A 57,671-nucleotide genomic window follows, 5' to 3' on the forward strand; every position below is an offset into this window, starting at 1 on the left:
CGAGCCGTCGCACCAGTGAATGCGCTGCGGCGTGGTCAATTCCGCGATTTCATCCACCCAGGCCAGCAGCCGGGCATTTCGGGTCCTGCTTGCACCATCGTGAGTCATGGTCATGCGAATAAGGCTCCTATTTCTAGTGAATTTTGTTGGGTCGAGAAAACGTCCTAACTTTGGTGGTCAATGTTTTGCGATATCGAGCATGCAAAAACATCTCGGCATGCTGGTTTCCCAATACCGAAACGGCATGAGACTTCAGCTTGTTTTGGGCCGGGTGATAGTCACGGGGGACGCCGTGAATACTTCCCTGTAGGCTTCCCAGCGGCGTCCTGCCGCTGGAGACCCCCGTGCCGATCACCCGACCCAAAACCGAAAGCGCATTTGTGATCGCTATAACTCCAGGCGTCTGGCTGTAAATCCAAGTCACGCAATTGTCGAGCCAGAACGACCGGCCTTCATGGCATCGCTGCGTTGTCGGATGAAAGACAGACATGCCAACCTGGCAACTGCTTTAGCGCGACCGGGCTGGACCTCGCGGGCCTCGCGTCTGGTGCCTGTTGTTACCGGCTCCGCCCGGGGCTTTCACGCGACCTCCAGTGCGCGAACCGGGTCGCGCACCTGCCGGCGCACTTTCTCGCCCACCCCCGGGGCCCCGCGCCCGTGGCGGTCGGGGTGCTGGCAAGCCAGCGAGTTGCAGCAGGCCGGTTTCCTCCTCCTCGGTCAGCTCCCGCCATTCGCGCGGGCGCGGTCGGGCGCCGAGGATCACATTGCCGAAACGCACGCGCTTTAAGCGACTCACGGTGCAGCCGGCCGCTTCCCACAGGCGTCGCACCTCACGATTGCGCCCCTCGCACAGCACCACATGGAACCATTGATTCTGACCACTGCCGCCGGAAGGCACAATATCCTCAAACCGGGCCTCACCATCCTCGAGCTGCACCCCATGGGTCAAGCGGTGTAGCACGGAATCATCCACCGGCCCCTGCACCCGCACGGCATATTCGCGCTCCACGGCGCGCGAAGGGTGCATCAGCGCATTGGCCAGATCGCCGTCGTTGGTCAGCAGGAGCAGCCCGGCGGTGTTAATATCCAGCCGCCCGATGGCAATCCAGCGCCCGTCGCGAATCCCGGGCAGATGCTGAAAAATGGTGGTACGCCCTTCCGGATCGCGTCGCGTCACCACCTCGCCCTCCGGCTTGTGGTAGGCGATGATGCGCCGGCGTTTTAATTCCTCGCGGGCCAGGCGAACGGGCTTCCCATCGACCGTCACCTTATCGCTGCGCACCACCCGATCGCCAAGCTGCGCCTGATGCCCGTTGACGCGCACCCGCCCAGCCACGATCCATTCCTCCAGCCGCCGGCGCGAGCCCAGACCCAATTCCGCCAGCGCCTTCTGCAAACGCACGCCTTGCGGATGACCGCTTTCCTCGCTGCTCATGGTATTTCCTCATCGCCTTCAGGCGGACTGACTTCCGGCGCGTCCTCTTCAGGCCCGGGCGGCGCGAGTTCGGCCAGCGTTGGATGATCGCGCAGCAACTCGGCCGGGTCGCGCAGATCAGCGAGCGGCGGCAGTTCGTTCAGTGACTTCAGGCCAAAGTAATCCAGAAAGGACTTGGTGGTGGTGTAGAGCGCCGGGCGCCCGGGAACATCGCGATGCCCGACCACTCTCACCCATTCGCGCTCAAGCAAGGTCTTGATAATCTGGGTGCTGACAGAAACCCCGCGAATGTCCTCGATCTCCCCGCGGGTGATCGGCTGGCGGTAGGCGACCAGCGCCAGGGTCTCAAGCAGCGCACGGGAGTATCGCGCTGGCTTTTCGTCCCACAGCCGCGCCACGCGCGGGGCGACCTCGGCACGCACCTGGATGCGATAGCCGCCGGCAACCTGCATGACTTCAATGCCGCGCCCGGCATAGTCTTGCTCGAGCCCATCGAGCGCTGCGGCCACGGCCTCGCGCGGGGGCTGCTCGTCCTCCTCATAGAGCGACAGCAGACGCTCAATACTAAGCGGCCCGCCGGCCGCCAGCAGCGCGCCCTCCACCACTTGTTTGAGCTCGGGCGGCGGCATCGTCAGGCGACCGTCGGTTCGTTCGCCGCGTCGCGCACGCGCACATGAATGGAGGCGAAGGGATCGGCCTGCACCAACTCCAGCACCGAGGTTTTGATCAGCTCGAGGATCGCGAGAAAGGTCACCACCACCCCGGGGCGCCCTTCGGTGGCGTCGAACAGCTCGACAAAGGGCGTGAATCCGCGATCTTGCAGCCGCTCCAGCACAATGGTCATGCGCTCGCGCAGGGACAGGGACTCCTGCGATACCCGATGCGCGGCCGACAGGTCCGCGCGCTCAAGCACGGCTCGCAGCGCGAGCAGAATATCTGCTAAGTCCACCTGCGGGGGAATACGGCGCAGATAGCCCGTCGGCACTTCGATCTGGGTCTGCACCCAATCGCGCTCCATCCGCGGCAGTTCGTCGAGCTTGCGCGCGGCCTGTTGAAAACGCTCGTACTCCAACAGACGCCGCACCAACTCGGCGCGCGGGTCGTCGGCGTCTTGATCTTCTGATTCCGGGCGCGGCAGCAACATGCGCGACTTAATCTCGCACAGGAGCGCGGCCATCACCAGATACTCGGCCGCCAGGTCCAGGCGCATCTCTTTCATCAGCTCGACATAATCCATGTATTGCCGAGTGATGTCGGCAATCGGAATGTCGAGAATGTCCAGGTTTTGGCGCCGAATCAGATAGAGCAGCAGGTCGAGCGGTCCCTCGAAGGTCTCGAGAAACACCTCAAGGGCATCCGGTGGGATGAACAAATCCTGCGGCCAATCGACGAAAGGCTGGCCCCGCACCAGGGCGTGCAATGCATCCCTTTCGGCCTCGCCCACCGGCAAGGCATCCACCACCAGATCTGGTGGCGGTCCGGCGGCGGGAACGGGCGCGGTTTGCGTGCTCAGTGTCATGGAATGGGAGTTGGCTTTGCCGAACGCGAGAAGTCAGCGGGCTGAGATCACAGTATCCCCGTCAGCCGCGTTGCGAGAGATTCCAAGGAGTTGAAAACTCTTGGCTACCCCTGCGCAAGGGACATGGCATGGCGCACCTCGGCCATAGTCTCGCGCGCCACATCGCGGGCGTGATCACAGCCGTCGTTCAGAATTGAGCGCACCAGCTCGGGCTGCTGTTCGAGTTCACGCGCTTGGGCTTGAATGGGCTCGAGCTCGGCGAGCACGGCATCGATGATCGGGCGCTTGCACTCGATGCAGCCGATGCTGGCCGCGCGACACCCCTCCTGCACCCAGGCGCGGCGCTCGTCGTCGGAATAGACCTGATGGAACTGCCACACCGGGCAGACATCCGGATCGCCCGGATCGGTGCGGCGCACGCGCTTCGGGTCAGTCGGCATGGTGCGCAATTTCTTTTCGATCTCCGCCGGGTCATCGCGCAGGCCAATGGTATTGCCATAGGACTTGGACATCTTCTGCCCGTCGAGCCCGGGCATTTTCGCGGCCTTGGTCAGCAGCGGCTTGGGCTCAGGCAGAATCACCCGGCCGCCTCCTTCGAGATAGCCGAACAGTCGCTCGCGATCGCCCAAGGTCAGGTTGGCCTGGGTCTCGAGCAAGGCACGGGCGACCTCAAGCGCCTGTTGATCGCCCTGCTCCTGATAATTGCGTCGCAGGTCGCGAAACAGGCGCGCGTTTTTCTTGCCCATTTTGCGCACGGCCAGTTCGGCCTGCTCCTCGAAATCCGGCTCGCGCCCATAGATGTGATTGAAGCGGCGGGCAATCTCGCGTGTCATCTCGACATGGGCGACCTGATCCTCGCCGACCGGCACCATGCCGGCGCGGTACATCAGAATGTCCGCGCTCTGCAGCAGCGGATAGCCGAGAAAGCCGTAGGTCGCCAGGTCTTTCTCTTTGAGCTTTTCCTGCTGGTCCTTATAGGTTGGCACCCGTTCCAACCACCCGAGCGGCGTGATCATCGACAGCAACAGATGCAACTCGGCATGCTCAGGCACCCGCGACTGCACAAACAGGGTCGCGGAACCGGCGTTGATGCCGGCCGCCAGCCAGTCGATCACCATTTCCCAGCTGGCCTTGGGGATGTTCCCAGGCTGCTCGTAGTCGGTGGTCAAGGCATGCCAGTCAGCGACGAAGAAAAAGCACTCATACTCATGCTGCAGTTCGATCCAATTCTTGAGCACGCCGTGATAGTGCCCCAGATGCAGTCGACCGGTCGGGCGCATGCCCGAGAGCACGCGCGCATGCGCAGCGGATACCGAAGACAATGTCGCTATACCTCGCAGAAGTTCTTAGGGCAGATCAAAAGCAGTGATCAGATCAGAAATAATCAGATCGGAATAATCAGATCGGAAAAAGCTCGCGCACGATATCGGCACCGGGCATCAGCGACAGCACCGCCGACACCATCGGGAACAGGATCAGACCGAGCGCGCCAGTGAAGAGCATCACGATCAGAATGATCAGACCGAAGGGCTCGAGTCGGCTGAAATAGTAGGACAAGCGCGGCGGCAGCGCGGCGTTCAGCACCCGCCCGCCATCGAGGGGCAAAAGCGGAAACAGATTTAGCACCATCAGCACCAGATTGATCAGCACACCAGCCGCGCCCATGTAGATCAGCGGCAGCGCCACCCAGTCCGAGACCGGCAACAACAGGGAGCCAAGCTTGATCGTCAGCCCCCAGGCCAGCGCCATCAGCAAATTGGCCGTTGGACCTGCCGCGGCCACCAGCGCCATGTCCAGGCGCGGCTGGCGCAGGTTACGCCAGTTGACCGGCACCGGCTTGGCCCAGCCAAACAGGAATGGCGCCCCGCCAAGCGATGAGAGCAGGAAAATCCCCAAGGGCACCGCAATGGTGCCGACCGGATCGATATGCTTGATCGGATTGAAGGTGACCCGCCCCAACATCAAGGCGGTTTTGTCACCGCGCCGGCTGGCCACCCAACCGTGCGCCGCCTCATGCACCGTGATGGCAAACAGCATCGGCAGCGCGAGGATGGCGATCAGGGGAATCAGTTGCTTGAGTATATCCATTGGAAAATTCTAAGGAGTCGGCCGATAAGCCGGGTTCTGTCGTGGACAATCATTCATCTGGGACAGACGTCACCGTCTGCCTCGTGCGACCTACCCGGGAGCCCATGCGGGCCGCATGGCGCGGCCCCGTCGGATGGGGCCGCCCGCTCCTCTATTTGGTCTTGCTCCGGGTGGGGTTTACCCTGCCACCCCTGTTACCAGGGGCGCGGTGCGCTCTTACCGCACCATTTCACCCTTACCGCCCGCCGGCCAGCGAGCTGGCAGCGGGGTTGGCGGTGTCTTTTCTGTGGCACTTTCCGTAGGCTCGCGCCCCCCAGGCGTTACCTGGCACCCTGCCCTACGGAGCCCGGACTTTCCTCCCTCCAGCGCCTTGCGAACAAGGCCCGAACAGCGATTGTCTGGCCGACTCCTGCTGCAGTCTAACCACCCTCGCCCTGGGCGCCAAGCGGCGTGTCGGGGCTGCGGCCGATTCTATGATGCTCAAGCTGACAGGACTGCTGTTTGTACCAGGCCCAGCGCCGGCGTCCGGCGGCCAGCACCTCGGGCGTTTGATCGATGAGTTCGCAGACCCGCTGAAAGCGCGCAAAGAACTCCGGTACATCCAGCGCCAGGTTGAGCAGCACCTGATGCTCCTGCGCCGGCTGGCCATCCGGGCTGATCAGCACCGGCGTCAATTCGACATCCACTTCACCGACCAATCCGTGCGGCAGAAAACTGCCCTCGCGAAAGGTCCAGAGCAAGCGGTCAAGTGCCCGCGCCTGGGCGGCATCCGGACAATGCACCAAGGCGCGCAGCCCCTGGGCGCGTATTTTCTCAATCAGCTGACAAGCGAACTGAAAGCGGTCACCGCGACCAGCCTCCAAGGTGTAGAAATCGATACGCGTCATCGCATTGCCGTTGGTGTCATGCCCGCATGACGGCTCGCTTGCGCTACTGCGCCAAGCCAGCCCGGCGCATCAGATACTCGAGCAGCAGCGGCACCGGCCGGCCAGTCGCGCCTTTTTCCTTGCCGGTCACCCAGGCGGTGCCGGCGATGTCCAGATGCGCCCAGGTATATTTTTTGGTGAACTTGGCCAAAAATGCCGCTGCGGTAATGGCGCCGCCATCGCGTCCGCCCACATTTGCCATGTCGGCGAAATTGCTGTCGAGCTGACTGTCGTAGTCCTTCCATAACGGCAGGCGCCACAGCCGATCGCCGGCGGCATTCCCTGCGGCCAGCAGCGCTTCGGCCAGCGGCTCGTCATCGGTGAAAAGTCCCGAGGGGTGGCGGCCCAGCGCGACGATCACGGCGCCTGTCAGGGTCGCCATGTCGATTACCACCTCGGGCTCGAAACGCTCGCAGTAGGTCAGCGCATCGCACAGGATGAGCCGCCCCTCGGCGTCGGTGTTCAAAATCTCGATGGTTTGGCCAGACATGCTGGTGACGATATCGCCCGGCTTGTTAGCGGCGCCATCGGGTAAATTCTCTGACGTTGGTACCACGCCAATGACGTTGAGTGGCAACTTGAGATCGCGTACCGCCTGCATGGCGCCGATCACCGCCGCACCGCCGCACATGTCGTATTTCATCTCGTCCATGTCAGCGGCCGATTTGATGGAAATACCACCAGCGTCGAAGGTGAGCCCTTTGCCCACCAGCACCACCGGGCGCTCACCCTTGGCTGCGCCATGATGCTGCATCACGATCAACTTCGCCGGCTCGCGGCTGCCGCGCGACACCGACAGCAGCGCGCCCATGCCAATCTCAGCCATTGCTGATTCGTCAAGCACCTCGACGCTAAAATCCTCACCGCCCTCAGCCAGGCTGCTAGCCTGCTCGGCCAGATAGCTCGGCGTGCAGATGTTGCCAGGCAGGTTGCCGAGCTCGCGCGCCAAACTGGCACCGGCGGCAATGGCTCCGGCATGCGCCGCAGCCTGCTCCGCCGCGGCCAGATCACTGCTTGTCTCGGCAGCGGGCGCTGAACCCGACGCGGAAAGCTGTTCGGACCCAGCCCAGAGCCCCAGGGATGCAAGCGGAGCTTTGGCGTTGGGCTTCTTGGCTTTGGTGCGCTCATAGCGATAAGCGCTCTGCGCCGCGGAGTGCGCGAGCGCGCGCTGGCGCTGGTAGGGAGTCATATCCGCCACCGGCACCTCGGCCAGCGCGCAGGTGACTTCAGTCAAGCCAAGCTCGGCACAGCGCGCGAACACGGCCTTGAGCACCTTATCAAGCACGCGGCGGTCGAGTTCCTCTGCCTTGCCGCAACCGGCGAGCATGACGCGCTCCGCCGCCACACCCGGCACCTGGTAGAGCATCAGCGTCTGCCCGGCATCGCCGTCGAGATCGCCGCATGCGAGCAGTTTACCCAAGTGCCCGCCGCTGGCATCATCAATACTCTGCGCTGCGGCGGAAAGCTTGCGCTGCTCAAAAACCCCGAGGATCAGGCAAGCCGTCTCGAGTGCTGCTAACTCGCCCGTTTTGACTGAGAAATCCATGCATCCTCCAAAACATGCTGTTTGTCGCCCGGCCCGGTTAAACACTGGCAGCGCCAGTGACAGACCAATCAACATTTAGTCTAACGGATTCGCGCCCGCGCCATGAAGATTCTCGACCGTTACCTCGCCATGGCCGTCATCACCGGCACCCTGATCACGCTGGCCGCATTGCTGCCATTGCTCGGTATTTTCATCCTTGCCGACGAGATGGACGACATGGGCACCAATGCGTATGGATTCTCTTCGGCCTTGATGTACGTGACCCTGAGCCTCCCGCGCTATGCCTATCAGCTGTTCCCAATCGCCACTCTGATCGGCGCCCTGGTCGGTCTCGGGCTGCTGGCCAGCCGCTCGGAGTTGGTTGCCATGCGCGCGGCAGGCGTCTCTATCGCCCGCATTGTGCAGGGCGCCATGGCGGGCGGCGTGGCCCTGGCCATCGCCGCCCTGGTGGTTGGCGAAGGCGTGGCACCGCTGACTGACCAGCATGCTCTGGCATTGCGTTCGAACGCCCAGAGCGAGCAGGACCTGCAAATCACCGAGCATGGCTTCTGGGCGCGCGATGACAACTCCTTCGTTAACGTGCAGCAGGTGCTGCCGGATGCGCGCTTGCAGGATATTTTTATCTTCGAGCTTGAAGACAACCGGCTGATCGCCACCACCCACGCACAAGAAGCCCATTACGAAAACGACAAATGGATTCTGAACGGCATCGCTCGCAGTCATATCGACAATGACAGCGTCCGCACGGAGTACCTTGAGCAGGACAGCTGGCGCTCACTGATAGACCCGGCGCTACTGAAAGTGATCGTCGTCGAACCCCGTTCCCTTCCCATTTGGGGCTTGTGGCGCTACCTGCGTTTTCTCGATAGAAGCGAGCAGGACAGTGGCCCTTACCAGGTCGCCTTCTGGGGCAAGCTGGTTCATCCCCTTCTGGTGCTCGCCATGATCTTCGTCTCCATCCCCGTGCTACTGGGATCGGCGCGCAGCACCGGACTGGGCATGAAAATCTTCGCCGGCATCCTGATCGGCATCGCCTTCTATCTGGTCAACCGGACTTTCACCTACCTGGCACTGCTCTATGGCCTCAACCCGGCCCTGGCCGCGTTTTTCCCGCCAGCACTGTTCGTGCTGACTGCGCTCTGGATACTGCGTCGGGTTGGGTAGCCATTCATGCCAAATGTAGACCACGCCTCATTGTGTCCACTCTCGGTTTGAAAGTGTGTGAATTTTGTCCGCGCCTCACCGGGCCATCATTGTCTACCCGATGTCGCGCGAGCAGCCGACCTTGCCGGCTCAGTGGGACCGCAGCCAATCGCGCATGGCGTCATTCACACGTGTCTGCCAGCCGTCGCCCGTCGCGCGCAAGCCTTCCAGCACATCGGCGTCGAAACGGACGGTTGCAAACACCTTAGTCGGTGCTTTCTGTGCATCGCGCGTGCGCCGACGCTCGGCCAGGGCAGATTTCACAGCATGGTAGCCGCCGCCAGGAACGAAAACAGCGTCTTGCCAATCTTCCGGCTGTGTCGGCGGGCTATCTGGATCAAATGCAACCTCCTCGGGCGCCGCATCGATCATTGCCTGAATTTCTTCAGGGCTGAAGGTTTTGGAAGAAGTTTCGGGTTTCACGCTTGTCACCATAACGCAATGAAATGATGTGTGGTCCGGTCTCCCGGTCCGTCCAGACCATCACAACCACGCGCGTGCCGAGCAAACCAAGGGTTTTCCAACGCGGTTCGCCATAGCGCTCGCGGGTGTCCTCTACGGTAAAGACCGGGCCATCGAAGACCGCCACTCCATCGGACAAGTCCAATCCATGCTTGGACAAATTGCCGCAGCGCTTCTTCTCGTCCCAGGTTGTCATAATTAAACTGTATTAGCGGAAACCTATTCGGTCAAATCAGCGCTGAAACAGGTCGAGTCGCCGTGTGCACGCATGGTCGCACAAGCCTGTCGCGCCTTCCCGAGGGGGCCAGGATTAACAAAATTTCATGCGCTCGCCAGTGTCCGTTAAGCCGCCAAGGTTGAGAATGTTTTGCATGCTGGAGCCCAGGGGGCTTCGGCGGGTGTGAACTCAAACCAGTTGCTCGCTGATGATGCGGGCGGGAGTAATGGCGATGCAGACGTCGAAAAGAATCTTGCTGACCGGTGTTCTGGCCCTTTCCGTCGCTGGTGGTGCGGTCGGTCAGTTGCTGGCTGCAACTAACCCTGACAGCAAAAGCACGCAATCCTCGCAAGGAGCTCAGGACGCCGCCAGAGTGTCAGAGCATGGGATGACCGCCATGAGCGACATCCAGCTCGCGCGCTTGGCGATTAACGATGGCTACACGGACCAAGCCGGTGAGTTGCTCACTAAGGCGCGCACGCTCTTGGATCAGGTCGAGGAAGAAAATCCGCCTGTAACAGTCAGCACGGAGGTCAAGGTTGGCGATGAGCCGGCGCAGAAGCAGTCAGTAACGGGCAAGCCCAACATGATCCCGATTCTGAGCGAAATCGGCGTCATTGAGGCCGTCGTTGCGGAAAAGACCGGGGCTGATCCTGCGTCAACGAAGGGAAACGCAAAGCAAACGGACGCTGCAAAAACCGACAAAAGCGCAGCGGATCAGTCGGCGTCAGACAGCTCCAGCGTGAGCAAGGCGCAGCAGTCTGCAGCAATAGCCGAGGCGAAAACACAATTGCAACAAGGCGATGCGAAGGCCGCGGTCGAAACCCTGAAGCCGGTTGAGCTAGCACTGGTGGCGCGGGTCGTAACCATGCCTTTGAAGGAAACCAGCAAGCATTTGGACGAGGCCAGGGATCAGCTCGAGCAGTCGAAATTCCACGAGGCCAATCTCTCATTGAAAGCCATTGAGGATGGGCTGGTCGTGGCGACCAAGTCCGTGATCGAGCCGGTCGCTGCCATGACTCCCGATGGAAAAGCCGGAAATGACGGCAAAAGCGGGACCTGAGGCACACCACCGGGTCAAGAGACCCTTGAGATTGGGTCACTGCTGATCTTGACCACACTCCACGGGCGTCGGAAAAACCCAGGCGGTTTTTCGACGCCGGTCATCAAGAACAAGCCGCATCTTTGGATGCGGCTTTTTTCAATCCGTGCCCCAGGGTGCGAACGAAGAATCCGCGCCATTGGCCTAACGGTCATGCAGGGGTAGCGGCACCCCGGAAAATGAAAGATGCTAAGGGGGAGCCCGGGCAGCGAGGTCGGTCAACTATTTGGCGACTTGATCCTGATTCCTAACGTGACCCGCCGCCGCTGCTCCGAACCCCGGAATGCATCGCCACAGAGCGCACGGTAAAGAGGTCCAGGCGCACACCGCCTGAGAGGGATGTCGGTGGCGGCCTGCGCGGGCTCCCTGTCGTCAGTGTAATCGTTGGGGAGCGCGCATGGAACTGACACCGATCTTTAACAGCGTTGTGGCGTTGGATATTCATCATGCGAAGATCACCGCCTGTGCGTTGATTGCGGACGCCGATGGTGAGGTACGGGTTGAGTTGAAGGAGTTTGGCGGGTTCAAACGTGAGCGCCGCGCCCTGGCCGAGTGGGTGGCCTCCTTCGCGCCCGAGGTGGTGGTCATGGAAAGCACCGGCATCTACTGGAAGAGCCCCTATGCGGCCCTGGAACGGGTGGGCATAGCCGCCTTGGTGGTCAATGCCCGTCATGTCAAACAGGTGCCTGGGCGCAAGACCGACATCGCCGATGCGCAATGGTTGGCGATCCTCGCGCGCAGCGGGCTGCTCACGGGCAGCTTCGTGCCGCCGCAGAATCTGCGCGAACTGCGCTTGGTCTCGCGCCAGATGCAGAAATTCACCGGCATTCTGGCCGGGGAGAAGAACCGCTTGCACAAGGTGCTCACTGACGGGGGCATTCGCCTCTCGGCGGTGGTCAGTGACATCCACGGCACCTCGGCGCGGGCGATGATCAAGGGGCTGTTGGCCGGGGAGACGCCACAACAGGTCTTGAGCTACGCAAGCAAGCGGCTGAAGGCCACGCAAGAGGAATTGCTCGATGCGCTCGATGGGGAACTCAGCGACACCCATCGGTTTGTTCTACGGGAGATTCTCACCCACATCGAAGAGCTCGAAGCGCGCATCGAGGTGTTTCGACACCACTTGCTCAGCGCTCTGCAGCCCCATGAGTCGCTGCTGCATGCCTTGCAGACCATTCCCGGGCTCGACGCGCCCGGCGCGGCCATGCTGTTGGTGGAAATCGGCACCGACATGGACGCGTTCGGCTCTCCCGAGAAGCTCGCCGCCTGGGCGGGTGTTTGTCCAGGCAACAACGAATCGGCCGGCAAGCGCAAGAGCGCACGCGCGCGCAAGGGCAATCCCTATGTCCGACGGATTCTCTGCGAGGCCGCCCATGCGGCCAGCCGCACCCGCTGTGCGTTGGCTGAGAAGTTCAAAGTCTTGCTCGTTCGTCGTGGGCGAAAACGGGCGATCTTCGCGCTGGCCCACAAAATTTTGAAAATCGTCTTCGTGTTGATCCACCGTGGCGATTATTACCGGGATGCCACGGTCAACTACGAAGCCATCAGCGTTGAACGCAACGCACCGCGTTGGATTCGGATGCTCAGGAAGTACCACTACATTCCAGCCTGAGCCGCCGCGACAATCCGTTTTTTTCAGGCCGCCAAGCGGTCAGGGGGTGGTTTGCCTCAAGCTACCTGCATCTTTCACGGTAAAGCGCAGGTCCTGGATGTATTGGCACCGCCGTCAGACAAATAACCGACTAAACTCAAACCTGAGGTGCCGACGCCGATTGTGATGATCATCCTTGGGGGTCAGTCAACAGCGCCACTCCTCGCGGGCTAGACTGAACACAAAATTGCGCTGCCACTCATGACAGTCAATCAAGATTGTCCCTCAAACATGGGCAGCGATCACACAACGGAGCACCGCATGTATAAGCAACACCCTATTCTGACGCATCATCTTGCCTCGGTTTGCCTGACCACCCTCTTTGCCCTGTCCGCCTCGCCGGTGTATAGCGAGGAAGGCGCCCATTGGGGCTACGAGGGCGAAGTGGGGCCAACGCATTGGGGGGAGCTGAGCCCTGAATGGCTCATGTGTGGCCAAGGCCGTAACCAATCTCCCATCGACATCCAGGGGGCACTTGATGCGGATTTAGCGCCCGTTGGCTGGCATTATTCTGAGAAAACCAATGACGAGATTGTCAATAACGGACACACAATCCAAATCAGCTACAAACCCGATAACTGGATCCTTGCCAACGGACACGACTATCAACTGAGGCAATTTCATTTTCACTCGCCGAGCGAAAACCACATTGCCGGCCGGGAGTTTCCGCTTGAAGCGCACTTGGTCCATACAGACGCTGCTGGCAATATCGCCGTAGTTGCCGTCATGTTCGAAGAGGGGGCAGCCAACCCCCTGCTCGAAGATGCATGGCAGCTCATGCCGGAGGAACCGGGCACCCATACCCCACTGCCAGCACGGCCATCCGCCGCTGGTCTGCTGCCCAAAGAGCGGGACTATTTCCGTTTCAACGGCTCCCTCACCACACCACCTTGCAGCGAGGGAGTGTTATGGATTGTGATGAAGCAGCCCGTCACCGCGAGTGGTGATCAGATTGCTCGTTTCGCAAGCGTGATGGGACATCCGAACAACAGGCCGCTGCAGCCGATCTACTCACGCGCTGTTCTTCAGTGAGGTGACAACGGGGCGGTGAACGCCCCGGTGCTTAGGCCTGCTTAGCCCTGTTCAGCGAGATAGAGCCAGGTATCCACAACGGTATCAGGGTTCAGTGACACACTGCTGATACCCTGCTTGACCAACCAGTCGGCCAGGTCGGCATGATCGGACGGCCCCTGGCCGCAGATACCCACATACTTGCCTCGGGCCTTGCAGGCAGTGATAGCCAGTTCGAGCATCTTTTTCACCGCAGGGTCGCGCTCGTCGAAATATTCCGCCACCAGGCTGGAGTCGCGGTCGAGGCCCAGGGTGAGCTGGGTCATATCGTTGGAGCCGATGGAGAAGCCGTCGAAATACTCGAGGAACTCATCGGCCAGCACGGCGTTGGAAGGAATCTCGCACATCATGATGAGCTTGAGATCCTTCTCACCACGCTTCAGCCCTTGGGCGGCCAGGGCCTCGGTGACGCCCTTGGCCTGACCCAGCGTGCGCACGAAGGGGATCATGACTTGCACATTGGTCAGCCCCATGGTCTCGCGCACGGTGCGCAGAGCCTCGCATTCCATTGCGAAGCAATCCTGGAAATCCGGCGAGAGATAACGCCCGGCGCCGCGGAAGCCGATCATGGGGTTCTCTTCATGCGGCTCATAGCGCGGACCGGCTATCAGATTGGCGTATTCGTTGGACTTGAAATCTGACATGCGCACAATGACCGGATTGGGCGCAAAGGCCGCGGCCAGGGTCGAAATCCCTTCGACCAGGCGCATCACAAAGAACTCACGCGGTCCCGGATAGGCGGCGATGCGCGGGGCGATCTCGGCCTTGAGATCAGCCGGCAGGCTGTCGTATTCCAGCAGCGCCTTGGGATGGATGCCAATCATGTTATTGATGATGAATTCCAGCCGCGCCAGGCCGACGCCGGCATTGGGCGTGCTGGCAAAGGCGAAGGCGCGCTCCGGGTTGCCGACATTCATCATCACCTTGACCGGGACCTCGGGCATCTTCTCGAGCTCAATACGCTTGTGCTCGAACTCCAGCAAACCCTGATAGACATAGCCAGTGTCACCCTCGGCGCATGAGACGGTCACCTCGGCGCCCTCGGCAATGCGATCGGTCGCGTCGTTGCAGCCGACCACTGCCGGCACGCCCAGCTCGCGCGCGATAATGGCGGCATGACAGGTGCGCCCGCCGCGATTGGTGACAATTGCCGCCGCGCGCTTCATCACCGGCTCCCAGTCCGGGTCGGTCATGTCGGCGACCAACACATCGCCGGCCTTGACCTGATCCATCTGGGAGAGGGATGTCACCACCCGCGCACGCCCGGCACCGATGCGGTTGCCGATGCTGCGCCCGCTGGCAATCACACTGCCGGATTGGCGTAGCTGATAGCGCTCAATCACGCCGCCGGTGCGGCTCTGAACCGTCTCTGGGCGCGCCTGCACCACATAGAGCTGGCCGTCGTTGCCATCCTTGGCCCATTCGATGTCCATCGGCCGACCGTAGTGCTGTTCGATCAGCACCGCCTGGCGGGCGAGCGCCTCAGCTTCCTCATCAGTGATGCAGAAGCGCTGGCGCATATCCTCGGGCACATCCTCGGTGCGCACCGGCGCTTTGCTGCCGGACTCGGCATAGACCATGCGCACAGCTTTGTCCCCCACGCCACGGCGCAGCACCGCCGGGCGCCCGGCCGCCAGCGTGGGCTTGTGAACATAGAATTCATCGGGGTTGACCGCGCCTTGCACCACCATCTCACCCAGGCCATAGCTTGCGGTAATGAAGACCGCATCGCGAAAGCCGGATTCGGTATCGAGCGTGAACATCACACCGCTCGCGGCCAGATCGGAGCGCACCATGCGCTGAACGCCAGCGGAGAGCGCCACCTCGGCGTGGGTGAAACCCTGATGGACTCGGTAGGAAATGGCGCGATCGTTGTACAGGGAGGCGAAAACCTCCTTGATGGCATGCTTGATGTTGTCGAGCCCCTGCACGTTCAGGAAGGTCTCCTGCTGCCCGGCGAAGGAGGCATCCGGCAGATCCTCGGCAGTGGCTGATGAGCGCACAGCCCAGGAGGCCTCACCAGGTCCCGAGCCGGCATCGGCAGTCAGGGTGGCATAGGCCGCGTCGATGGCCTGTTCCAGCGCTGACGGGAAAGGCTGCTCCATGATCCAGCCACGGATGCGCGGGCCGGCCTCGCTCAAGGCAGCGATGTCCTCGACATCCAGGCTCTCAAGCTCAGCGGCAATTTTCTCATCCAGCCCATCGACAGCGAGAAAATCCCGATAGGCCTGGGCGGTGGTGGCAAAACCGCCTGGCACTCGCACCCCGACCTTGGTCAGATGCTGGATCATCTCGCCCAGGGAAGCATTCTTGCCGCCCACCACGGGCACATCGTTCATGCCCAGTTCGCTCAACCACCGCACGCTTTCAGTCATCGACAGTCACCTCAGAGCCTGGCCCGCGATCACTCGCATCCTGACCACGCTTTTGGCCCGCACCCTAAGGGCGCAGGCATTCAGTGTCATAGCGGCGACCGCAACCAGCAGCGGCATACCGCTCCCCAAAAGGCGCAATATAACGCAGAAGCTCGGGTTGAGAACGCTAGAAAGGTGCCATCAGAGCAGAAGCCCTCAGCAACATCAAAGGAGAGCTGACGTTGAATACAGCTCCATTCGGCTCACAGCAGCCCAAACCAAAAGGCGCAACCACCAGCGATGAAGTGGAATAGGGTGACACCGGCAAGGTTGCGGTTTCGGAGGTAAAAGAGCCCGAAAACCACGCTGCTGACCAGCGTGAGGATCACGGCAGCGAAACCGAAATGCAGGTGAAACAATCCGAACAGCGAGGACGTGAACGGATGGTCACGAGCGCCGGGACAAATTGGATGACAAAAAGCCTTTAGAAAGGCAGTGATCTTGTTGACGAACTCTTTTCAGAAGACGAGCATTTGCTCCGTCTTTTGCAAAAATCCTGTCAAACAATCATCTTGAAGTTTTCATGGTGAGCGATCTATTCGCGGTCCGATGACGATGCCCCTGGCAAGGAGTCGATCGCTTGCAACGCAGTGTCGGCTGCTTGGCGCAAGGCGGCAAGGCATTCCTGAATATTCGCCGATCCTTGCGTTTTGGCAGCGGCATCGATGGCCTGTTCGAGTTGCTGAGCGGCTTGACTCAAGGCGACCGCACCGGCGTTGGCGGCGGTGCCTTTCAGCCGATGCGTGCCTTCTCGCACGGCTGGCCAATCCTCATCGGATACCGCTGTTTCGATTGCGGCCATGCCGTCCCTCACCGCCTTGGCGAAAAAACGCAAGAATTCGGCCAGCTCTTCGGGGTTCTCAAACAGCTTGTTCAAGCCCTCCAGCTCAAAGCCAGACAGAGACAGTGGATTGTCCTGATCATCGGCGCGGGGTTCGCCGACGCTGGCTGGGGACGCGGTCGATTCCGCCTCATCTGGGTGACTGGCCTGCGGCAACCACTGTGTTAGTGTCGCCTCCAGGCTTTGAAGACTGATGGGCTTCGGTAACAGGGCAGTGAACCCCGCAGCGGCAATGCGCTCGCGCTCGGCTTCAGTGACGCCCGCGGTCAGGGCAATCACGGGCAACTCAGCCCATTCAGGTTGTTGGCGAATCTGGTGGGTGGCGGTCAATCCGTCCATACCAGGCATTTGAATATCCATTAGCACCAGGTCGTAGGCAACCTCCCTCAACCGCGCCAAAGCCTGGGAGCCATCGGCGACCAGATCATACTCGACATCGAGCAAATTGAGCATCTTGCCGATGACCCGTTGATTGACGGCCTGGTCTTCCGCCACAAGCACGCGGGCGGAGCGGAAGTTCACCGGGTGATCGGCCGTCCTCGCGGCGGTTTGCGGAACCTCCTGGCCGCGTTCCAGCAGGAGGGTGAAGTGAAACTGACTGCCTTGCCCGGGCTGGCTGGTGACATCCAGGTGTCCGCCCATCAATTCCACCAAGCGCCGGCTGATGCTGAGTCCCAGGCCAGTGCCGCCAAACCGCCGCGCGATGCTGGAGTCGCCCTGGCTAAACGGCTTGAACAGTTGCGCGATGGTCTCGGCGTCCATCCCGAGGCCAGTATCTTCCACGCAGAAGCGCAGCTGCACCGCCTGACCGGTATCGGCAAGCACCTCAACCGACAGCCGCACCCCGCCGCGCTGGGTGAATTTGATGGCATTGCTGAGCAAATTGGACAACACCTGCTGCAGGCGCAGGGCATCGCCCTTGAGAACGTCCGGAACCCGGTGGTCGGCATCGATGACCAAGCTCAGGCCCTTGTTGAGCGCGCTGGGGCCGAACAAGGACTGCACTGCCTCGAGCAGGGCCGGCACCTTGAAAGCGGCTTGCTCCAATTGCAACTCGCCGGCCTCAATTTTGGCCTGGTCGAGAATGTCGTTGAGCAGGCCGAGCAGCGAGCGGCCGGACAGATGCAGGTGCTCGAGGTCGTCATGTACCTCGGGGTCGCGTGTCTTGTGCAGGGCGATTTCAGCCAGCCCAAGAATGCCGTTCATGGGCGTGCGAATCTCGTGACTCATCTGCGCGAGGAAGGTGCTTTTTGCCCGTGCGCTCTGTTCGGCCAACTCGCGGGCACGTTCAATGTCGGTGACATCGTAAAAGCTGACCAGCGTCAGCTCCGCGAAAGAGTCGCCAAGCGTGGTCGCGCTGATCTGGACGCTGAGGGCACGAGCGTCCTTGGCGCGGATCTTGGCTTCCACGGGAATGAAAGGCGCGCCGGTGCGCCGATGCTCGGCAATGCGCGCTTGCCAGGTGTCCATGACCCATTGGCGGTAGTCGGCGTCCGGGTAGGCCAGCGGCCACCAGTGCGCCAGCGTCGGCACGTCGGTCAACGCATAGCCAAAGGTCGCGGTGAAAGCGGGATTCAGATAGGTGATGCGCTCCGGGGCCTCATTGAGGGCAAACGGGATTGGGGATGCGTCGATGATGGCGCGCGCATGCGCCTCGCTGCGCTGGAGGGCCTGCTCGGCGGCCTTGCGCTCGGTGATGTCGACAAATGCGACCACCGCGCCGTAATCCGGGTGGTTGGTTGGCATCGCGCTGACTGACAGCCAGACGCCCCCATCCGCGACCGCAACCCCGATTTCGACATCGCGGATGGTGCGACCCTCGCGCAGGGCTTGTGCGGCGGGATAGTCCTCGGGTGCGATGACGCAGCCGTCGGGATGGATCAACTGCCATTCGGGGCTGTCATGGCGGCGCCGCAGATGTGCTTCGCGGGTCAGCCCAAGCAGATCCTCGGCGGCCCGGTTGCAATCGACAACCTGACCCCCGGGGTCGGTGATCGAGACACCGATGGGCAGCAGGTCGAAAATGGTGCGCAGCTTGGCCTCGGACCCTTGCAGCGCGGCGGTGCGCTCCGCCACGCGCCGCTCGAGCTGAGTGCGTTCTTGCTCGAGCGCAAGACGCGCTTCATGGGCGTCGGTGACATCATGCAAGCTGACCACCAACCCGACCACCTCGCCATCGAGCCAGAAGGGCTCGTAGCGAATGTCGAGATGGTGCCGGCGGCCATCGGGGTGCGTCATCTCATCGCGGAAATGCCGACGCTCTCCCGCCAGGGCGGCTTGCAGCTCCGGCAGCGCGCGGGTGTAGGCATCCTCGCCAAGCATCTCGCGCAAATGCATCCCTTGCAGCTGGGCGGGCGCGCATTGGCGCAGTGCCGCGTAGGCCGGGTTGGCCACCTGAACGCGAAGCTGACAATCCAGAAACGCCAGTCCTTCGCTGGAGGTCTCGACAATCTGCTGGGAGCGGCGTAAGTGCAGCTCGGTTTCTTTCAGCGCGCTGATATCTTCGCTGAACAAGCCGATGCCACCGACCGCGCCAGTGCTGTCGCGCCACGGGCAGACCACCCAGTGAATCCACCGCACCCGCCCGTCGGTGCGTTCGAAGGGCTCCCCTTCGCCGGCGATGGTCTCGCCGGCGAGCGCGCGCTGATGAATGTGTTTCCACTGCTCGGGGATTTCCGGGAAAACCTCGAAGTGACAGCGGCCAATCAGACAGGTGTCGCCCAGGCCATAGTCTTGGCGCCACCGTCGACTACAGGCGATGTAGGTCATGTCGCGATCGAACATGGCCAGTGCAGCGGGTGCGTGCTCAATGAGCAGCTCCAGCTGTGCTTGGCGCTCCTCGGCGACGGCCTCGGCCTGCTTGCGGGCGGTGATTTCCATCGCCGTGCCAGTGATGCGAACCGGCGCGCCGGCGGGGTCGCGAAGCAATTGCGCCTGCGCCAGAATCCAATGCAGGCTGCCGTCGGGCCAGACGACGCGGAATTCGTGGTAGAGGGGGGTGCCCTCGGTCTCCGCGCGGGCGACGGCGGCTTCGAGCGCGGCACGGTCATCGGGATGCACGCGGCAAAAAGCGGTCACGGTGGAACCGTCGAACTCGCCGGGCGCGAAACCAAACAGCCGTTCATGATGCCAGGACCAGGCCAGCCGGCGAGTTTTCAGGTCCCAGTCCCAGAGTCCGAGCTTGGCCGCGTCACTGGCCAAGCGCAGGCGTTCCGCGCTGGTGCGCCGCTCGCGGATGGCGTCGGAGCGCCAGCGAAGCATCACGAAAACGCCCGCGGTCAGGAGCAGTCCGACAAGCAGCACAACCGGCGGGGCCATAAACAACGACTGGGGCGGGTTTGTGGCGGCGCCGTGCAAGACAAAGCGTCGCCCGGCGGCGGTGAATTCACGGCTATAAGCGTCCGGATCGGTGATGAGTGTCGCGGCATCCGGCGCGGGCGTTTCGGATGCAAGGCGGCTGGGATGCAGGTGCAACACGCCTGCCTGGTTGGATACGCTCGCTGACAGCTCGGCATCGGAGAGCGCGAAATTGACCGGCTGCGCGGGCAGCGCTCCCAGCACGCTGTCCATCAAATCGCTTATGCGCAGGACGATCACGGCGAAGCCCTCGACATGCGTGCAGGGCGCCGCCGAGGCTGGTACCTCGATCTGACCAACGCGCCTTTGTGGGGCGAACAGGATGATCGCGCGCTGGGTGCCGGTCTCCTGAACCAGCGTCAATGGGGCACTGGCGACGGGCTGGCCGCTTGCGCAAGCGGCTGTCAGCGCGGCATGGCGCAGGGATTCAGAGCCGAGATCATAGCCCAGCGCGGCTTCATTGCCGGCCATGGGTTCGATGCGCAGCACAGGGAAGTAGACGTCTCTGGCGTCCGCCGGCTGTAATTGGCCGTCCACGCGCTCGCGGATGCGGAAATTGTCCAGGCCGTCGGCGCGCGCCCGGGCCTCGATGCGCTGCCGGTCACTGGCGCCCACACGAGGTGCCCATTCAATCGCCTGGATCGCCGAGTGGCGATCGAGGATGGCGCGGGAAAACCGGCTGAACTCGTCCGGGCGCACTTCATCGGAGGCCTCATAGAACCGTGCCAGGATCAGTGCATCGACCGCGAAATGGTCCAGGTTGGTGCGCAGCGCTTCTGCTGTTGTTTCAACGCGCTCGCGCGTCAGCTCGGCCAAACGGCGTTGTCCCCACTGCCAGTCGAGCGCGGCAACGGCAACACTGAGAAGGGCGCCAAGGATCAGCGCGAACCATGCGAGCGAGTGAGAAGGATGCGGCGGTGTTGAGGCGGCGTGTCGCATGGCAAAACTTCACGGATTGGAATGTGACAGTCAGCGAAAAGCGGAATTTGGCCCGAGGGTGAATGGGGCTCTCCTGGTAAGGCGGGCAATCAATAGCGCTCGGTGCGAACCTCTCGAACCCAGTGGCTGAACCAAAGACCGTGGACAGCTGATGACGCCGCAACGGCTTGAAAATACATTCCAAGCCTGTGGAATTCAAGCCGGCGGATCGGGATATTCGATGGCAAATTACCGCAAGGATTGCGCAGGACGAGTGGATGCAGTGCCATGAGTCACTGGCAGTTCGGTTCCTGAGATTGGACAACGCATGTATGTGGAACTGCATCTGACTGAACACCCTTTAGGGCGCAAAGAGAGGCGAGGCAACGCCGGCAATTTCGAGAACTGCCACCGCGATTGAGCAGACCGGTCAGCCCGTCGGCAAGAAGAATAAATGCCGTCACGGCCAGGAAGATGCGCGTGCTGGTTGAATGAATGTTCGACACGCCGCTGTTGCTGTTTTTCCTCACGAAGGCGCGGATTATGCGTGAAGATCCGGGGTCGTGATGGCGGCAAAAAATCAATGTCGCACCTTGTCCAGCGTCATCAACCGCGGTATACCACAGGGTTGGAGGAGTTGCCGGTGGCGTATTGCTGGTGAGAGAGGTCTGCCAGTTGGCGTTTGTGGAGCCATCTCCCCAAAGCGCTTTCGAGCGAGTTTGTCGCTTCCCAGTTCGACCCGAAGCGGAAATAACAAGAAGCATGCTCCAAGCGCGGTTGCGTTGACGTTAGGAAATGAGCACCGAGAAGGACAAATGCTTGAATGCTGGCGGGCTTGCGAGGAAACCCTGGAGTCGTCAATGGCAAACTTCAGGCCTGTGGGCCGCTCATGGAATGCCCAGAAGTCCGATAGTATGATCCCCGAGGCGAGCAGGGCCAGAGAGAATCTCGGCCGGAGTGCCATCGCTCCGCTGAGAGTCGTGCTTGGCTGGTTGCCAAACAGCGGTCATTGGAACAAGCCGATTGAACAGGCTTGATCGGCACGCGGAAGGTCGCGATGAAACATCGCGGCGAGCTGGTACTGATCGAACGCGCGGCTCATGCTTGCGTGCAATATCCCGTGAGCCTCGATACGCTCATTTAGCAAAATATCTGCCCGAGGCGCTTTGGTGACATCCATGCCTTCCGTTCTGAATCATCGGCGAGCACGACAGTCGATGTTTGGTCTTCCCCCCTTGGTTCCCCTCACCCTAGCCCTGGCTGTCCTGGCTGTCCTGGCTGTCCTGGGTAATATCCTTAGCGTACCGGTGGCTTTCGGCGTCGTGTTCATCTTCGGCTCCGTCTTCGCCATGCTAGCGGTGGTCCTGCTGGGGCCGCTGCCGGCCACGCTCGTCGGATTCGCCGGTGGACTCTACACCTGGGTGCTCTGGGGTCACCCCTACGCGCTGGTCATCATGACACTCGAGCCTTTGGTGGTCGGTCTGATTTACTGGCGTTGGCGCGCCAACCTGGTACTCGCGGACATGGGTTTCTGGTTGTTCCTGGGCGCGCCACTGGTCATCTTGTTCTACGGTCAGTTCATTGGCCTGCCGTGGCCGGCGGTGTTTCAGATCGCGCTCAAGCAACCCTTGAACGGCGTGTTTAACGCCTTGCTGGCGGGGTTGCTGGTCATCGGCGCGCGCATGCTATGGCCCAAGTTCCAGATTCCAGGCAGTTTGCCTCTGAGTAACTTGATCTTCCATCTCTTACTGGTCGCTATTTTATTCGCGGGCAGTGTGCCACTCGTCTACCAGAGCGACCATCAACGCGCGGAGCTGGAGGAACGGCTGCGGATTGAATTGGCGGGCATTCTCGACCACGTGGCACTGCGCTTGGAACGGCAGGCCAGCGAAGGGCGCCTTGATTTTGACCTGGCGCTGGAGCGTGAGCGGCTCAGACCTGGGATGGGTCTTGCGGTGACTGATGCCGACGGCGAAGTGAAGGCCCGACGTGGTCAGCTGAGCACCCCGGCCGATGCCGGGGCTTCCTTGACCCCGCCGAACATGGAATTGGGGGTTTGGATGCCCGAGGGTGAGCTACCGCTGATGAAACGCTGGCAGCAAGGGCGTTATTGGCTGACCGCGCCGGTCTCGGTGCCGGGACTGGGGCAGGTGCTGGTGGAAGCACCGGCGGTACCCCTGGTGGCAGCCTTAGAGGTAAGCAGCCTAGCGCTCTTTGGTTTTCTTTTGCTCTTGCTGCTCATTGGTGTCTCGGTGGCGGCCCTGGTCAGCGACTGGCTCAGCCAGCCGCTGCGCGAGCTCGGGCTTCGTGGCGAACGCCTGAAGGATACGGTGGCGCGAGGCGAGGAACCGCGACTGCCAACCAGTCCTCTGCGTGAGTACAACGACCTATCGATGCGCCTGGAATCCATGGCGCAGAGCCTGGCCGCAAGCTTTGCTGAACTGCGCGCCACCCAGGCCGGGCTCGAAGAACAGGTCGCGCAGCGCACGCGGGAGTTGGAGCAGCTCTCTCACGTCGCCCGTCAAACGACCAATGGAGTCATCATCACCGACATCGACGGCCTGGTCCAGTGGGTGAACGAAGGATTCACGCGCATTTCAGGTTACTCGCTCGAGGAGATGCTCGGACGCAAACCAGGCGAAGTGTTGCAAGGCCCTCAAACCGATCCCGCAACCGTCGCGCGTATTCGCGAGGCTGTGGCTGGCCAGAAGCCCTTCAGCGAAAGCCTCATTAACTACACTCGCGATGGCAAGCCCTATTGGATCAAAATCGATTGCAATCCAATGACGGACGCCGAAGGTAAAGTCTACGGCGCCTTGGCCATCGAGTCAGACATCACCGCGCAAAAGTCCGCCGAGCAGGCGCTTCAGCAGAGCGAAGCGCGCACCAGCCGGGTGATGAACATCGTGCCGTCGGCCATCCTATCGGTTGATGAGCAGGGGCGCATCGAACAGGCGAACGAACGCACGGAGCAGATTTTCGGTCATGCGCGCGCGGCGCTAATCGGTCAGCCGATCGAATTGCTGTTGCCGGAACGCTTGCGCGCGGTTCATAAACGGCAGCGCCAAGGCTTCGAGGCGGATCGCTCCATGCGTCTGATGGGCGTGGGCCGCAATCTCGTTGGCCTGCATCGGGATGGGCACGAGTTTCCGGTGGAGGTCGTACTCGCGCCCTTCACCGACGGCGAGCGCCAACTCGTGGTGGTCTCGGTGAACGACATCAGCGCGCGCAAGGCGGCCGAGGCGGTGCTGTTATCCGCCAAGCAGGAGGCGGAGGCCGCCGCCCAGATGGCAGCGGCGGCGAACCGCGCCAAGAGCGAGTTCCTGGCCAACATGAGCCACGAGATCCGCACACCGATGAACGCGGTGATGGGCCTCGCCCAGCTGCTACTCGATACCGAGCTCAGCACACGTCAGCGCGACTATCTCACCAAGATGGACAACGCCTCCCGTTCCCTGCTTGGTATCCTCAACGATATCCTCGACTACTCCAAGATCGAGGCCGGCAAGCTGGATCTGGAAACCGTCGAGATTGATCTCGACGCGTTGCTCAGCGGCCTGTCCGACCTCTTCGGCCTGGCCGCTAAGGACAAAGGGCTCGGGCTCATTCTCGAGCGCGAGCCGGACATCCCCCCGGTGCTGATCGGCGACCCGCTGCGCCTGCGCCAGGTCATCAACAACCTGCTCAGCAATGCCATCAAATTCACCTCCGCGGGGCAGGTGCGCCTGACCTTGAGTCTGCTCGGGCGAGACGATGAGACCGTGACGCTCCAGGTCAGGGTCACCGACACCGGTATTGGCATGACCCCCGAGCAACTCGATCGCCTGTTCCAACCATTCGAACAAGCTGATACATCGACCACTCGTGAGTACGGAGGAACCGGGTTGGGCTTGACGATCCTCAAGCGCTTGGTCGAGATGATGGGCGGGGAGATCGCGGTGACGAGCGTCGCGGGTCAAGGCAGCAAGTTTGATGTCAAGATTCGGCTTGGCCTAGCCACTCCTGGGATCAGAGATCAAAGACCGACTGGTTTGGCGACGGAGACCGCGATGACGCTCCAGTCCGCCGCGCCCATGGGTCAGGCCCGCGCTTTGCTGGTGGAGGATAACGCGATCAACCAGATGGTTGCAGGCGAGTTGCTTGAGAAGCTGGGCCTTGCCATGACTCTAGCGCGGGATGGTCACGAGGCCGTTGAGCTAGCGAGCACCCAGCGCTTTGACGTCATTCTGATGGACCTACAAATGCCGAAAATGGACGGTCTAGAGGCAACACGCAGGATTCGCGCTTTGCCGCATGGTCGCAAGGTACCGATCATCGCCATGACCGCTGCCGCGATGCAGGCTGATCGCGACGCCTGCGCGGCTGTCGGCATGAATGCCTTCCTGTCCAAACCCATCCACTTTCCTGAGCTGACGGCAACTCTGAGGCACTTGATCGGATCAGGACTACTTGATGAAGAGGCGGCAGCCGAGAACGCATCCATGCCGCCGACAGGGTCTGTAACTGAGATGGCCGTGGATCAACAAGTGCTCGAGACCTTGCTGCGCAAGATCAAGGACCGGCTCGAGCGTTCTGAATTCATTCCGCCTGAATGGCTAGACGAGCTTGACATGATGTCGATTTCACCCGAGATGCGCGATCCTGCCCACAAGCTGAAAAAATGCATTGAGACATTTGAGTATGAGGCAGCCAATCATGCGCTCGAGACCCTGGCGGCATGCGCCGGATTATCTTTGTGATCGGCACGGCACGGATGGACAATCCAATCGGACGAACAGTAAGCAATTCCCCTAGCGTAAGCCGGCACACTATCGCATGGGTCGGCTCACTGCCCTGCTTATGTCAGCTTTTGGCCGGTAAGCGACCCCAACAGGTGTCGTCATAGATGCGGAAAATTCGCGAGCGGGTCGACCTAAGTCCTGGGGACGGTTACTCGACCCACTCCAGCCACTGATGTCTCGGGGATAAGGGTCCGCTCTAGAGCGGCCAGCAGGCACTCGCTACGTCCACGATTTACATATACCTTCCCTGGATTGCCTGTCCCTGGATTGTCATCTGATATGCCACCAAGGCCAGCAGGAGCCGGCCGGCCAGGGTCAGGGCGCTAATCTGCAACAGCTCGGGCGTAACCAGGGCCAAGAGTGGAGAGGATGCGCAGCACTACCGCCGCAGCTGTGTCCCAGAGGATCACCCGCCAACGTTGGTCTATTGTTAGCGGCACAGAGGCTGCAGCCATGCCCAGCACGATGGCATTGCCCCCGATGCGCACCAAGTCGATTAAGATGCCCCCCGACGAACATCACCAATTTGCTCATCAGATCAGATTCGCTCGGACACCCTCAAAAGACCTTAGTCAGAGCAAAGGCCGCAAGGACCAGGAAGAATATGCCGCTGATCTGGCGTAGCCGATGCAGGGGGATGCGTCTGAGCAGCTTCCGCCCAACGACGATGCCGAGTGCTGATGTAGCGCCGAGCGCCAGGGTGGCGCCGATCCAAACCGAAATTGCTGGGAGGGTTCCGGCCATCCCAGCGATGGCGAGCTGGGTCTTGTCGCCCATCTCGGCAAGGAAGATCATCAGGAAGGTGGTGGCGAAGATGCCGTGGCCGCTGCGCTCCTTGATCTCCTCGGTGCCGTCTTCCTCCTCGGCTCGCAACGAGAGAACGCCGAAAACGGCGAAGAGAATAGCAACCACCGCCGCGAGAACGCGCTCAGGCACCCAGTGTGCGAGTCCTGCGCCGAAGACCACTGCTAGGATGTTGAGCACCACAAAGGCGGCGATCGCCCCCAGAAACACCGGCCGATGAGAGTGACGGGCCGCTAGGGCCATGCACACGAGCTGACTCTTGTCACCGATCTCCGCCAGGAAGATCAAACCGAAAGTGGTCGCGGCGGCGGTCAGTCCCGCGAAAGCCGATGCGGAGGCTATCTGGTCCATGCACATCCTCCGGCAACAGCGGCCATGAATCCCGAGGATACGGGTAAAACAGGGATGCAGTCGAGGCGACTTTGGGCAAGCACTGATCGGCGGCACGATGCGAGCGGTGAAGCGGGCAGGAACACGGACTCTCCAGAGGGGCCGGGACAGTCAACCTAGGGACAGGATGGAATGCGCCCAGCCCCAGCCGGACATTCCATCGAGTCCAAGGTCTCGTCGAGCATCAAGCCGTCCGAGGCAGATGCTTTGCTGAATCTTACCTACCGATGCTTAAGCTGTCCTGCTGGATGTCCGCCGTTGGCCAAGAGTTGTAAGTAGGCGCCCTGAGGACGAGGGTCTGCTTCCTGCCCCACAGCGGATGCATCGGGTGGAGGGCGCCACTGTCAGCTGCTGGCCGGTAAGCGACCCCAACAGGTGTCGTCATAGATGCGGAAAAACCGCAAGCGGTTCGACCGAAGTATTGGGGGCGGTTCCTGACACACTACCGTCATCGGCTCTGCGAGCGGCAACGGCGGTAGTGCACTCCCGAGCGGCATAGCGTCCAACTCATTGATTATAAGACTAGACCCGCCCTAAAAACCCGCCTGCCGTGGACCACGCTCCCCTGCCGATGCCGGACTGTGAGCTTCTCGACCAGCCCAAGCCAGACTTCGAGTTTGGCCATCGCAACCTTTGGTAACTGTCGACTCTCTGCTGCAGAAGAGACGGTGGGGACGCCCTCATCGCCCGACGGCACGCTGTGCCACACAACCCCGCCCCAGCAACCCGCGCCGTTGCGACGCGCGCGATCCCCGTCTGCCCCACCGTTGCACCTTGACCGCGCATCTCGCCTTCGCTCGGAGCGAAGCTACGCTCCTCGGGGTCGCTTGTATTGCCTATCCTTCCACCTAGTCTGGTGTGGCAAAGTCACAGCCTACTGTAGGAAAACGTCCAGCTGCGGATAGGGCTGATGAAATGGCCCATGGCGCGCAGGAGCAGCGGCGTATTCAGCCAACCGAGAATTGCGGAAGGGGCGCTTGGCCTTTGATAATCTGCAGACGCAGGTGCACCGACTGCACTCCGCGCAGGCCAAGGTCATCGGCGAGAAAATGGAACACGCCGTCCAGATCGATCTCCAGATGAGGCAAGGCGGGGAAATTAACGGGGTTGGGATGGGATGTCAACGCATTTACAACGCGCAGGCATCCGACTCAGCTATGCTCAGCCGGAGCGGTTTCCGGGGAGGTACTGGGGCAGCATCAAACCGCTGTTATCCTGACGAATGGATTAACTTCAGCTCTGAATTGCCCTAAACCTTGGTCAACTCTATACTGCCCACTCTTGGCTTCTATCAATACAGATGAGCCGAGCATGAAGCGCTGGAATCTTTGAAAGGCCGACTTATCATGACAACACTCCAACTCTGTTTCCACGATCGTTTCCGGTTCACGTTCTTCTTCATCGCGCTTTTCGCGCTTTGCTCAACAGCGGCGCTGGCCTTCGTCGCCGACGTGCAAAAGCCCGGTGAAGTGCCAATCACAGAAGTTGGCGCCAGTGCCGAGTGGCTAGCGGCGGAAACGATCCTCATGCATACACCGGGGCAGGAGCTTTTTTTAGGCGTTATTCACCCCGACGCAGCCCTGTTCGAAAAACCGTTCAGCATCAATGGAGCGGCAAATGAACACCAAGAATATATTCGCCTGTTGGAGAAAAACGGCGCTGTCGTTTTTACCGTCCGAGAGGCCCTGCTGCGTGGTGTTCTCGATAACAACGGAAATGTGATCGAAGGAGAGGCGCTCGACCGGCTGCGGGAGTTCGCCGCGGATTTTCTGACTATCGACACCTCGGCGCTGCCGGAACAGGAACGCGCCGCGCAAGAGGCTTACAAAGAAAAGACGCTGCGCGCGCTTGACCCGCAAGAGCTGGTCGAGATCATCCTTCTCCGCCCCACGGTTCACCTCCAGAAGACCGACTTCAACACCGGCTTCGAGGCGACATACAGCCAGGCGCCGCTGATGAATCTGTATTTTCTGCGCGACCAGATGATCACCACCGAAAAGGGCGTCGTGATCAGCAAAATGAACTCACAGCAACGCGCAGCGGAAACCCGCGTGATTACATTCGCGCTGTCGAAACTCGGCGTGACGCCAATTCTTGAAATCTCCGGCGACGGGCGACTCGAAGGCGGCGACTTTTTGCCCGCCGGTGATTACGCGCTTCTTGGGCAGGGTTTGCGCACCAATGCCGAGGCGGTTCGCCAGCTTTTGGACGGCGGCGCTATCGGCGCGAAATATTTTGTCGTCGTGAAAGACGCCTGGAAAGATCAGGAACAAATGCACCTGGACACCTTCTTCAACATCATCGATTCGGATCTGGCGGTGCTCGAAGAGACGCGCGTGAATGCCAAAGAAGGCGACGAGCGCTTTTTGACCGTCGACGTCTATGAAAACAAGGACGGTGAATACGTCAAAATCAAGGCCGACGCGTCCTTCGTCAAATTCGTGCGCGAAACCCTTGGCATGAAAATCATCCCGGTTACAAGCGAAGATCAGCTTCGTTACGGCGTGAACTTTCTCACAATCAGAGGGCGAAAAATTCTCGGCGTCGATGGTGTGAGCGAGCAGTACAAACAAACGCTCGCCAACAATGGGGTTGATGCGACATGGATGGACTTTTCCAATCTGAGTAGCGGATACGGTGCGGCGCACTGCTCTACGCAGGTACTTCATCGCGCAGCGATAACAGCTTTGAAATAGCGTCGGAGCGCTCCGCCGATGGCGGAGTCGATTCCATCACACCCATCACGGCAAGCTGTAGGTATCCAGCAGCAACCGCATCAGGTGGGCCAAGGCTAGCCTCAATCCTTGCAACAGCGGAAGCCACCGCGGCGGAGTCCGTGACATTTGGCGTTACCTTGGTGCGTCTAGGCATAAGCGTCCATTAGCTCAGAGCAACTGCGCCAGATTGCGGCAGGCATTGCCCCAATCGAAGTCCCGCCGCACCCGTTCCGGCGCCTGCGGCGGCTCGGTGAGAGCGAACTGCACAGCGGCGGCGGCACCGGCGATGTCCCGATAACGGTGGACATTGGGGTAGGCCGCAAAAGGCCGGTTTCCTGGGCAGTCGGGCAGCACCACGTGGCGCCCGGCCACGAGGGCATCGGCCGTGGCGGTGCAAAGCACTTCGCTCCATGACGGGTTGATGAAGACCCGGTAGTTGGGTAACGCATCCCAGGGGCTCGGGTGGTGGCCGAGCAGGCGCAGCGAGGCATTGCGCTCCCGAGCCGTCCGAAGCAGCGCGTCGCCATCCGGGCCTTCGCCATAGACGTCGATACTGAGATTCAGACGGCAGGACAGTTCGATGAGCATGTCCAGCCCTTTGTTCCAGACCAGGCGGCCGAGAAAATAAATCCCCTTGTTGTCCGGGCGCACCGGCGGCACGGCGGCATAGTGGGACAAGACGCCGCTGATGCGGGCCTCGATCTGAGGGTGTGAGTCCGGCTCCAAGGCCACGGCCGGCGACAGCGGCACGACCAGATCGGTATGGCGGCGGATCTGCCGACGGTGGTAGCGGCCCACCGCTTTTGACAGCCAGGACGCCAGAGGCCAACCGCTGCGTCTTATGAAATATCCGTAGTCGGTCAGCAGTACGCCGATGACCCGCTGCGCGTCGAGCCGGGAGCGTGGGGTGCTCAGCGGGTCCCAGCACAGGTGCTCGGCCTCCTCTAACACCAGGCTGCGGCTTTTCGGTACGGAGATGAATAGGTTGCGGGCAATGATGCTGCGTAACGACTGGCTGTAGTAGCCCGGGTAGGTGAACAGGTGCGGGAGTGGCGGGCAACCCAGGCGTTGAGCCTCGGCACTCAGCCAGGTGGCCATGGCTGCCTGGTCCTGGAAGCGCACATCGCCATACAGGCGCCGCTGGGAACCTCGCCCCAACCAGGGCACCACATAGGCGACCTGTAGTCCCAGCTCGGCCAAGCCGCAGGCGTGCCACAAAGACAGGTAGGCCGGGCCGGTGCGCCAGGGCAGGGCGGCACTGGTCACGACGCAGACATCGTAGGGCCAGGCTGTCGCTGGGCTGTGCGGTGTCAACGATCTTGGCCGGTCATCGGCGCTCGCCTGCACTGAGCCGGGCAACCCAGTCTTGGAGCCGGTAGCTTCGATCTTGACCAACAATGGCCTCTATCCTGGCGCTGTCGAACACGGTGCTTCCGGATTCGATGCGCAGCGCGTCTGAGTCCCAGGGGACATGCTCGACCGCAACCTGGAGTCGGTCGGCAATCAACTGGGCGGCCTGTTTCAGGCTCAGGGTTTCGCCACCGATGTTGAACACCTGATCGATCGCTCCGGGGTGAGATAGGGCGGTGGCGATCTGCGCGCACAGGTGATCCACGTGGGTAAAGGTCCGGCGCAGCAGGCCGTCTCCGAACAGGCGGATCGTCTCGCCACGACGCGCCCGCCCGAGAAAATGACCGATGGTGCCGTAAGAGAAGCTGTCGTCGAAACGGTTTCCATAGGGGACGCAGATGCGGAAGATGGTGTAACGCAGGCCGAAGCGGTTGGCGTAGGCCTGGATATACTGTTCCGCCGCCAGCTTATTCACCGCGTAAACCGTTTTGCACTGCTTTTCAGCCGCTTCGCTCAGCGGTGCTTCACTGCCCCGATAGACCAATCGGGTTGAGGGAAAGATCAGCTGCGCTGGGTTCTGGCGGCTGCGCAGGGCGTCGAGCAGCTGCAGCAGGGCCAGCTCGTTGGCATCCAGATAGCGGCGGTAATCGCTGAAGCCCTGCTCAGTGCCGGTGATACCGGCAAAGTGCAGGACATAGTCGACTTCGAGATCGATACCTTGCAGCGCTGACGCCTGGCATAGATCGGTCTGGCGATAGACGACCTCAGATGGCAGGGCAGGATCTGCGCTTTGCTGCAGGTCGTAGGCGTAGACCTGATGTCCGGCCTCGGCGAGGTAATGGGCCAGGTGGCGGCCCAGATAGCCGTTGGCTCCGGTGATGGCGATCCGACTCACCGGGACAGGGCCTCGATGTCAGCCAGCGCTCGGCTTTGCTCCAGCAATTCGGCGGACAGTCGCTGGCTCTCGGTCGTGTCATGGACGGCCCGGTGAAAGGCTCGCAAGGCGCCGACAAAGTGGTCGTCGGCCTCCGCCTCGATGGTCTCCACGCCACTGTCGGTTTCTAAGGTGAAGGTGGGGGTCTGTTCCGGTCGCGAGGTGAAGGCCTTGTTGGCGGTGATGCGGCCCTTGCTGCCCCAGACCTGGTAAAAGCATTGATAGCCGTTGTCGAAACCGAATGCCAAGGATGCGCCCAGGCCGTCGCCAGCGGACAGGAAGGCGCTGCCGTAGATGCCGACGCCGTTGGCGTTGCGGTGGAGGGTGGCGGCCTGAACCACAAGATCCCGTTCCAGCAGCAAGTGCGCGGCCCGCAGCGGATAGCCGGCCGCGTCCAGCAGCACGCCGCCACCGAGCTTGGGGTTGTAGCGGAAGTTTTCGGAGGGTAGCGGCGGAAAGCCGAAGGCGGACGCGAAATGGCGGACATCACCGATGACGCCAGCGCTTAAGATGGCCTTCAGTTGCCGGTGCTGGCGATGGTACTGGAACATGTAGCCTTCCATCAGTGCCCGGTCGGCGGTTGTGGCAGCACTCACCATGGTTTCCGCCTCGGAGAGACTGGCGGCCGCCGACTTTTCCACATACACATGCTTACCCGCCGCGAGCGCCCGGCACACCCACTCCAGATGCAGGCCGGTGGGCAGTGGAATGTAGATGGCGTCCACCGAGGCGTCTGCGATCAGATGTTCGTAGCCCGGGTAAGCGCGACAGGCAAAGCGCTTGGCGAGACGATTCGCCTTTTCTGGCGCACGGCTGGCGACACCGGCCAGACGGAACTGCTCCGGCAGCTTCAGTATCGCGGGGATAAAGGCGCGTTCAGCGATGCTGGCGCAGCCGAGTATGCCAATGTGAATCATGGACAGAGCAGGGAAATCAGGCTGCGCGCCCCGATGTTCAGGTAGTTGTTGAATTGCAAAAAGACCATCAGCTGCCGAAGCGTCATCCAGCAGTAGTTTTCCGGCAGTTCCAGGTGCCGCGATTCGTCCAGCTCAACAATGATGTTCAGGTTTTGTTCCTGAAAGAAGCGGCCGCCCTCCTCGGATTGCAGGGAGCGGTGCCAGACTCGACTGTTGTCCGGTTGGAGGAATTCATCGAGAAACGGCACCTCGTAGGCATTGTGCCCGGGCCGATAATTGCCGGTCAGGCATTGCACCGTGGGTGCCAGTTCCAGAGTGTCGAAATTACCCGCTTCCACCTTGGCCTGCACCAGAAAATGCAGCACGCCGCCGACGCGTTGAACCAAGAAGCCCAGGATGCCCTCCTGGGCTGGCCGTATCATCGGTTGCTGCCACTGGGCCACCTCGCGGCCGGCGATTTTCACGTCCACGCCGATCACCGAGAAATACTTGTGGTCCTCGTGGTGGATGCAGTTGCCGTCGTAGTGCCAGTGGCGAACGTCTTGCACCGGGATGCGTTCTGCCGTCAACTCGTAGCGGAACTTCAGGCGCGTGATCCAGGAGATGAGCTGATTGAATGAATGGATGGGTGGCCCGTCGTCGAACAAGCTGCGGCAATCCCCCCGCTGCTCCCCAAAGACCGCATCAGAGACCGCATCGGCCGAACAGGGGTCCTGACTGGGGGCAAGCGGCATGCCCGCCACCAGGCTGCGCAAATCCATATTGACCAGATTGTTCTCTGCCATGAGTTGCTTGATCTGGCCCAGGGTGGCCCAGCGGAATGCGTCATGGACCGGTATCCGGGTGTCGGCGTCGAGTTCAACCACCATGTTGCGGTTGCGCTTATGCAGAAAACGGCCGCCCTGCTCGGATTGAAGCTGATCGACGATAACCTGGGTGGGCTGTTCCCCGTTGAAATAGTCCAAATAGGCCGGGGCACGGCCGAGGTGGATGCGGGTGTAGTTGCTGCGGGTGGCCTGCAGGGTGGGGGAGAGTTGCACCTGGTTGAGGTTGCCGGGTTCGATCTTGGCCTGCAGCAGAAAGTGCAGGACGCCGTCGATCTCCCTGGCGAGCAGACCGAGAAAGCCGACTTCCGGTTGATTCAAGATCGGTTGCTCCCAGCAGCCGAGTCGCTCCAGATTGGTCTGCACCCGCACGCCTTCGACGCGGAAGAATCGGCCGCTACGGTGACACAGAGCGCCCTGCCGGTCATCGAAAGACCAGCCATCCAGGCGTGCTAAGGGGATTGGCTCGATGCAGCAATCGGTCGCTTGGCGGATGCCCGCGACCCATTGCAGGATTTCCGCGACGCTGTGCAGGGTTGATTCCCGAGTCAGCAGGGAACGCTGAAACCTCGCCGTGTCGGCGTCTTCATCCCTTAGCATCGGCACCGACCAGGCGCCTGAGGCCGCGCAAGACAGTCCAGAGCGAGAGGGTGAAATCGACCGCGTAGATGATTGGGTTCGCACGGAAAAAGCGCTGGTCGATTTTCATCTGAAGGCCAAGGTGATTTCCGCGACAGGATTTACCCGAAATCATGTCGGATAAGGGTACCCCATTTGGGCCAGGGTCGGGCTGCGCTCCAAACGAGCCTCGACCGCCTTCATGGCCTCTGTGATCCCCCAAGGGTCACGTGGCGCAGGATGGTCACCAAGGAGCGGGTTTTCCGCATAGACTAGCGGGTCGCCCCTTAGCCGCCACGGGGGACTGGGATTCAGTCGCCCAGCCCGAGCCGGAGTTCGAGCTCGAGTTCGAGTTCAAGCTGTTTCAACTACAAACTTCCTGCGACACCCCTTAAACTTCCTGCTCCCTTGCCGTTCGCCAGGCTGCCAGCCGCGTCAGGTCTCAATCTGGCGACGACGCCAACTGAAGAGTTCTCACACCCATGAGCGACACTGTTAAATACCTGCTCGACGAAGAGCACCTGCCCAAGACCTGGTACAACATCAACGCCGACATGCCCGAGCCCATGGCTCCGGTGCTGCATCCGGGTACCAAGCAGCCGATCGGCCCGGATGATCTCGCCGTGATCTTCCCGCGCGCGGTGATCGAGCAGGAAATGAGTACCGAGCGCGAGATCGAAATCCCCGAGCCGGTGCGCGAGGTCTACCGGCAATGGCGCCCTTCGCCGCTGTTTCGCGCCCGTCGCCTGGAGAAGGCGCTCGATACACCGGCGCGCATCTACTATAAGTACGAGGGCGTCAGCCCCGCCGGCAGCCACAAGCCCAATACGGCCATTGCGCAGGCTTTCTACAACAAGCAGGAGGGCGTCAAGCGCATTACCACCGAGACCGGCGCTGGCCAGTGGGGATCTTCCCTGGCGCTGGCGGGGACCTTCTTTGGGCTTGAGATCGTCGTCTACATGGTCCGCGTCAGCTTTGACCACAAACCCTATCGGCGTGCCTTCATGGAGACTTTCGGCGCCCAATGTATCGCGAGCCCCAGCAACACCACCGAATCCGGACGTGCGATTCTCGCCGAGCATCCTGACAGCACCGGCAGCTTAGGTATTGCGATCAGCGAGGCGGTCGAACTCGCCGCTCAGCGCGATGACACCAAGTACGCGCTCGGCAGCGTGCTTAACCATGTGCTCTTGCACCAGACGGTGACAGGTATCGAGGCCAAGGAGCAGATGGCCATGGCCGATGATTACCCGGACATGGTGATCGGCTGCACCGGCGGCGGCAGTAATTTCGCCGGGCTGGCTTTTCCGTTTCTTGAGGAGCGGCTGCGGCGCGGACGTGACATCGAGTTCATCGCCGTGGAGCCATCGGCTTGCCCGACCCTGACCAAGGGCGCCTTTGCGTATGACTTCGGCGACACCGCCCATCTGACGCCCCTGGTCAAGATGTACACCCTGGGCTCTGGTTTCGTGCCCCCGGGCTTTCATGCCGGCGGGCTGCGTTACCACGGCATGGCGCCGCAGATCAGCCACCTGAGCAAGCTCGGGCTGCTCAACCCGCGCTCCTACAATCAGCTCGAATGCTTCGCCGCCGGCATTACCTTCGCCAAGGCCGAAGGCATCCTGCCTGCGCCGGAGGCCAACCACGCGGTACGCGGTGCGATTCACGAGGCGGAGAAATGTCGCGAATCGGGCGAATCCAAGGCGATTCTGTTCAACCTATGCGGCCATGGGCACTTCGACATGCAGGCCTATATGGACTACACGGCCGGCAAGTTGAAGGATCTGGTCTACGACGAGTCCGAAGTGGCCATGGCACTGGCAGGGCTGCCCTCGGTCGGCTGAGCCGGGAGCTGCGCGCCGAAACCCGGCGCGCTTCAAGTTCCACTCTCGAGTTGGTAAGCTGCCGGGTTTTTGGCAGCCTGCGCCAGCGTGAGAGGTTCAAGACTCCGAGTTGGCCGGCGCGACCCTGGCCGATATCGAAGAGTACCGCCTCGGCGATGACATCGCCAAGGCCTTCAAACGCCAGAACCCCGTGCGCGCCGCTCAGCTGACACGGACCTCAAGCGATCCCCACAATCGCGATTACTTCTTCAACTCAATCGAGCGCTGGTATCAGGCCGCGCTGGGCATGAAACCGCCCGCGCGGAAAGCGCTTCTGACCGAACTGCGCGACAGCTGCCGGATCGTCGATGAAAATCATCCGCTGATGATTGAAATCGCGACCGCGCTCAATGAGCCCCAGACCCCATGACCAATCCATTCGCCATCCTGTCCCTCGGGCCCGCCGCCAGCAAGCGTGAGATCCTGGTGGCGGTCGCCGCGGAACTGCGCGCCGGGCGCTTTGACGCGCGCGTCATCGCCGAGGCACAGAAGACCCTGTTCGACCCTCTGGCCCGCACAGTCGCCGAATTCGAGCACTGCTTCGATGCATGTGGCCGCTCGCCCAGCCCTAAGCCAGACCGGGAGCCAGACCGGGAGCCAGATCTGGAACCGCCCGGATCGCCTGATCCGAGCGCCGCGACTCGAACGGCTCTGTTGAGTGTCAAACCCAGCACTCAGCGACAAGGAACGGCTCAGGGCCAAGCTGATCGTGCTCCAACGCGCCACGCTCGGCTTGAGCGCCGAGCTTGAAGCGCACAAGCGCGAGACGCGAAATCAGGAGGACGACCTGTTCCTGGAACTGGTCGGGGTGCTCGACGCCTTCGAGAATCTGTTCAACAACATGGCGCCGATGGATGAGCAGGGCTCGCTCGACAAATCGACCAAACGGGCGTTCAAGAGCGTCCGTGCCATTCACAGAAAGCTCAGACGCCTGCTGGAGGCGCGCGGCATCGAACAGCTCGATTTTCCCGATGGTCGCGCCCTACTCGGGCGCTGCAAAGTCATTGAGACCCAGGCCAGGGACGACGTCGAGGAAGGAACCATCCTTGCGGTAGTTCGCAACGGCTACCACCGCGGGGAGCAGATCCTCAGACCGGCGGAGGTTATCACCGCGTCGCGCAGCCGAGCAGCGACCGCAACGCACCAAGACCCATGACCCATGACCCATGACCCATGACCCATGACCCATGACCCATGACCCATGACCCACCAAGGGCGCTGACGCAACAGATCGACATCCCCTTTGACCGGTCCAGGCGCTGCCGCTCGGGATTGCGGCTGATTATTCCTTAATTTCGTATGGCGTGACTCGCGCCTGCTCGATGCGATAGCCGGCGTTGCCGAGGTCGCTGTCGAATTGCTCCACCTGCATGGTGCCCTCGACCCAGACGGTGTCGAACAGGGCGCCGACATAGGGTCGACCCTCGCGCGTTTGCACATAGACGGTCTGATTAGCCGGCGGCGGCGGCACATGGATGCAGGCGCCGAAGTAGGGCACCAGCAGGAAGGCATTAATCTTCTCGGCCTGAAGGTCCACCGGCACCACGAAGCCGGGTAAACGCACCCGTCGCCCGTCCAGCTCTGGCACGACCGGAGCCTGCTGCCACAGTGCCTGGAGTTTATCCATCAGTTCTGCGGCGCGCGGGTCTTCGTCGGCCACGTCCTCGACATTGAAGTCCTCGAGCAGCTTTTCCGGTTGCCAGTCGGCGGGCAGCAGATCGTCCCAGGTTAGCTCCTCAGCCGGCTCGGACGCGTCATCGTCCTGATTGCCGCAGCCCGCGACCAGCAGCGCCAGCATCACGCCAAGCGCCACACCCCATCGCCGCGTAGACCGCGCCCCAGCCGCGCACGAACCCCCTTGCCCAGTTGCTCTCATCGCTCACACCTATAGCCGATTGTCACCGCGCCCTCACGCAATCCAGCCCTGTATCAGGCACCAAGTTAGTCTGGCATCAATAGTTTCACGCGCTTACTGGCCGATCTCCTGTCGAGCTCAGCTCCCGTCCGGTCCGGATGTTTGTCCAGAGGCGGCGAGCGCTGAGTGCCGACGCCAGCGGAGCCACAGCCGCTTTGCCACCAGTGCCACGAAATAGGCACTGCCCGCCAATACAATGATAGTCGGTCCGGCGGGCCAGTCCGGCGCATAGGACAGCGCCAGACCGCCGCTGGTCAGCAGCGCGCCGAGCAGCGTCGCCAGCAGCATCATCACCGCCAGGGAGCTGGTCCAGAGCCCGGCAATGGCGGCCGGCAGTGTCAGCAGCGCGATAACCAGGATCAGGCCAACCACCTGAATCATCAGCACCACGGTGATCGCCACCAGCACCAAGAGCGCAAGATAGAGCGCGTTGACAGGAATGCCCCGCAGCCGCGCGAACTCTTCGTCAAAGGCCACGGCGACGAACTGCCGGTAGAAAAGAGTCAGGCTGATCAGCAGCACGCCGTCGAGCAGCGCCATGAACACCAACTCACGTCGGGGAACCAGCAAAATACTGCCGAACAGAAAGCTCATCAGGTCCGATGTGTAACCGGGCGTCTTGGCAATAAATAAAATGCCGACGGCCATGCCGATGGCCCAGAGCGCGCCGATGGTGGTGTCCTCGCGGGCGTCCGAGTAAAGCCGCACCCAGCCGATCAGCAAGGCCGCCACCACCGCGGCGACCAAGGCTCCGAGCAGGGGATCGAAGCTGAAATAGACCGCCGCGCCCATCCCGGCCAGCACCGAGTGCGCGATGCCGCCAGCCAGAAAGGTGATGCGCTTGACCACCACAAAGGGCCCCATCAGCCCGCAGCCAAGGCTTGCCAGTAAGCCCGCGACCAGCGCCTGTTGCAAAAAGTCGTGCTGGACCAGCGCGGCGAGGAACTCAGTCATGGCGCTTTATCCGCCTGATAACCTGACCGGCACCTCGGCGCAGCGGTCGAAATAGCTCCCCTCCGCTCAGTGTGCATGCACAATCCCCCGGACCTGCTCGCCATAGAGGTCAGTGATCACGTTCCCGTCAATCTCCCCCGTGGTGTGGCAAACCAGCGTGCGATTCAGGCAGGCGACCCGGCTAACATAGCCAGAGATGAACGCAATGTCGTGGGAAACCACCAGAATCGTCATGCGCGCGTTCAAGCGCGCCAGCAGCTCGAAGATTTCACCCTCAAGGCGCTGATCGATGTTGGCCGTGGGCTCGTCGAGAATCAGAATCTCCGGCTCACTGACCAGCGCGCGGGCAAGCAGCACCCGCTGCAACTGCCCACCGGAGAGCTTGCCGATCGGGCGCCGGGCCAGGTCCTCGGCCTCAACTTCGCACAGGGCGCGCTCCATGGCTTGGTGATCGCGCGGCGAATAGCGCAGCACCAGCCCGCGCGTTCCCAGACGGCCCATCAGCACGGCGTCGCCCACGGTGATCGGAAAATCGCGCGCGAAAGCGGGATATTGGGGCACATACCCAATCCGCCGACGCGCCTGCTTGGGGGCCAATCCGAGCACCCGCAAACGCCCGCCCGTGGGCTCGAGCAAACCAAGAATCAGCTTCAGCAGGGTACTCTTGCCGCCAGCATTTGGGCCGACCAACCCGAGGAATTCACCACCCGCAACCGCGAGGGTCACATTCTCGAGCACCCTCAGACCGTCGTAGGCGAATGACAGGGCCTCGACCTCGATGACTGGAAGCGGGGGCACTGGAGCGGTAGACACTGGAGCGGGTTGCTCAGACTTGGGGTTCACTGGCGCGCATCATTGGCTTGGCTTGGATGCCGCGGCGTCCGCAGACGGACCGGCAATGACTTGCGCCAAGGCACGCAGACTCTCGGCGTAATCGACCGAGAGCGGATCAACGCTAGCGACCCGCCCGTCAATCGCCTGCGCCACCCGCCGAGCGGCACGCTGATCGAACTGCGGCTGCACCACAACCACATGAATATCCGAGGCACGCGCCTGCTCGATCACCACCGCCAGCCGCTTGGCTCCCGGCTCTTTTCCCTCAAACTCAACCGGAATCTGGCGCAGGCCATAGGCATCAGCAAAATACCCCCAAGCTGGGTGGTACACCATGAAAGACCGCTGTGCGATTCCACGCAGCCGCGCGGTCAGTTCTTCATCCAGAGCCTGAAGCTCGCGGTCGAATGTCTGCTGCCGGGCCAGATAGGCATCGGCATGGGCCGGATCGAGGGCGCTCAGGCGCTCACGAATCCGCACGATCATCTCGCGGACAAGGCGCGGACTGGTCCACACATGCGCATCAAGCTCGCCATGCTGTCCGGTGTTGCCATGCTCGTGCGCCCCATGAGCGTCGTCATGGGCATGGGCCTCCATCGGACGCAGCGGCAGACCTTCGCGCAAATCCAGCACCTCCATGTCAGGATTGGCCGCGCTGATCCGACGCATCCAGGCGTCTTCAAACGGCACGCCAACCCGCACATAAAGATCTGCCTGCGCCAGCGCCGCGACCTGCTGCGGACGCGGCTCGTAGGTGGCAGGACTTTGGCCGGGTAACACCATGACATCGACCTGCACATCATCTCCGCCAACCCGCTGCACGAAATACTGCACCGGGAGCACACTGGCGAATACTCGCAGACTCGGCGCCGAGTCCGCGCGAGCGCCGGGCGAGCACAGCGCCACCAGCAGCACCAACGCAGGCACCCGCCCGATACCGCACGACCAGCACGCCCAAGTCGCCCGCACATAGAAGCGGATATCTATAGATCGATGCCTGAAGCACCTCATCCCGGCAAACCTCCGTTTAGACGACATCGGCCAGGCAAAATTAGCCAATCTCGGTCAAGCCGGCCTGGATCAATCCAGTCTAGATCAATCAGGCCAGATTTTCAGACAAGCCCAAATCAGACAGAATGCAAAACAAATCCAGCTGCTATGTTATAACAAAACAAGCAACATCGAGTTACCGCACATCCCACCGTCCTGACCACCACACACCTAAAGTTAATGATTTCAGCCATAGCGCGCGCAGGCTTGGGCCGCCAATTATTGGCCGTGCTATATTTGTCGCCCTGTCGGCCTCATGTATAATAGCGCGCGATGGACGGACCGCTGTAGCGATCCTGCTTGCAATCTCGACGAGCCTTGTTGTGCCCCATTTGGCCATTGGCCATCGGCTTCGAAGCTGGGTCGCAAGCCGGGTCGCAAGCTGCCCCGGCAGCGGCGCATCATACACAACAATTACGCAACCGGGTTCGCTTTTCGGGCACTTGGTCCAAAATGCTCGAGTTCCCATGGGAGGGCTAAAAGAAGTGGCCAAAACAATCATGGTAGTTGACGATTCCGCCTCGCTGCGCAACGTCGTCTGCATCGCGCTGAAAGGGGCCGGCTACGATGTGATCGAGGCCGGCGATGGGAAAGAGGCCTTGTCCAAGCTCACCGGACAAAAGGTTCACCTCATTGTGAGCGACGTTAACATGCCCAACATGGACGGCATCACCATGGTGCGTGAGATCAAAAAGCTCCCCGCCTACAAATTCACCCCGATCATGATGCTGACGACAGAAAGCCAGCCGGAAAAGAAGGCAGAAGGCAAGGCCGCCGGCGCCAAGGCCTGGCTGGTCAAGCCCTTTCAGCCTCCTATCCTGCTCGACGCTGTCTCTAAGCTGGTTTTACCCTGATTTTTCACTGCTCGCCCTCGCGGTCGAACTGCTTCTCGGGGTTGCCGCGGCTGAGTCGAGCTCAAAAGCCCGCGCTCGTTAGGTGATGTGCGATGCCCTTGTTCAGCCGCAACCCCAAGCCACTCGTCCATGTACACACTGCAGCCACCGAGCTGACCTTGACCAGTCTTGCAGGGCGAGTCTGCCCCTGACGCGCTGGTCTCAGGCCCTGTTGACGTGAGAAAAACCGTCTATGCTGTAACTTGGGAGAATGGCTATTTTCCTTGCCGGTTTTTTGCCGCTGTTTCCATCAGTTGACAATGACAAGTGACCCGCAAGGTCTGTCAGCCAATAGCCACTGAACAATCGCCGGCCCTTGGAGCTGCTCGATATGACGACCGACCAACCGACGCCCTCGGCGGACACCCTCGCCTACGAAGGGGAAATGACCATCTATAGCGCATCGGCCAATTTTCAGCGGCTTAAGGAATTCATCGCCAAGCGTTCCCCTGTGCATCTGGACCTGTCGAAAGTCACCGAAATCGACAGCTCCGGACTGCAAATCCTGCTCTACGCCCAATCCGAGGCTGACGCGCATGGGCTGGATTTCTCCGTCGCCGCTACTAGCGAGGCGATCGATGACATGCTCGATCTGCTTTTTCTGAGACGGACCTTCGGGTTGCCAACGTCCACCGCGTCGAGGGAGGCTAGCTCATGAATATGGATGCCGCCCGGCAAGCCTTCCTTGAGGAAGTCGAAGAACTGTTGCAGTCGATGGAAGACGCGCTGTTCGCGCTTGAATCCAGCCCCGATGATAACGAGGCGCTGAACGCAGTCTTCCGTGCCATGCACACCATCAAAGGCACCGGTGGTGTCTTCGGCTACACGCCCATTGTCGATTTCACCCATGAAATCGAGTCGGTGATGGAGGAGGTCCGCTCCGGGCGCGAGCCCATGACAGATGCGCTCGTCAGCATCCTGTTTGAGTGCCGCGACCACACCGGCAATCTGGTGCAGGCCGTGGTCTCCGGGGACAGCGAGGACAGCATCGACATCGGCCCCGAACTCACCGAGGCCGGCAAGACCTTGGTCGCCAAGCTCGCCGCGCGCAACGGCGCACCTCCAGCGCCAGCTTCTGCTTCTGCTTCGGCTCAGGATGCAGCGGCAGACGCAAGCACCACGGCCAGTGGCGACGACGACCAGCCAAAGTACCTGCCAGTGGCCAGCGACGCCTGGATCATCGCGCTCGACTTCGGACCCGAGGCCCTGCGCAACGGCATGGACCCGATCTCCTTCCTGCGCTATTTGAGCACCCTCGGCAACATCGTCGATGTCGCCACTATTCCCATGTGGCCACCAAGCCTCGACAACGTCGACCCGGAAAGCTGCTACCTGAGCTTCCGCATCAGCTTCCGCAGCGAGGCTGACAAACCCACCATCGCTGGAGTCTTCACCTTTGCCGAAGACGACTGCGACATCCGCATTCTTGCGCCCGAGACGGCACAGGAAAAATACCTCGAGCTGCTGCAGCGCATGCCCGACGATCACATCAGCCGCATCGGCGACATGCTGGTTGAAGTCGGCGCACTAACCCAGCAGGAGCTAGAGCGCGCGCTCGCCTCGCAAGGGACCACGGCGGAGGAGGAAAGCGAGGACGAAGCCGCCAAGAAACGCCGCATCGGGGAAATCCTGGTCGAGCAAGGCTCGGTCAAGCCGGCCCTCATGGAGCAGGCGGTCAAGACGCAAGAAGCGGCGCGCAAACGCCAGGATGAGAACCGCTTCATTCGCGTCGACGCCGAGCGTCTCGGCCACCTGATCAACCTGGTCGGCGAGCTAGTCACCAGCAGCGCCGCCATCCGGGTGATGGTCGAGCGCGCCGGTGTCGAGGACATGGCCGAAGTGGTCGACAGCGTGGATTATCTGGTCGAGGAAATCCGCGACAACGCGCTGCAGCTGCGCATGGTTCCCATTGGCGACAGCCTGTCGCGATTCCGCCGCGTGGTGCGGGATTCCAGCAAGGACCTCGGCAAGGAGATCGACCTCACCATCACCGGCGGTGAGACAGAGCTCGACAAGACACTGATCGAAAAGATCACCGACCCCCTCACCCATCTCATTCGCAACGCCATCGACCACGCGATCGAATCCCCCGAGGAGCGCCAGCGCGTCGGCAAGCCGACCACGGGGACAATCCTGTGCAACGCCTTCCATGACTCGGGGCATATCGTCATCGAGATCAAAGACGACGGTGCCGGCCTCGATGCCGGACGCATCCGCGCCAAGGCAGAGGCCAAAGGGATGGTCAAGCCCGAGGATGTGCTGAGCCACGAGGAAACCCTGCGGCTCATCTTCGAGCCCGGGCTGTCCACCAAGGATACCGCCAGCAACCTGTCCGGGCGCGGCGTGGGCATGGACGTGGTGCGGCGCAACATCGAGGCGCTGCGCGGCTCGGTGGAGCTCGAAAGCGAGTTGGGTAAGGGCACAAAAGTGACCATCATCCTGCCGCTGACGCTTGCCATTATCGACGGCTTTTTGGTTGGTGCCGGCAAGGAGAAGTTCGTGATTCCGCTGTCACAGGTCTCGGAGTGCGTCGAGGTCAACCCAGCTGATACGACAACGACAAATCGCAATGGCGAACATTACGTCAACCTTCGTGGAGAAGTGCTACCCTTTATCCGACTGACCGAATTATTCAACAGTCCAATGGGAGAGCGCAAAGCCGCGCGCGAGAGCCTGGTCGTGGTGCGCTTCGGGCATCACAAGCTCGGGATTGTCGTGGACACCTTGCTGGGAGAATTGCAGACAGTCATCAAGCCCCTGGGCAGCCTGTTTGAGAACCTGCAGGGCATCGCCGGCGCCACAATTCTCGGCACCGGGGACATCGCACTGATTCTCGACGTTGCCGAATTGGCCAATGCCAATATTGGACAGCATCACCGTCGCATCGCTGCCTAGAGCGCTGCTTTTGCTTGCCATCGGCAATTTCCGGCCCCATAACCTGGCGGCTACAGATTTATTTTTTTGACGCTTTTTGTTGTTGTCATTTTGCCTCGAGACGGAGAATTCGATGCTTAGCTCCCTGACCATGGCCAAAAAACTGATTCTTGGCTTCGGTATCGTCCTGGCCCTGCTCGTCATCGTGAGCGGGTTTGCGTACGTCACTATCAACAACGCTTCGACCGACTTCGGCGAGTATCGCCGCAAGGCCCGAAACGCGAACCTCTTGGGCGAGCTTCAGGCAGCCATGCTGATGGGTCGCATGAACGTCAAGGACTTCCTGATCACCAAGGGCAGCGACAAGGACAAGGCCGAGTTCCACCATTACAAGCAGGAGACCTTGCGTCTGCTCGGCGAAGCTGAGGGACAGATCAAAAATCCCGAGCGCCAAGCAAAAATTCGCCAAGCTCAGACGCAAATCGAGACCTACGTCACGACCTTTAATGCGGTTGAGGTGGAAATGGCCAACCGTAACCGCCTGGTCGATGAGGTCTTGGCCAAGCTCGGGGCGGAAATCGAGCATGGCTTGACGGAAATCTTCGAAACGGCGTTGCGAGACGGCGACCCGGAATCCGCGAGCGATGCGGCTGCGGCCTTGCGCCACATTCTGCTTGCACGTGTCTATTTGATGAAATACGTCGATGACAACCTCAAGGAAAGCCAGGACCGCGTGCGCCAAGAGTTGGAAAAGGCGACGCAGACTTTCGACGTGCTCGACCGGGGGTTGCAAAACCCCACCCGGCGCAGCATTCTCGCCAATATCCGGACGCTGGAGAAGGAATATGCTTCGAACTTCACCGGTCTGGTGACAGCCATCGACACGCGTAACGACCACGTGGTCAACACGCTCGACGTTCTCGGCCCCGAATTTGCGGCCCTGCTCAATGAGATCAAGGTCGCGATCATCAAGGAGATGGACGAGCTTGGCCCCAAGGTCCAGGCCGCCAACGAGCGCGCTGTCTTTATCATCTCAGTGCTTTCTGCCATTGCCCTGTTGTTCGGCATCGTCATCGCCTGGCTGATCATCCGCGGTGTCATGGCGCAACTTGGTAAGGACCCTGCCGTCATCGCAGATGTCACCAAGCGCGTTGCCAACGGCGATCTCGGCATCGAGTTCGACCAGCAAGGCTTGCGCGGTGTTTATGGCGACATGCACGGCATGGTGCAGCAACTCCAGCAGATTGTCGGCGAGGTGCGGGTCGGCGCCGATAACCTGAGTTCCGCCTCCAGCGAGGTCAGCTCCACCGCCCAGGCGCTGAGCCAGGGCGCGACCGAGCAGGCCGCGAGCGTCGAGGAAACCACCGCGAGCATCGAAGAGCTCAACGCCTCGGTCCAGCAAAATACCGAGAACGCGCGCGTCACCAACGGCATCGCCAGAAGCTCGGCCGACGAGGCCCGTCAGGGCGGCGAGGCGGTCACCCGCACGGTCGCGGCAATGAAGGAGATCGCCAGCAAGATCGGCATGATCGAGGAGATCGCCTACAAGACCAACCTCCTCGCGCTCAACGCCGCCATTGAGGCCGCGCGCGCCGGCGAGCACGGCAAGGGCTTTACCGTGGTCGCCGCAGAGGTGCGCAAGCTCGCTGAGAACAGTGGCGTGACCGCGCAGGAGATCAACCAGCTCGCCACCAACAGCGTCTCCATTGCCGAAGACGCCGGAAAAGTGCTTGAGCAGATGGTTCCCAACATCGTCAAAACCGCCGAGCTGGTCGAAGAAATCACTGCCGCTTCCGGCGAGCAGGCCTCCGGCATCGGTCAGATCAACGACGCCATGGGTCAGCTCGACAAGGCCACGCAGCAGAATGCGTCTTCTTCTGAGGAGCTCGCCGCCACCGCCGAGGAGCTCAGCGGTCAGGCCGCGCAACTACAGGAGACCATGGCCTTCTTCAAGCTCTCCGGCGGCAAGCGCGCGAGCCCACCCGGCAAAAGAAGCGCGCCTCCCAAGGCTGCGGCAACGAAGAGCAGCGACGATGGTTTCTCCCGCGACGGCGGAGACAACCTGGATGCACAGGACTTCGAGCGCTTCTAGGCGGAGAACCCTATGACTGATCAGGCGACTGCATCAAGGGCGCCCAGCACCGGCGCCAACGACCTGGGCGCCGGAGATACGGCTCAGTATCTGACGTTTTCGGTTTCCGAAGAACGGCTTGCAATGTCGATTGATGCCGTGCAGGAAATCATCGAAACACCACGGATCACCCAGGTCCCGATGACACCCGATTACATTCGTGGTGTCATCAACCTGCGCGGTAATGTGGTGCCCGTGGTCGATCTCGGCGCGCGCCTGAGCCGCGGTGCACTGACCATTTCCAAACGCAGCTGTATCGTCTTAGTCGAGGTAAAGTCCCAGACAATCAGCCATCATCTGGGCATGTTGGTCGACGAGGTGAACAACATCCTCGAGATTCCGCATGATGACGTCAAACCGGCACCGGAATTCGGCTCGGAGATCCGTACGGATTTCATTGAGGCAATGGGCCGGGTGAACGATGTCTTTATCATCATTCTGGCGGTCGACAATGTATTGTCAATTCAAGAGCTGGCATCGCTCAAGAAGCTGGTAGAGGGGGCAAGCCTGGACGGCCCAAATGTGGGGAGCTGACTCCAAGACGGCGAGCGAGAAAAACCCGGCAATCGAGGCTCTGGCCGAGCTCGATCCGATTTCCGACAAAGCCTTTGAGCGATTTCGCAAATTCATTTACGAAAAGGCGGGGATCAACCTCGCCCCGCACAAGCGCCAGCTGGTTAGCTCGCGCCTGCAAAAGCGGCTGCGCCACTACGGTCTGCGCAACTACGACGCCTACATCGACCTGATTTCGAAGCCCGATAAGGAAACTGAGCGGCGCCATCTGGTTGACTTGCTTACTACCAATGAGACCTACTTCTACCGCGAGCCGGCGCACTTCGATTATCTGCGCACAAAAATTTTGCCGCAGTACCGCAACCGCCAGCTGCATGTCTGGAGCGCCGCCTGCTCAACCGGTGAGGAGGTCTACACCTTGGCCATGGTGCTGGCGGAAACCCTGGGACGTGGCGACTGGGATATTCTCGGCTCCGACATCAACTCCCAGGTGGTGGCCACCGCAAAGCTCGGCATGTACCCACTCGAGCGCGCCAAGAATCTCCCGCGAGAGTGGCTGTCGAAGTATTGCCTGAAGGGTGTGCGCGCGCAGGCCGGTAATCTGCTGATCATTCCCAAGATGAAGGCGCGCACGCGGTTTGAAGAGCGCAACCTCAAAAAACCCCGCGACGACAGCCGTCAGTTTGAGATTGTATTTTTACGCAACGTACTCATTTACTTCGACACGCCAACGAAGCAATTGGTGTTAGACTGCCTCAGTCGGGCAATCGCTCCAGGCGGGTACTTGTTCATTAGCCATGTCGAGTCTCTCCACGGCGTCAAGACCGATCTGACTAGTATTGGCCCCTCGATTTTCAGAAAACCACCGCGCTGAGCGCGCACATAAACCGTCCACGCCTCCACTTGCTGTCGCATGAATGCCGCCGTAAAAGCGCAACCTCAGATTGAAAAGTGCGTCATTCACGCCGGAGAGCATCACGTCTCGCGCAAGCCAATCGTGCTCTCGACGCTGCTCGGTTCCTGCGTGTCGGTGTGCCTGTACGATCCAATCACCCGCGTGGTCGGGATGAATCACTTTTTGCTTGCCACCCGTCACCCGAGTCAAGACCCGGTTCTGGCCTCGGACGCCGGGCGCTACGGGCTCGGCGCCATGGAACTCCTCATCAACGACATGCTCAAGCTCGGCGCCCGTCGCGCCAATCTGCGCGCCAAGGCCTTCGGCGGCGGCAATGTTCTGGCCACACGCCTGAATGAACTACCCGATCGCTTCAGCATCGGCAAGATCAACGTCGAGTTTGTACAGAAGTTTCTCAACGAAGATCGCATCCCCCTGGTGGCGCAGGATTTCGGCGGCGACATGGGCCGGCAGATTCGTTTCGAGAGCAGCGATTTCTCGGTCTACCTCAGACGCATCCCGATCAAGCGCGCCAGCCGCATTCTGGTCGAGGAAAAACAGTACTTCGACAAGGAGCTCAAACATCAACGCGAAAAAAGCAGTGTCGAATTCTGGTAACCCGACGTCGGGGCCTTGGCTCCTGGCGGTTTCGGCACCGGTTACAGGAGCAATCTCCGCATGACCACCAAGGTCTTTATCGTCGACGATTCCGCCGTCGTCCGCCAGGTGCTGACCGAGCAGCTCAACTCTCTCAGCGGCATTGAGGTGATCGGCTCGGCGCGCGATCCAATTTTCGCTCACAAGGCCTTTGAGAAAGGCTGGCCCGATGTCATCGTGCTCGACATCGAGATGCCACGCATGGATGGGCTGACCTTCCTGCGCCAGTTGATGAAAGAACGCCCGACACCGGTCATTATCTGTTCCACCCTCGCCGGCAAAGGCGCCGAGATCACCATGCAGGCGATGAGCGCCGGCGCGGTTGATATCATCACCAAACCCACGGTGGGCTTGCGTCAGTTCCTGGAGGACTCCAAGACCCAACTCGGCGATGCCATCCGCGGCGCTAGCCATGCGCGCATGGACAAGGTCTCGCGGCCAGGGACCCCGGCACCCGCCACCATGAAGCCGACGCCCAAGCTGGCGGCAGACTCGGTGGTGGCCGATCGCAGCTTCAAGCCCCTGTCCACCACCACCGACCGCGTCATCGCCATCGGCACCTCGACCGGTGGCACCCAGGCCCTCGAGTACGTGCTGACGCGTCTGCCGCGCACCGCGCCCGGGATTGTAGTGGTGCAGCACATGCCCGGCGCCTTCACCCAAGCGTTCGCGGAGCGGCTCGATAGTCTCTGTCAGATCCATGTGCGCGAGGCCAAAAGCGGCGACCGGGTCATTGCCGGTCAGGCACTGATCGCACCCGGTACCTCGCACATGCTGCTGCGGCGCAGCGGCGCCCAGTATCTCGTGGAAATTAAGGGCGGGCCCTTGGTCAGCCGCCATCGGCCATCGGTGGATGTTTTGTTTCGCTCAGCAGCCCAGTCAGCAGGCCCCAATGCGATTGGCATTATCATGACCGGCATGGGCGATGATGGTGCTCGCGGCATGGGTGAAATGCACGGCACAGGCGCCCTGACCATCGCCCAGGATGAAGCCACCTGCGTGGTCTATGGCATGCCCAAAGAAGCCGTCAAGCTCGGCGGTGTCGATGGCATTGTTCCTATTTCAGCGATTCCGGGCATCATCACCCAGGCACCGTCGCGGGCGGCCTATCTGCATCACGCGTCACGTTGATGCGCTGCGGCCAGTGCTCGAGCTCCGCCAGAATCTGCTGGCGGCGTGGGTCTGCGGCATGTTCCTGGCGTAACTCGGCAATGCGCTGCCAGTATTGACGCAGACTGAGGCGGTCTGCGGCTGTCTCCTGATGAATGCGCGCCAGCCGCCAGGCATCCCATTGCTCGCGCTCTTGCAGCGTCAAGCTTTCCGGCCAGTTGCGCGCCCGGTAGCGGAACAAGAGCACCGGCAAGCGCTGATCCTGAAACGCGAAATGTGTTGTTGTGAGCTCTTGCGGCGGCAGGCGTCGCACCTGCTCCAGCAAGCGCTGATCGGCATCGGATAAAAACCCGCCGTAGAGCGCTTCATCGGGGTCCTGCTCGCCCTTGGCATCGCCCGGCCGCGCGAAGGCGTCGCGCACTGCGACCGCGACCTGCCTGGATGCTTCGGCATGATCCTGAAACCGTCGGTAATGACGCTCTACCTGGGCGGGATCGATCTCCCAGCGCTCTGCGGCGTCGCCCGAGAGAGTGGCCATGGGCGCAACCATCGGAGAGGCATTGACGCGCAGCTTTTTGAGCGGCAGGCGCCCGACACCCGCCGCCAGATCCTCTGAGCGAGTGAATACCCGTTCGCGAATCGCCTCCGGCACAAGCCCGATCAGTTCGGCCGGGTCCTCGCGCAAGTCCCAGACAATTAGTGCGTTGCGATCATCGGCGCTTGAGGGTGCCACCACCATCACCGGTGCGATGCAGCCGCGCTCGGCCGGGTATTTAGAGGAAACGTGCAGGAGCGGCTTTCCACCGCTGAGCAACTCACGCACCCGCTCCTTGTCGCGCAGTTGGAGGGCATAGCCGAACAACCTCGGCTGCGCGGCCCGCAACAGCCGCGCCAGCGCCAGGGTTGCGCGCACATCGACCAGAGCGTCGTGCGCGCCTTGATGGGCGATGTCGTTGGCGGCGGTCAGGTGCTCGAGCTTGAAGGATGGCTCGCCGCCTGGATGACGCGGCCAGTTGATGCCCTGCGGGCGCAGCGCATGGGCTAGGCGCACCACATCGATCAGATCCCAGCGCGAATTGCCGTTGCGCCAGGCATGCGCGTAAGGATCACGAAAGTTGCGGTAGAACAGGAAGCGCGAGACTTCCTCGTCGAAGCGGATGCTGTTGTAACCCACCGAACAGGTGCCCGGGCGGGCAAGCTGTTGTTGGATGTCGGCGGCGAATTGCGCCTCGATCACGCCCTCGCGCTCGGCCTGCTGCGGTGTCAGACCGGTGACCAGACAGGCCTCGGGGGAAGGGAGAAAATCGTCTGCCGGCTGACAGAAACGCACCAGCGGCGGCTCGGCCGGGCCGAGTTCATTGAGCTCGGCATCGGTGCGCAGACCGGCGAACTGACAGGGGCGATCTCGCCGGGGATCGCGTCCCCAGGTCTCGTAGTCGTACCAGTAAAAAGTCGGTTGCAGTGGCAAGCGGATGAGCGATCGCCGGGATCAGATCCAAGGCAGCGACAGCGGGAAAAGCCGCCGCCGCCGCGCTGCTGGGAAACCCCAGCGGCGCGAAACCGCCGGGATGACGCCCGGCGGCAGTCTTACACCTTTTCTTTGATACGCGCCGACTTACCGGAACGCTCACGCAAGTAGTAGAGCTTGGCGCGACGCACATCGCCGCGACGCTTCACATCGATGTTGGCAATGGCGGGGCTGTAGGTCTGGAATACGCGCTCGACGCCCTCGCCATGCGAGACCTTGCGCAGGGTGAAGGCGGAATTAAGGCCGCGGTTGCGCTTGGCAATGCAGACACCTTCGAACGCCTGCAGGCGCTCGCGGTTGCCTTCTGTCACCTTCACCTGAACCACCACGGTGTCACCGGGCGCGAAAGGCGGCACCTCGCGGGTCATCTGCTCGCGCTCGAGCTCAAGAATTACGTTACTCATTGTTCGATTTCTCCTGAATCCTGCGCGGCGCCCTGCCGAGCCTGAATAAAATCATGCAGCAACTGCTGCTCTTCGCTATCAAGTGTCATATTCGCCAGCAAATCCGGGCGTTTCAGCCAGGTTCGCCCCAGCGCCTGCTTGCGGCGCCAGCGCGCAATGGCGCCATGGTCCCCGCTTAGCAGAACATCCGGCACCCGCACACCGGCAATGTCCTCCGGCCTGCTGAAATGCGGACAGTCCAGCAGACCGTTCATGTAAGAGTCTTCCAGCGCCGAGCGCTCATGGCCCAGGGCTCCCGGCAGCAGCCGGATGACGGCATCCATGACCACCATAGCCGGCAGTTCACCGCCGCTCAGGACATAATCCCCGATCGACCACTCCTGATCGACACAACGCTCGAGCAGGCGTTCGTCGACGCCCTCGTAGCGCCCTGCCAGCAAAATCCACCCCGGAGCCGCTGCGATGTCCTGCATCGCCTGCTGATCGAGCGTCCTGCCCTGCGGCGACAAATACGCCACGCGCGCATCGGGCGAGGCCGCGCGCGCCGCCGCGATGGTCGCGGCCAGCGGCTCATACAGCATCACCATGCCTGGCCCGCCACCATAGGGCCGGTCGTCGACTCGCCGATGCGGGCCAAGTGCGAAATCGCGCGGATTCCACAGGTGCAGATCAGCAATGCCACGGCTTAGCGCGCGCGCCACCACGCCCTCGCCGGACAGAATGCGAAACTGCTCCGGAAACAGCGTGATGACGTCGAAGCGCACGTCAGAAATCCGGGTCCCAGTCGACGCGCATCAGCCCCTGTGCAAAGTCCAATTCGCGCACGACCTGATCCCAAACGAAGGGAATCAGGCGCTCACGCTCGCCGCGCACCACCAGGACATCATTGGCGCCCGTCGCCAATAAGCCATGCACCAGCCCGAGCACCACGCCTTCGGTGGTCTCGACTCTCAGACCTTCCAAATCCGTCCAGTAAAACTCATCAGCCGCCGGCTGCGGCAACTGGCTACGCCGCACCGCGATCTCAGCCCCGACCAGGCTCTGGGCCAGGTCGCGGTCGTCGCAATGCTGCAAGCGAACGATCAGCCCCTTGCCATGCCGCTGCCCCTGCAACACCCGCCATTCGCAGGCATCAGCCGCGGCAAGCTCTCGCCCGCCCGGTGGCGCCTTGGATACGTCCGGCTTAGATGCATCAAGCTTAGATGCACCAGGCTGGCGCACGTTGGGCGCGCCACTCAACAGCCATGGCGAGTACTTGAGAATATTCTCAAGCGGGTCTGTCTCCGAGAGTACCCGGACCCATCCGCGCACGCCGAAAACGCCAACAATGCGCCCGAGGACAACCCGGCGATCAGCGCCCTGAGGTTGATTGCTCGCAGCCATGGCGACGAGCGCTCAGAAAACCAGCCGCGGCTTGTCTGAGTGAGGTTCGGGTTGCTTTCTCAACCTGCTCAGGCAGCCGCCTGAGCTTGTTTGGAAGCCAGCTTTAACAGTTGCGCGACGCGCTCTGTCGGCTGCGCGCCCTGCCCGACCCAATGCTCGGCACGCGCGCGGTCCACCCGCAGGCGCTCCTCGCCACCTTTGGCACCTGGGTTAAAAAACCCAATGCGCTCGATATACTTACCGTCCCGCGTGCAGCGAATATCCGCCACCACGATTTGATAAAATGGCCGCTTCTTGGCACCGCCGCGCGACAAACGAATTTTGACCATGAATGTATAACCTGTTCGAATCAACAATCTCGACCGTTCTCCGAGCGCTCATCCCACGCCGGAACCCTAACCTGAGCCGCATGGACTCATGGAAATGGATCCGGGGCATGGATTCTTTAAGAATGCGTTCATGGCCCGCAGTGGCAGGGACCATGAGCGTGAGGAGCGCTGGGAAAACTATGAATACGTCAAACCATCCAGTTTACCTCGACAGGCGGGATAAATAAACAATAAAGTTTGCGCCTGCGACCTGTGCAGCGGCGTTGACCCGCATAACGCTCGACGCGCGGCTGGCATAGCCCCTGCATCTCGCTTATCATGGCGCGTTCGCTCGCGCGCCCGGAGCAATCCAACCGCGCAATCCAGCCGGACGATTCCCGAAAATCCCGAGGGTGACTCCACCCCGGTCGGGCATGCACAATCATCCGAAAAACAGCAACGGTTTCAGCGAGGTCACTAGATGACGCCCCTGAAGGACCCCTCGTCAAACGCACAGGCATGCTCTCCGTCTGGCGCGCCCCTGTCTGGCTCGCCGCCTGGCGCGACCAAGGCGTCAGACATGACATTGGCCAGCCTGCCACCTGCCCAGGGTCTTTATAACCCGGCCCACGAGCATGATGCCTGCGGTGTCGGCTTTGTCTGCCACATCAAGAACCAGCAAAGCCACAAAATTGTGCAACAGGGGCTCGAGATCCTCCGCCGCCTGACCCATCGTGGTGCAGTCGGCGCCGACCCTAAAGCTGGCGATGGCGCGGGCATTCTGGTGCAGATGCCGGATGATTTCTTCCGCGCGGTTGTCGACTTCGCGCTGCCCGAGCCCGGCCATTATGGTGTCGGTATGGTCTTCCTGCCGCGCGACGAGGCGGCCAGGCAGCAGATGCAGACCACGGTCGAGCAGCATCTGGGCGACGGCGGCCAGACAGTGCTTGGCTGGCGCGATGTGCCGGTCGATAACAGCGATCTGGGCGAGAGCGTCTTGCCCTCGGAGCCGGTCACTCGCCAGGTGTTTGTTGCCTGCGGACCCAACTGCAAGGATCAAGATGACTTCGAGCGCAAGCTGTTTGTCATCCGCAAGCGCATGGACAATGCCATCCGCGCCGCTGGTTTCGACAAGACGGCCTACTACGTGTCCTCCATGTCCTCGCGCACTATCAATTACAAGGGCATGCTGCTGGCCGATCAGGTCGGCAATTATTATCTTGATCTTCAGGACGAGCGCTTTGCCTCGGCGCTGGCGCTGGTGCATCAGCGCTTCTCGACCAACACCTTCCCCACCTGGGACCTGGCGCAGCCTTTCCGCATGATCTGCCACAATGGCGAGATCAACACCTTGCGCGGCAATGTCAATTGGATGGCGGCACGCCGTCACACCATGCGCTCGGAGATTCTCGGCGAAGACCTCGACAGCATCTGGCCGCTGATCCCCGAAGGCCAATCGGACTCGGCCTGCTTCGACAACGCGCTTGAGCTGCTGGTCATGGGCGGCTATTCGCTGGCCCATGCCATGATGATCCTGATCCCCGAGGCCTGGTCCGGCAACAAGCAGATGGACGAGGAGCGGCGGGCCTTTTACGAATACCACGCCGCACTGATGGAGCCATGGGACGGTCCGGCAGCCGTGGCCTTTACCGACGGGCGCCAGATCGGCGCGACACTGGACCGCAACGGTTTGCGCCCCGCGCGCTATCTGGTCACCAACGACGACATGGTCATCATGGGCTCGGAGATGGGTGTGCTCGACATCGCCGAAGAGCGCATCATCAAGAAGTGGCGCTTGCAGCCAGGCAAGATGTTCCTGATCGATCTCGAACAGGGACGCATCATCGACGATGCCGAGATCAAGCACGATCTGGCCCGCGCCCGCCCCTATCGCGACTGGCTGAATCGCACCCAGATCCATCTCGACTCTCTGCCGACCGATGTCGCCCCCATGGCGCCGACCGAAGACGTACTGCTCGACGCCCAGCAGTCTTTCGGCTACACCCAGGAAGACATCAAGTTCCTGCTCACACCGATGGTCCTGACCGGGCAGGAGGCCATCGGCTCCATGGGCGCGGACAATCCGCCCTCGGTGCTCTCGGCACGCTCCAAGCATCTGTCGACCTACTTCAAGCAGAACTTCGCCCAGGTCACCAACCCGGCCATCGACCCGATCCGCGAGGAACTAGTCATGTCGCTGGTGTCGCTGATCGGCCCGCGGCCCAACCTGCTCGCCATTCATGAGGAAGGCCAGGACGACAACTTCCACTGGCGACTGGAAGTCGACCAACCGGTGCTGACGAACGAGGACCTGGAGCGCATCCGTCACATTGAGGACAACTCCGGCGGCGCCTTCCGCACCCAGAATCTCGACATCGTCTACCCGTCGCCCGAGGGTGCCGAAGGCATGGCGGCAGCGCTCGAGCGCTTGTGCAACCAGGCCGAGCAAGCCGTGCTGGCCGGCCACAACATCCTGATCCTGTCCGACCGCGCCGCGAACCGCGATTTCATCCCGATTCCGGCGCTGCTCGCCACCTCGGCCGTGCATCATCATCTGATCCGCCGCGGCCTGCGCACCAGCTCCGGCCTGGTGGTCGAAACCGGCGCCGCGCTTGAGGTGCATCACTTTGCCACCCTGGCCGGCTTTGGCGCCGAGGCGATCAACCCTTATCTGGCGTTCGACACCATTGATGCGCTACTGCCGAAACTACCCGGTGGCAGCGGCGCGCCGGAGAGTTTCGATGAGGCCCAGAGCCGCTACATCAAGGCCGTCGGCAAGGGGCTGAAGAAGGTCATGTCCAAGATGGGCATTTCCACCTTCCAGAGCTACTGCGGCGCGCAGATTTTCGATGCCGTAGGTCTGAACCAAAGCTTTATCGAGCAGTATTTCACCGGCACCACCAGCATGGTTGAAGGCGTGGGCCTTGCTGAAGTGTCGCGCGAGGCGGTGCGTTGGCACGAGCAGGCCTATGGCAACGATCAAGTCCTACTGCACCAGCTCGACGCCGGCGGTGACTACGCCTACCGCCTGCGTGGCGAGGACCATATCTGGACACCGCAGAGCATCACCCAGCTGCAGCACGCGGTGCGCGGCAATGATGCCAAGACCTTTGCCGACTTTGCCCGCCAGATCAATGAGCAGAACGAGCGGCTGCTGACCTTCCGCGGCCTGATGGACTTCAAGTGGGCCGATCAGCCCATCCCCATCGACGAGGTCGAACCGACCAAGGACATCGTCAAGCGTTTCGCGACCGGCGCCATGAGCTTTGGCTCCATCAGCTACGAGGCGCATTCCACGCTCGCGAAGGCCATGAATGCCATCGGCGGCAAGTCCAACACTGGCGAGGGTGGCGAGGAGCCCGAGCGCTTCAAGCCGCTGCCGGATGGCTCCATGAACCCGGAGCGCTCGGCCATCAAGCAGGTCGCCTCAGGGCGCTTTGGTGTCACGGTCGAGTATCTGGTCAATGCTGATGATATTCAGATCAAGGTCGCCCAGGGCGCCAAGCCCGGCGAAGGCGGTCAGCTGCCTGGTCATAAGGTCAATGCCCAGATCGCGCGGGTGCGTCATTCCACTCCCGGCGTGGGGCTGATTTCGCCGCCGCCACATCACGACATCTATTCCATCGAGGATCTGGCCCAGCTGATCCATGACCTGAAAAACGCCAATCCCAAGGCGCGCATCAGCGTCAAGCTGGTGTCCGAGGTCGGCGTCGGCACGGTCGCAGCGGGTGTGTCCAAGGCCCATGCCGATCATGTCACCATCGCCGGCTACGACGGCGGCACCGGTGCCAGTCCGCTGACTTCCATCAAGCACGCCGGCTCCCCGTGGGAGATCGGCCTGGCCGAGACCCATCAGACCCTGGTGCTGAACCGCCTGCGCGGGCGCATCGCGGTGCAGGTCGACGGCGGTCTGCGTACCGGTCGCGACGTGGTCATAGGCGCCCTGCTCGGGGCGGATGAATTCGGCTTCGCCACCGCGCCACTGATCGCCGCCGGCTGCATCATGATGCGCAAGTGCCATCTGAACACCTGTCCGGTCGGGGTCGCCACGCAAGACCCCGAACTGCGCCGGCGCTTCACCGGTCAGCCCGAGCATGTGATCAACTTCTTCTTCTTCATTGCAGAGGAAGTCCGCGAACTCATGGCCAAACTCGGCTACCGGCGCTTCGATGACATGATCGGGCAGATGGATCGGCTCGAGATGCGCCGCGCCATCGACCACTGGAAGGCCATGGGACTGGACTTCTCGCGCAT

General features: G+C 61.5%; 48 protein-coding genes and 1 other RNA gene (2 of these 49 running past the window's edge). 19 read left to right on the top strand and 30 right to left on the bottom strand.

Annotation, left to right across the window (positions count from 1 at the left end):
• From Thiosp_RS22955 to Thiosp_RS22995, 9 genes are all read right to left on the bottom strand, one after another.
• Positions 1-114, bottom strand: the beginning of a protein-coding gene (locus Thiosp_RS22955) for a phosphoenolpyruvate carboxykinase (GTP) (RefSeq protein ID WP_201064902.1). Its footprint begins 1,749 nt before the window's first position; the window shows 114 of its 1,863 coding nt (coding positions 1-114); it begins with the start codon at positions 112-114; its stop codon lies beyond the left edge, outside the window.
• A 394-nt stretch (positions 115-508) separates the two neighbouring features.
• A complete protein-coding gene (locus tag Thiosp_RS22960) occupies positions 509-1,435 on the bottom strand; it encodes a pseudouridine synthase (RefSeq protein ID WP_201064904.1) in 927 nt (308 codons plus the stop codon).
• Positions 1,432-2,064, bottom strand: a complete 633-nt coding sequence (gene scpB, locus Thiosp_RS22965; RefSeq protein WP_201064915.1) for an SMC-Scp complex subunit ScpB — start codon at positions 2,062-2,064, stop codon at positions 1,432-1,434. The genes Thiosp_RS22960 and scpB overlap by 4 nt, the downstream gene beginning before the upstream one ends.
• Before the next feature lie 2 nt (positions 2,065-2,066).
• The gene (locus Thiosp_RS22970; RefSeq protein WP_201064918.1) at positions 2,067-2,954 is read right to left on the bottom strand and encodes a segregation and condensation protein A; all 888 of its coding nucleotides are present in this window, start codon (positions 2,952-2,954) and stop codon (positions 2,067-2,069) included.
• Positions 2,955-3,058: 104 nt separating this feature from the next.
• Positions 3,059-4,276 (bottom strand): tryptophan--tRNA ligase, encoded by a 1,218-nt coding sequence (locus Thiosp_RS22975; protein ID WP_201064921.1) that lies wholly within the window; start codon positions 4,274-4,276, stop codon positions 3,059-3,061.
• Positions 4,277-4,352: 76 nt separating this feature from the next.
• Complete coding sequence (locus Thiosp_RS22980) at positions 4,353-5,042, bottom strand: site-2 protease family protein (protein WP_201064923.1); 690 nt, start codon at positions 5,040-5,042, stop codon at positions 4,353-4,355.
• A gap of 9 nt (positions 5,043-5,051) precedes the next feature.
• Positions 5,052-5,452: RNase P RNA component class A (gene rnpB, locus Thiosp_RS22985), an RNA gene on the bottom strand.
• A gap of 9 nt (positions 5,453-5,461) precedes the next feature.
• Positions 5,462-5,929, bottom strand: a complete 468-nt coding sequence (locus Thiosp_RS22990) for a DNA polymerase III subunit chi (RefSeq protein ID WP_201064926.1) — start codon at positions 5,927-5,929, stop codon at positions 5,462-5,464.
• Between the two features lie 43 nt (positions 5,930-5,972).
• On the bottom strand, positions 5,973-7,514 hold the full coding sequence (locus Thiosp_RS22995) for a leucyl aminopeptidase (protein WP_201064929.1): 1,542 nt from the start codon (positions 7,512-7,514) through the stop codon (positions 5,973-5,975).
• A 102-nt stretch (positions 7,515-7,616) separates the two neighbouring features.
• Between Thiosp_RS22995 and lptG the strand changes: the two genes are divergently transcribed.
• Entirely contained in the window at positions 7,617-8,678 is a 1,062-nt protein-coding gene (lptG, locus tag Thiosp_RS23000; RefSeq protein ID WP_201064932.1) for an LPS export ABC transporter permease LptG, read from the top strand.
• Positions 8,679-8,807: 129 nt separating this feature from the next.
• Here the strand turns inward: lptG and Thiosp_RS23005 are convergent, their stop codons facing one another.
• Together Thiosp_RS23005 and Thiosp_RS23010 are read right to left on the bottom strand one after the other, a co-directional pair.
• A complete protein-coding gene (locus Thiosp_RS23005; protein WP_207188014.1) occupies positions 8,808-9,089 on the bottom strand; it encodes a BrnA antitoxin family protein in 282 nt (93 codons plus the stop codon).
• 13 nt (positions 9,090-9,102) lie between these two features.
• The gene (locus tag Thiosp_RS23010) at positions 9,103-9,375 is read right to left on the bottom strand and encodes a BrnT family toxin (protein WP_201064946.1); all 273 of its coding nucleotides are present in this window, start codon (positions 9,373-9,375) and stop codon (positions 9,103-9,105) included.
• Between the two features lie 253 nt (positions 9,376-9,628).
• On the opposite strand from Thiosp_RS23010, the gene Thiosp_RS23015 reads away from it, so the two are divergent.
• From Thiosp_RS23015 to Thiosp_RS23025, 3 genes are all read left to right on the top strand, one after another.
• Entirely contained in the window at positions 9,629-10,459 is an 831-nt protein-coding gene (locus tag Thiosp_RS23015) for a YfdX family protein (RefSeq protein WP_201064948.1), read from the top strand.
• 436 nt (positions 10,460-10,895) lie between these two features.
• Positions 10,896-12,110, top strand: coding sequence for an IS110 family RNA-guided transposase (locus Thiosp_RS23020; RefSeq protein ID WP_201063256.1), 1,215 nt, complete (start codon positions 10,896-10,898; stop codon positions 12,108-12,110).
• Positions 12,111-12,410: 300 nt separating this feature from the next.
• Positions 12,411-13,181: a carbonic anhydrase gene (locus Thiosp_RS23025; protein WP_201068273.1), complete on the top strand. Its 771-nt coding sequence runs from the start codon at positions 12,411-12,413 to the stop codon at positions 13,179-13,181.
• A gap of 41 nt (positions 13,182-13,222) precedes the next feature.
• On the opposite strand, the gene ppsA is transcribed toward Thiosp_RS23025, so the two are convergent.
• From ppsA to Thiosp_RS23040, 4 genes are all read right to left on the bottom strand, one after another.
• Positions 13,223-15,595 (bottom strand): phosphoenolpyruvate synthase, encoded by a 2,373-nt coding sequence (gene ppsA / locus Thiosp_RS23030; RefSeq protein WP_201068274.1) that lies wholly within the window; start codon positions 15,593-15,595, stop codon positions 13,223-13,225.
• A gap of 242 nt (positions 15,596-15,837) precedes the next feature.
• A complete protein-coding gene (locus tag Thiosp_RS24885) occupies positions 15,838-15,963 on the bottom strand; it encodes a hypothetical protein (protein ID WP_407702806.1) in 126 nt (41 codons plus the stop codon).
• Between the two features lie 206 nt (positions 15,964-16,169).
• Positions 16,170-20,771, bottom strand: a complete 4,602-nt coding sequence (locus tag Thiosp_RS23035; protein ID WP_201068276.1) for a PAS domain S-box protein — start codon at positions 20,769-20,771, stop codon at positions 16,170-16,172.
• A 985-nt stretch (positions 20,772-21,756) separates the two neighbouring features.
• Positions 21,757-21,930, bottom strand: a complete 174-nt coding sequence (locus tag Thiosp_RS23040; RefSeq protein WP_201068277.1) for a hypothetical protein — start codon at positions 21,928-21,930, stop codon at positions 21,757-21,759.
• Between the two features lie 37 nt (positions 21,931-21,967).
• Here Thiosp_RS23040 and Thiosp_RS23045 point away from each other — a divergent pair, with 37 nt between their 5' ends.
• The gene (locus Thiosp_RS23045) at positions 21,968-25,489 is read left to right on the top strand and encodes a PAS domain S-box protein (protein ID WP_201068278.1); all 3,522 of its coding nucleotides are present in this window, start codon (positions 21,968-21,970) and stop codon (positions 25,487-25,489) included.
• Positions 25,490-26,089: 600 nt separating this feature from the next.
• On the opposite strand, the gene Thiosp_RS23050 is transcribed toward Thiosp_RS23045, so the two are convergent.
• Both Thiosp_RS23050 and Thiosp_RS23055 read right to left on the bottom strand, forming a co-directional pair.
• Complete coding sequence (locus tag Thiosp_RS23050; protein WP_201068279.1) at positions 26,090-26,686, bottom strand: TMEM165/GDT1 family protein; 597 nt, start codon at positions 26,684-26,686, stop codon at positions 26,090-26,092.
• 986 nt (positions 26,687-27,672) lie between these two features.
• Positions 27,673-27,849, bottom strand: a complete 177-nt coding sequence (locus Thiosp_RS23055; RefSeq protein ID WP_201068280.1) for a hypothetical protein — start codon at positions 27,847-27,849, stop codon at positions 27,673-27,675.
• Between the two features lie 222 nt (positions 27,850-28,071).
• On the opposite strand from Thiosp_RS23055, the gene Thiosp_RS23060 reads away from it, so the two are divergent.
• Positions 28,072-29,421 carry an arginine deiminase family protein gene (locus Thiosp_RS23060; RefSeq protein WP_201068281.1) on the top strand — a complete coding sequence of 450 codons (1,350 nt, stop codon included), beginning with the start codon at positions 28,072-28,074 and terminating at the stop codon, positions 29,419-29,421.
• A gap of 189 nt (positions 29,422-29,610) precedes the next feature.
• On the opposite strand, the gene Thiosp_RS23065 is transcribed toward Thiosp_RS23060, so the two are convergent.
• From Thiosp_RS23065 to Thiosp_RS23080, 4 genes are all read right to left on the bottom strand, one after another.
• Entirely contained in the window at positions 29,611-30,708 is a 1,098-nt protein-coding gene (locus Thiosp_RS23065) for a glycosyltransferase (RefSeq protein WP_201068282.1), read from the bottom strand.
• A 61-nt stretch (positions 30,709-30,769) separates the two neighbouring features.
• Positions 30,770-31,687, bottom strand: coding sequence for an NAD-dependent epimerase/dehydratase family protein (locus Thiosp_RS23070; protein ID WP_201068283.1), 918 nt, complete (start codon positions 31,685-31,687; stop codon positions 30,770-30,772).
• On the bottom strand, positions 31,684-32,643 hold the full coding sequence (locus Thiosp_RS23075) for a Gfo/Idh/MocA family protein (protein ID WP_201068284.1): 960 nt from the start codon (positions 32,641-32,643) through the stop codon (positions 31,684-31,686). The genes Thiosp_RS23070 and Thiosp_RS23075 overlap by 4 nt, the downstream gene beginning before the upstream one ends.
• Entirely contained in the window at positions 32,640-34,067 is a 1,428-nt protein-coding gene (locus Thiosp_RS23080; RefSeq protein ID WP_201068285.1) for an NDP-hexose 2,3-dehydratase family protein, read from the bottom strand. Before Thiosp_RS23080 ends, Thiosp_RS23075 begins: the two co-directional genes overlap by 4 nt.
• A gap of 500 nt (positions 34,068-34,567) precedes the next feature.
• On the opposite strand from Thiosp_RS23080, the gene Thiosp_RS23085 reads away from it, so the two are divergent.
• The 4 genes from Thiosp_RS23085 to Thiosp_RS23100 all read left to right on the top strand — a co-directional run bounded on the left by Thiosp_RS23085 (position 34,568) and on the right by Thiosp_RS23100 (position 37,124).
• Positions 34,568-35,929, top strand: coding sequence for a TrpB-like pyridoxal phosphate-dependent enzyme (locus Thiosp_RS23085; protein WP_201068286.1), 1,362 nt, complete (start codon positions 34,568-34,570; stop codon positions 35,927-35,929).
• A 109-nt stretch (positions 35,930-36,038) separates the two neighbouring features.
• Positions 36,039-36,338, top strand: coding sequence for a hypothetical protein (locus tag Thiosp_RS23090; RefSeq protein WP_201068287.1), 300 nt, complete (start codon positions 36,039-36,041; stop codon positions 36,336-36,338).
• Positions 36,335-36,718, top strand: coding sequence for a hypothetical protein (locus Thiosp_RS23095; RefSeq protein WP_201068288.1), 384 nt, complete (start codon positions 36,335-36,337; stop codon positions 36,716-36,718). The genes Thiosp_RS23090 and Thiosp_RS23095 overlap by 4 nt, the downstream gene beginning before the upstream one ends.
• Complete coding sequence (locus Thiosp_RS23100; protein WP_201068289.1) at positions 36,678-37,124, top strand: nucleotide exchange factor GrpE; 447 nt, start codon at positions 36,678-36,680, stop codon at positions 37,122-37,124. Before Thiosp_RS23095 ends, Thiosp_RS23100 begins: the two co-directional genes overlap by 41 nt.
• 126 nt (positions 37,125-37,250) lie before the next feature.
• Here Thiosp_RS23100 and Thiosp_RS23105 read toward each other — a convergent pair whose 3' ends face one another.
• The 4 genes from Thiosp_RS23105 to Thiosp_RS23120 form a co-directional block, all read right to left on the bottom strand.
• On the bottom strand, positions 37,251-37,766 hold the full coding sequence (locus Thiosp_RS23105) for a DUF3299 domain-containing protein (protein ID WP_242518826.1): 516 nt from the start codon (positions 37,764-37,766) through the stop codon (positions 37,251-37,253).
• 195 nt (positions 37,767-37,961) lie between these two features.
• Positions 37,962-38,837: a metal ABC transporter permease gene (locus tag Thiosp_RS23110; RefSeq protein WP_201068291.1), complete on the bottom strand. Its 876-nt coding sequence runs from the start codon at positions 38,835-38,837 to the stop codon at positions 37,962-37,964.
• Positions 38,838-38,903: 66 nt separating this feature from the next.
• Positions 38,904-39,650 (bottom strand): metal ABC transporter ATP-binding protein, encoded by a 747-nt coding sequence (locus Thiosp_RS23115; protein WP_323696723.1) that lies wholly within the window; start codon positions 39,648-39,650, stop codon positions 38,904-38,906.
• Positions 39,651-39,689: 39 nt separating this feature from the next.
• A complete protein-coding gene (locus Thiosp_RS23120; RefSeq protein WP_323696724.1) occupies positions 39,690-40,598 on the bottom strand; it encodes a metal ABC transporter solute-binding protein, Zn/Mn family in 909 nt (302 codons plus the stop codon).
• Between the two features lie 590 nt (positions 40,599-41,188).
• Here Thiosp_RS23120 and Thiosp_RS23125 point away from each other — a divergent pair.
• From Thiosp_RS23125 to Thiosp_RS23160, 8 genes are all read left to right on the top strand, one after another.
• Positions 41,189-41,575 carry a response regulator gene (locus Thiosp_RS23125; protein ID WP_207188122.1) on the top strand — a complete coding sequence of 129 codons (387 nt, stop codon included), beginning with the start codon at positions 41,189-41,191 and terminating at the stop codon, positions 41,573-41,575.
• A 370-nt stretch (positions 41,576-41,945) separates the two neighbouring features.
• Positions 41,946-42,272: an STAS domain-containing protein gene (locus tag Thiosp_RS23130; protein WP_201068294.1), complete on the top strand. Its 327-nt coding sequence runs from the start codon at positions 41,946-41,948 to the stop codon at positions 42,270-42,272.
• Positions 42,269-44,509 (top strand): chemotaxis protein CheA, encoded by a 2,241-nt coding sequence (locus Thiosp_RS23135; protein WP_201068295.1) that lies wholly within the window; start codon positions 42,269-42,271, stop codon positions 44,507-44,509. The genes Thiosp_RS23130 and Thiosp_RS23135 overlap by 4 nt, the downstream gene beginning before the upstream one ends.
• 112 nt (positions 44,510-44,621) lie before the next feature.
• Complete coding sequence (locus tag Thiosp_RS23140) at positions 44,622-46,580, top strand: HAMP domain-containing methyl-accepting chemotaxis protein (protein WP_201068296.1); 1,959 nt, start codon at positions 44,622-44,624, stop codon at positions 46,578-46,580.
• A gap of 12 nt (positions 46,581-46,592) precedes the next feature.
• Positions 46,593-47,153 (top strand): chemotaxis protein CheW, encoded by a 561-nt coding sequence (locus Thiosp_RS23145; RefSeq protein ID WP_201068297.1) that lies wholly within the window; start codon positions 46,593-46,595, stop codon positions 47,151-47,153.
• A complete protein-coding gene (locus Thiosp_RS23150) occupies positions 47,140-48,006 on the top strand; it encodes a CheR family methyltransferase (protein WP_201068298.1) in 867 nt (288 codons plus the stop codon). Before Thiosp_RS23145 ends, Thiosp_RS23150 begins: the two co-directional genes overlap by 14 nt.
• A 39-nt stretch (positions 48,007-48,045) precedes the next feature.
• Entirely contained in the window at positions 48,046-48,645 is a 600-nt protein-coding gene (locus Thiosp_RS23155) for a chemotaxis protein CheD (RefSeq protein ID WP_201068299.1), read from the top strand.
• 60 nt (positions 48,646-48,705) lie between these two features.
• Complete coding sequence (locus Thiosp_RS23160; protein ID WP_201068300.1) at positions 48,706-49,815, top strand: protein-glutamate methylesterase/protein-glutamine glutaminase; 1,110 nt, start codon at positions 48,706-48,708, stop codon at positions 49,813-49,815.
• Here the strand turns inward: Thiosp_RS23160 and sbcB are convergent.
• The 5 genes from sbcB to rpsP form a co-directional block, all read right to left on the bottom strand.
• Positions 49,766-51,262 carry an exodeoxyribonuclease I gene (gene sbcB / locus Thiosp_RS23165; RefSeq protein WP_323696725.1) on the bottom strand — a complete coding sequence of 499 codons (1,497 nt, stop codon included), beginning with the start codon at positions 51,260-51,262 and terminating at the stop codon, positions 49,766-49,768. The two genes, Thiosp_RS23160 and sbcB, sit on opposite strands and share 50 nt — an antisense overlap.
• A gap of 119 nt (positions 51,263-51,381) precedes the next feature.
• On the bottom strand, positions 51,382-51,726 hold the full coding sequence (gene rplS, locus Thiosp_RS23170; protein ID WP_200283915.1) for a 50S ribosomal protein L19: 345 nt from the start codon (positions 51,724-51,726) through the stop codon (positions 51,382-51,384).
• Complete coding sequence (gene trmD, locus Thiosp_RS23175; RefSeq protein ID WP_201068301.1) at positions 51,723-52,490, bottom strand: tRNA (guanosine(37)-N1)-methyltransferase TrmD; 768 nt, start codon at positions 52,488-52,490, stop codon at positions 51,723-51,725. The genes rplS and trmD overlap by 4 nt, the downstream gene beginning before the upstream one ends.
• Position 52,491: 1 nt before the next feature.
• Positions 52,492-53,109 carry a ribosome maturation factor RimM gene (gene rimM, locus Thiosp_RS23180; RefSeq protein WP_201068302.1) on the bottom strand — a complete coding sequence of 206 codons (618 nt, stop codon included), beginning with the start codon at positions 53,107-53,109 and terminating at the stop codon, positions 52,492-52,494.
• Positions 53,110-53,177: 68 nt separating this feature from the next.
• Complete coding sequence (gene rpsP / locus Thiosp_RS23185; RefSeq protein WP_201068303.1) at positions 53,178-53,438, bottom strand: 30S ribosomal protein S16; 261 nt, start codon at positions 53,436-53,438, stop codon at positions 53,178-53,180.
• A gap of 559 nt (positions 53,439-53,997) precedes the next feature.
• Between rpsP and gltB the strand changes: the two genes are divergently transcribed.
• Positions 53,998-57,671: the 5' portion of a glutamate synthase large subunit gene (gene gltB / locus Thiosp_RS23190; RefSeq protein WP_242518819.1), read on the top strand. 1,153 nt of this gene lie beyond the right edge of the window; 3,674 of the gene's 4,827 nt are visible here — the first part of the coding sequence; the start codon lies at positions 53,998-54,000; the stop codon falls past the right edge of the window.

Origin of the sequence: Thiorhodovibrio litoralis (assembly GCF_033954455.1) — a bacterium.
In the GTDB taxonomy this organism is placed as follows: Bacteria; Pseudomonadota; Gammaproteobacteria; order Chromatiales; family Chromatiaceae; genus Thiorhodovibrio; species Thiorhodovibrio litoralis.

What these genes read in the sequence shown, in the direction of transcription:
- Thiosp_RS23140 (WP_201068296.1), top strand. Translation starts at nt 44,622, where the DNA reads ATGCTTAGCTCCCTGACCATGGCCAAAAAACTGATTCTTGGCTTCGGT.
- lptG (WP_201064932.1), top strand. Translation starts at nt 7,617, where the DNA reads ATGAAGATTCTCGACCGTTACCTCGCCATGGCCGTCATCACCGGCACC.
- Thiosp_RS23085 (WP_201068286.1), top strand. Translation starts at nt 34,568, where the DNA reads ATGAGCGACACTGTTAAATACCTGCTCGACGAAGAGCACCTGCCCAAG.
- Thiosp_RS23155 (WP_201068299.1), top strand. Translation starts at nt 48,046, where the DNA reads ATGAATGCCGCCGTAAAAGCGCAACCTCAGATTGAAAAGTGCGTCATT.
- Thiosp_RS23130 (WP_201068294.1), top strand. Translation starts at nt 41,946, where the DNA reads ATGACGACCGACCAACCGACGCCCTCGGCGGACACCCTCGCCTACGAA.
- Thiosp_RS23135 (WP_201068295.1), top strand. Translation starts at nt 42,269, where the DNA reads ATGAATATGGATGCCGCCCGGCAAGCCTTCCTTGAGGAAGTCGAAGAA.
- Thiosp_RS23040 (WP_201068277.1), bottom strand. Translation starts at nt 21,930, where the DNA reads ATGGATGTCACCAAAGCGCCTCGGGCAGATATTTTGCTAAATGAGCGT.
- Thiosp_RS23035 (WP_201068276.1), bottom strand. Translation starts at nt 20,771, where the DNA reads ATGCGACACGCCGCCTCAACACCGCCGCATCCTTCTCACTCGCTCGCA.
- Thiosp_RS22960 (WP_201064904.1), bottom strand. Translation starts at nt 1,435, where the DNA reads ATGAGCAGCGAGGAAAGCGGTCATCCGCAAGGCGTGCGTTTGCAGAAG.
- rimM (WP_201068302.1), bottom strand. Translation starts at nt 53,109, where the DNA reads ATGGCTGCGAGCAATCAACCTCAGGGCGCTGATCGCCGGGTTGTCCTC.
- Thiosp_RS23105 (WP_242518826.1), bottom strand. Translation starts at nt 37,766, where the DNA reads ATGCTGGCGCTGCTGGTCGCGGGCTGCGGCAATCAGGACGATGACGCG.
- Thiosp_RS22990 (WP_201064926.1), bottom strand. Translation starts at nt 5,929, where the DNA reads ATGACGCGTATCGATTTCTACACCTTGGAGGCTGGTCGCGGTGACCGC.
- Thiosp_RS23045 (WP_201068278.1), top strand. Translation starts at nt 21,968, where the DNA reads ATGTTTGGTCTTCCCCCCTTGGTTCCCCTCACCCTAGCCCTGGCTGTC.
- Thiosp_RS23050 (WP_201068279.1), bottom strand. Translation starts at nt 26,686, where the DNA reads ATGGACCAGATAGCCTCCGCATCGGCTTTCGCGGGACTGACCGCCGCC.
- Thiosp_RS23150 (WP_201068298.1), top strand. Translation starts at nt 47,140, where the DNA reads ATGTGGGGAGCTGACTCCAAGACGGCGAGCGAGAAAAACCCGGCAATC.
- Thiosp_RS23025 (WP_201068273.1), top strand. Translation starts at nt 12,411, where the DNA reads ATGTATAAGCAACACCCTATTCTGACGCATCATCTTGCCTCGGTTTGC.
- scpB (WP_201064915.1), bottom strand. Translation starts at nt 2,064, where the DNA reads ATGCCGCCGCCCGAGCTCAAACAAGTGGTGGAGGGCGCGCTGCTGGCG.
- Thiosp_RS23010 (WP_201064946.1), bottom strand. Translation starts at nt 9,375, where the DNA reads ATGACAACCTGGGACGAGAAGAAGCGCTGCGGCAATTTGTCCAAGCAT.
- Thiosp_RS23020 (WP_201063256.1), top strand. Translation starts at nt 10,896, where the DNA reads ATGGAACTGACACCGATCTTTAACAGCGTTGTGGCGTTGGATATTCAT.
- Thiosp_RS23080 (WP_201068285.1), bottom strand. Translation starts at nt 34,067, where the DNA reads ATGCTAAGGGATGAAGACGCCGACACGGCGAGGTTTCAGCGTTCCCTG.
- Thiosp_RS23015 (WP_201064948.1), top strand. Translation starts at nt 9,629, where the DNA reads ATGCAGACGTCGAAAAGAATCTTGCTGACCGGTGTTCTGGCCCTTTCC.
- Thiosp_RS23005 (WP_207188014.1), bottom strand. Translation starts at nt 9,089, where the DNA reads ATGATCGATGCGGCGCCCGAGGAGGTTGCATTTGATCCAGATAGCCCG.
- Thiosp_RS22980 (WP_201064923.1), bottom strand. Translation starts at nt 5,042, where the DNA reads ATGGATATACTCAAGCAACTGATTCCCCTGATCGCCATCCTCGCGCTG.
- rpsP (WP_201068303.1), bottom strand. Translation starts at nt 53,438, where the DNA reads ATGGTCAAAATTCGTTTGTCGCGCGGCGGTGCCAAGAAGCGGCCATTT.
- Thiosp_RS22970 (WP_201064918.1), bottom strand. Translation starts at nt 2,954, where the DNA reads ATGACACTGAGCACGCAAACCGCGCCCGTTCCCGCCGCCGGACCGCCA.
- Thiosp_RS23125 (WP_207188122.1), top strand. Translation starts at nt 41,189, where the DNA reads ATGGGAGGGCTAAAAGAAGTGGCCAAAACAATCATGGTAGTTGACGAT.
- Thiosp_RS23160 (WP_201068300.1), top strand. Translation starts at nt 48,706, where the DNA reads ATGACCACCAAGGTCTTTATCGTCGACGATTCCGCCGTCGTCCGCCAG.
- Thiosp_RS23060 (WP_201068281.1), top strand. Translation starts at nt 28,072, where the DNA reads ATGACAACACTCCAACTCTGTTTCCACGATCGTTTCCGGTTCACGTTC.
- Thiosp_RS23075 (WP_201068284.1), bottom strand. Translation starts at nt 32,643, where the DNA reads ATGATTCACATTGGCATACTCGGCTGCGCCAGCATCGCTGAACGCGCC.
- Thiosp_RS23110 (WP_201068291.1), bottom strand. Translation starts at nt 38,837, where the DNA reads ATGACTGAGTTCCTCGCCGCGCTGGTCCAGCACGACTTTTTGCAACAG.
- rplS (WP_200283915.1), bottom strand. Translation starts at nt 51,726, where the DNA reads ATGAGTAACGTAATTCTTGAGCTCGAGCGCGAGCAGATGACCCGCGAG.
- Thiosp_RS23095 (WP_201068288.1), top strand. Translation starts at nt 36,335, where the DNA reads ATGACCAATCCATTCGCCATCCTGTCCCTCGGGCCCGCCGCCAGCAAG.
- Thiosp_RS22995 (WP_201064929.1), bottom strand. Translation starts at nt 7,514, where the DNA reads ATGGATTTCTCAGTCAAAACGGGCGAGTTAGCAGCACTCGAGACGGCT.
- ppsA (WP_201068274.1), bottom strand. Translation starts at nt 15,595, where the DNA reads ATGACTGAAAGCGTGCGGTGGTTGAGCGAACTGGGCATGAACGATGTG.
- Thiosp_RS23145 (WP_201068297.1), top strand. Translation starts at nt 46,593, where the DNA reads ATGACTGATCAGGCGACTGCATCAAGGGCGCCCAGCACCGGCGCCAAC.